The sequence below is a fragment of the Streptomyces sp. NPDC047043 genome, assembly GCF_040644055.1.
Lineage (GTDB): Bacteria > Actinomycetota > Actinomycetes > Streptomycetales > Streptomycetaceae > Streptomyces.
Map to the genome: position 1 here is coordinate 55238 of NZ_JBEYVO010000034.1, position 57671 is coordinate 112908.

Sequence of the window (57671 nt, forward strand, 5' to 3'; positions counted from 1 at the left end):
TCCGAGGCGACCAACTTCTCCACCACCGTGCCGCACGATCTGTCCGAGGACGCCTATCGCGCGGTGATGCTGGACGCCGAGATCCCTTCCGTGGGCATCGCCGTGCACGGCAACGAGGTGGAGGTCTTCGGCCCCGGCGGCACTCGGCTGGGCGAGGGTGAGCCGGGTGAGATCCGGATCCGCGGCCACAACCTGATGGCGGGCTACGCGGGCCGGCCCGGCCTGACTGCCGATGCCCTCTGCGGTGGGTGGTTGCGCACCGGGGACATCGGCTACTGGGCCACGGGACCGGACGGGCGCAGGTACTTCCACCTCACCGGACGCACGAAGAACGTCGCGAAGGTGCGCGGCGAGAGCGTCTCCCTCGAAGAGGTCGAGCGGGCGCTGCTGTCGATCCCGGCCGTCGAGGACGCCGCCGTGCTGGCCCTGCCGCACGAGACCTCGGACGAGGAACTCCTCGCGCTCGTCGTCGCACCGGCCGGTGACCTGTCGGTGATCCGCGACCGGCTCGCCCGCCTGCTGCCCGCGGTGGCCCTGCCTGCCCACTGGCACGAACTGGACCGCATCCCGCGCACCGCCACCGGGAAGCTCCGCCGGCCCGGGCTCGCGGAACGCTTCGCGCCCGAGGCGGCCAGATGAAGGGGACCTTCCGGGAACGCCCGGACGATCCGCATGTCGCGCTCCGGGAGGCCCTGCTCGACAGCGGGCGCCACTACGACCTACCCCTGGCTCCGCTCCCCGGCCGGGCCGACGCGCCCCGGGAGACCGCCACGACGGTCCTGGACGCCCAGCTGCGACCGCACGGAATCGGGCTGCTCGACCTGGACCGGGTGATGTCCAACGAGGAGTTTCGGGCCTTCGGCGCGGTCCTCGGCACCGCGCAACCCGAGCGGTCGGCCGACGTCGCCGACATGGTCGACGACGGTGTGATCCTGAACCTGCGGATGAGCCGGCCCGCCACCGCCGACCCGGCTCGGCAGCCCTTCGCGGCCAACGCACTGACCCTGCACTCCGAGAGCAGCGGCGCGCCGGTGGCCGCCCAGCCGCGCTACATCGTGCTGATGTGCGTTGCGGCGACCGAACAGGGAACCGCCGGGCAGACCGTACTGGTGGCCATGTCCGACGTCCACGACGCCCTGACCCCCGACACCCGCGGCCTGCTGAGGCACCTCCGCTACGACCGCCCAGGGAAGGTACCAACCGTACTGCGCGTCGGCGACCGACGTCCCGTCTTCTCTCTCCGCGACTTCCACCACACTCCCATGGACTGGTCCCTCGACACCCAGGTCGACGACCCGGCCGATGTGAACCACGCCCTCGCGGAGATGTACGCCGCCATGTACGGCAGCCGCTGTTCGGGCTTGCGATGGCTGCCCGGACGGCTCGTCGTCATCGACAACACCAAGTACTTCCACGGCCGTACCCGTGCCCTGGAACCGGCCCCTGGCCGGTTCCGCCACCTGAAGCGGTTGCGCGTACTGACTGCGAGCGGCCGATGACGAGGACACACCCGGTGCTGTTCGCCGAGCCGCGGAAGTCCCGCCCGGCGGTCGCCCTGCCCGCCGCCCTGGCGCGGCCCCGTCTGGCGGACGTGCCCCTGGCGCCGCTCCGGCTGGACTTCGGCCCGGACGAACACCTGGCCGAGGTGTACGAGCGGGCCGGGGACCCGGCAGACCCGGCCGAGCTGCGCGACCTCTACGTGGGCCGCGCAGAGGACACGCTCGACGACCGTGCGATCCGCCCCTGGCTCGCGGAGCGGTGGCGGGCCTCCCGTCCGCGCCGCACGGTGTCCCCGGAGGAGATCCTGTCCTCGCGGGCCACCGTCCGCTTCGTCAAGGAGATGTTCAACCACTATTTCCGTGACGACCTCTACGGCTCGCTGCGCCGGCCGGGCCAGTTGATCCTTTCGTCGGGGTCGGTGGACGAGGAGGCCTGGGGTCTGCCCACCACGGTCAAGGACTGCATCACCTACGCCCTGAGCAGGGACTGGTACGGGTACTCGGACTCGCGCGGCCGGGAGCCCGCCCGGGATGCGGTCGCCGCCTACGAGTCGGCGAGACTGCCCGGGGCGCACTACGACATGCGCAACGTCGCCCTGACGATGGGCGGCACCTTCGCGATCCACAGCATCGCCGACTTCGCGCTGACCGACCGGACCACGTCGGCACCAGCCCTGTGCGCTATACCGAACTATCCGCCACTGGTCGAGTCCCTGGCCCGGCGCGTCGGTACCCGCCTCGTGCCCACTCCGTCGGTGGGTGGGGTGACGTCACTCGCGCCCCTCATCGAACTGCTCCGTCCGGACACCCCGTTGGTGCTCCTCCAGACAGCGGCCAATCCCACTGGCGCCCTGGTGGACGAGACCGAACTCGAGACGCTCATCCGGCGGGCGGCCCCGGGCACGCTCATCGTCCTGGACGAGTGCCACGAGTGGCTGGGGCCGCAGCCACACTGGTCCCCCGCCCGTGCCGCGGACAATGTGGTGCGGGTGAGCAGCCTGTCGAAGAACTGGTCGGCTCCCGGGCTCAAGGTCGGGTGGCTGCTGGCTAGTTCCGCCTTCATCGACGAGTACTACGAGTACGCGTCGAGCAGCTACGGCGGTCCGCCCTCGTTCTTCTATACCGCCGTCGAAGTACTGGCCCGGATGGAGCGCTGGCGTCTGGAGGGGCGGGAGACTGTGGGCCCGGCGGAACTCGCCGAGTACGAGAGCGGATACGGCCTGACCGTCGACGGTCTCGGCGCCGCCTACCGGAGCTATGCGGACGAACGCGCGGAACGAGAGCTGACGCTCTGCCGGACACGGGACGAGGTGACGCGTCGGCTGCTCCTGCCCGACACCGACGTCACCGCGGCCCGCTATTCCATCAACCTCGCGGTCGGCCTGCGCGGATATCGCGACTCCTACCTCGCCTTCAGAGACCTGCTGGACCGTCAGAACGTGTCCGTGTTCCCGGGACTGCTGACGTTCTGCCTGTCCGGCGGACTGGTACGGGTGACCACCGCACGCCGATGGAGCGAGCTCACACACGCCCTGTCGCGCATGGAGTGCTTCCTCGGCGAGCGCCGGCCCGCCGGGTCACTGGCGGCAGAAGGGTAGTCGGCCTAGGTGCCGGGCCAGCGCGAGCGCGAGCGGGGCGGCGACGGCCGCATCGACCAGCGGACGCACCGTGCCGACGATCCGCGCGGCGGTCGGCACGGTGAGCGCGCCCACTGCCCGGGCCTCCTCGTCTCCTTCGGCGGCCACCACGATCAGCGGCGACCTCGCCGCCGTGCGTCGCGCGAATTCCAGTGCCCGCGCCCGGCCGGGGCCCGGGGTGAGGAAGAAGAGGACCGGATGGCGTACGTCGTGCCCGAACCGGTGCACATGCCACCAGTCCTCGTCATCGGCAGCCATGGCCGGCACTCCGGCAGTCTCGCTGAACTTGGCCGCCAGATAACGGGCGGTGCCCAGCGCCGAGACACCGGAGACCAGCTGAACCAGCGGCACCGGTGCGAGCAGCTGGGCCACGGCGTCAGCGGTGGCGCGTGCCCCGAGGATCGACAGCCGCTGCGCCCGTGCGAGCGGGCCGGGGTCCAGGGCGGCCGGCGCGCCCGCCTCCGTCCAGCCCCAGGCCTGGGCCAGGTGCAGCAGGGACAGGAGCATGGCCTGGTAGGTGCGGATACCGGGGGACGGGGCGGACGAGCCGGGAGCGAGGACCACCGCGGTGTCGGCGGCCCTCGCCAGTCGGCCGTCGGCCGCGCAGGTCACCGCGACGGTCGGGTGACCGAGCCGACCGGCCTCTGCCATCGCCTCCAGGACGGTGGGGTTGCCGCCCGAGGCCGAGATGCCCACGACGGTCGCCGGTCCGCCGCACGTGACCGGTGACGGCACCCGGGTGAGGAACGCGCCGCCCGACATGGCCCGGCCCCGGATGCCCGCCGCGGCGAACGCCGGCAGCGCCGCGATCGCCGCGAACAGCGAGTCCCCGCTGCCGAGCAGCACCAGCCGCCGGGGCGCACCCAGGCGGCGGGCCGCCTTCGCCGCCGCCTTCGCCGCCGGCGCCGCGAGGGCCGACAGGTCCTCGGGCAGGGCGGAAATCTGCCGGTGCACCTCCTCCAGGCTGTAGTCGCGGACGCTCATCGGCCGACCTCGTGGATCAGTGTGGCGAGGCGGCGCACCCGGTCGACCTCGAATCTGCCGCTGCCGTCGTCCGCAGTGAGGCAGCCGCTGACGAACGCCCCGTCCGCGTCGGCCAGCAGCCGTGCGGCGTTGTCGTGCGTGACGAAGCCGCCCAGCATGACCGTCGCCCGCGGGGCCCGGGCCCGCACGTCGGCGATCTTCTCCAGGGTCGCCTTCTGGTCCGGGTGTGCGACGCAGACCGCGTCGGCGCCGACCTGGAGCGCGCGCCGGGCGACCCCGCCGGTCGTCTCGTCCTGGCCGGCCCACCGGAAGTGCATGGAGTCGATGTCGGCGACGAGCCGTATGCCGAAGGCATCCAGCGCTCTGCGGTATTCCATGATCCGCAGGGAGTCGGGCTGCACCCAGCCGTGCGTGGACAGAGTGGCCCCTACGAGCGCGTCCGCGCGGACGAAGGACGCGTCGGTGACCTTGGCGACCGCCAGGGAGGCCCGCACCGCGTGCCGCATCATCTGGACGCCGAGGTGGAATCCGTCACCGACCTCTGCGGCGACCCGTGCCGCACATAGTGTCATCGCGGCGATCCGGGCGGGATCGGCGTCGTCGTCGACGCTGTACACGCGGTCCACCGTCTGTAGCAATGCTCCGTCGGCTCCCCCGGCACGCAGCGCGGCGGCCGCCCGTACCGCGTAGTCGACGGTGGTGGGCAGGGAGTCCGGCACGTGGAACGGAGTGCCCGGAAGCGGCGGCAGGTGGATGACGCCGTAGAGCACCTTAGGAGGAGGGGTGGGAGCCAGGTCAGACGGTGGTGCGGGACAGGCCGAAGGCGAAGGTCGTGACATGGGTGTAGGTCCTTCCCGGAAGCAGGACGGCGGAGGGGAACGTGGGGTGGTTGGGAGCGTCCGGCCAGGCACTGGGCTGGAGACACAGCCCGGCGCGCGGCCGGGGGAGATGGTCTCCGCTGTACACGGCGAGCCCGGGCTGGTTCGTCTTGAGGCGGAGGGTCCTGCCGCCGACGGGGTCACGGAGCACGGCGGCCGTCCCGCCGCCGGGCCGCAGTACGAGGCAGTGGTCCAACGCCGTGCGCCCGAGAGTGCGGGCCTCGCGCGGGTCGAGCCCGCAGCCGGACACGGGCAGCAGACGTCCGGTGGGCACGAACTGGGTGTCCGTCTCGATCACCGCGTCGGCGTTCACTTCGAGGCTGTGACCGTCGGTGATGCCGCCGCCCGCCAGGTTCCAGAAGGCGTGCAGGGTCAGTCCGCACAGGGTCGGCCGGTCGGTAGTCGCCGTGTACCGGACCACGAGCCGGTCGTCGGCGTGCAGTTCGAAGGTCGCGGTGCAGTGCAGCCGACCCGGGTAGCCCTGGTCGCCGGCCGGGCTGTGCAGGCTCAGCGTGATGCGACCCGCGTCCGGTCCGCCGATCACTTGTCCGTCCCACACCCGGGCGTCGAAACCGCGCGGGCCGCCGTGGATGTGATGGCCGCCCTCGTTGAGGGCGAGCTGGTGCACCCGGCCGGCGACGGGAGCACGGCCCCGCGCGACGATCCGCGCGTAGCGGCCCATCGTGGATCCCACGTACGCCCGTCCGGCGCGCTGCTCGTACGCCTCGAGGTCGGGGAGCCGCACGACCAAGTTGGTGCGCGAACCGCCGTCCGCTACCGAGACCTCAACCAGGGTGGCGCCGTAGTCCCACACGGCAATACGCATCCTGCCGCTGTCGAGCCCGTACTCGTGCACCGCCCGGCCCCGAGGATCGTCGGTGGTGTGTCCGACGCACCGGTTCCAGGTCCGGACCGTCACCACCGCGGACCGCCCGCCGGGCTCGTACCTCGGCGGATGGGCAGTTGCAGCCAGGTACGGCGCGGCACGGTGTCCGCGGTGGCGTGCCGGACGAATCCCAGTGTGGTCAGCAGGGCGAGGACATCGGACAGATCCGGGTTCGCCTCGGCGCGCAACGCGTCGGCTCCTGCGGCAGTCGCACACTCGATGGCGTGCCGGACCGCATGCAGGCCGAGGAACGGGTCGGCAATGCCCGGACGGACGGCCAGGCGCTGCATGTACCAGGCGACGCGGGCGTACGACAGCCCACCGACGGCCGCGTCGAACGAGGGCGTCGCCCCCACCGTGACAGTTGCGACGGGAACCCCGTCCACGGTGCCGAGGCGGACCGAGCCCTGCTTGACGAGGTGCCGGGTCGCAGCCGTCCGGCGGCGGGGCGCGGGCGTACCGGTGCGCAGTGCTGCGGCCCGGTCCGACTCCTCGACCAGGGATTGCACGGTCTGCGCGTCCCGCGCCGTCTGCCAGTACAAGGTCATGGTCGTGCCAACTCCCTCAGGTGCGGAGCCACTTCCGTGGCGAAGCGCTCAATGGTCGTCCAATCAAGCGGGGGACGGACGCCCAGCAGGAAATCGCGGACACCCAGTTCGACGTAGGGTGCGAGCCGGTCCAGGCACTGCTGGGCAGAGCCGAAGCCGACGTACTCCGCAAGGTCGGCCGGGTGCCCGATATGGCCGCGTTCGATGGCTTCACGGGCCTGCCTGGCATCGCGCGCGTTCCCGGTTATGACGGCCCGGAAAGTGACGGAACGCCGTACGGAGGCGGGGGCGCGGCTTATCCGGGCGCAGTGTTCGTCGAGTGTCGCGGCCGCGGCGGCGTAGGACTCCGGGGCCAGGGCAAGGCAGTTCCACACGTCACCATGCTCCGCGGCCACACGCAGCAGGTGGGGGCCGGAGCCGCCAATCACCAGTGGTATCCGGTGCTGCACCGGCCGGGGGCTGAGATAGGCCCCGCGCAGCGTGAAGTGTTCGCCGGCGAAGTCCACCGGGCCGCCCTCCCACAGCGCCCGGACGATACGGCAGGCCTCGTCGAGCCGCTCCAGGCGCACGCGGGGCAGTGGTTGCTCGATGCCGTACTGGGCGAAGGCGAGGTCGTCGCCGCCCGCGCCCAGACCGAGTTCGAGCCGTCCACCCGAGACCTGGTCGACGGTCGCGGCCGCGATCGCCAGCAGGGCGGGATGGCGCCAGGTGACCGGTGAGACCAGCATGGCGCATCGCACGCGCGGGGTGACGGCTGCCAGCGCGGACAACACCGTCATTCCGTCCAGACACGGCCCGTCGGGCCCGAATATCGGCGGGCGGAAGTGTTCGAACAGGGAAATCCAGTCGTATTCAAGGGACTCCGCCGTGTGCCAGAGAGTCCGGATCGACGCAAAGTCCGGGTACTGCTGACCCGAGTGAAGGCCGATTCTCAAATCCGGAGGCATCGTCCACGTTTTCTCTTCCCGAGGGGGCTCGGCAGTTCCACGGCAATTGCGCATGGTTCCCGAGGGACGGGATTCATTCTTGCCGGAATGCCGACCCGAGGCAGCGCTCAACCCGGGACGAGCGCTCAACTCCCTTTGCCTCGTTCGGCATCACACGTGAATAGACTCCGCGATGTGTCCGACGGAAGAGAATTCACCAGCTGGATTCCGTACTACTCAATCCGTCTCGCGATTTCCTCGCCAAGTCAGCGTGACACCACGGGCGACGGCACCGGAAATCCGCAGCCAGGGGAAGAAAGGATAGTGCCGTGAAGCACACCGCAGGGCACTTCACGGACGCCTTGACGGACCAGTGCGCAGACGCGGTACGGCAGCGGTGCTGGCTGATGGGCGCGGCATGGGCAGCGCACCCGGCGCTGTGTTGCCAGCTCTGGGCGGTGCAGTTCGCGCGCGCTGTGATGCCGACCCTCGGTGGCCTCGCGACGGGGTGGCTGGTGTCGCTGCTGATCTCCGCACCGCACGAACGCGGGGACCTCGGCGCGGCGGTGGCCCTGTGCTGCCTCCTGCTGCTGGCCGGTCAGGCGGCCGACGCCTTCGGCCCCGCCGTGGGTTTCAGCGTGTCGAAGCGGGTGGACGCTTGGCACCGGGACAGGATCGCCGACCTGATGGACAGGCCGCCGGGCATCGCACACCTGGAAGACCCCGAGGTGCAGGACCGGCTCGCCGCGGCCACGCTGAAGGGACTGCCCGGCTGGGCCTCGTACACCTTCGGTACCGCTACGGTGGGTCAGATCGTGCTGGTCAACAGGGTGACCGGTGCCTGCCTCGCCACCCTGGTGCTGGCCGCCGGGTTCTCCTGGGTGTGGGCGCTCGCGCTGCTGGCACTGACACTCCTCGTGCGTGCCCTCACCCGGCGGGAATGGCTGGCCCAGCACGGCACGGTACGGCGGCTCGCCCCCCAGGCGCGGCGGTCCAACTACTGGGCGGACGTGGCGGTGATGCCGTGGGCGGCCAAGGAAGTACGGATCTTCGGGATGGCCGACTGGATCCTCGGCCGCTTCCGGGACACGACGAGCGGCCGGGCGGATGACCTCGCCCGAGTCCGGCTGGGGCTGTTGCACCGCTCTGCCGCCACGTCCCTGTTGCTGGCGTCCGGTGTGGCCGCCGTCCTCGCCGCCCTGGCCGGGGCGGCCGCGTCGGGGCGCATCACTCCTGGCTCCCTCGCCGTTCATCTCGGGGCACTGTGGGGTGTCGTCGCGGTCCACGGCATGGACGTGGAAGCCTTCGACGTGGCCTTCGCGGGTCTTCCCACCCTGGCAGGGCACCGGGAACTCCGTGCCCGAGTACCGAGGACCAGCTCACCGGGTGTGGCAGCGAAGGCGCCGACGGCCACCGGTCGGCCCGCGCTCGGCAGGCCGCCGCACGTGCGCCTGGAAGCGGTCGAGTTCCGCTACCGGCCCGCCGGCCCCCGTGTGCTGAACCGGCTGAACCTGGAGATCGTCCCCGGTGAGCTCCTGGCCCTGGTCGGGGCCAACGGCGCCGGGAAAACCACCCTGACGAAGCTCATCACCGGCATGTACACGGCTGAGGCCGGCCGGATCACGGTCGATGGTGTGCCGTTGACGGCCGACTGGGCTGACGCCTGGCGGACGCAGGTGGCGATCGTCTCCCAGGAGCCCGTGCACTACGACCTGTCGTTGCGCGAGAACATACTCCTCGGCGCACCCGCGCACGGCGTCGACGACGCCCTGCTGGAGTCGGTCGCGGCGCGGGCCGGGATCGAGGATCTGGTCGGGAAGGCGCCGGCGGGCTGGGACACACCGCTGTCCCAGAGCCACCAGGGCGGCATGGACCTCTCCGGAGGCCAGTGGCAACGGGTGGCCCTTGCGCGGGCGCTCTTCGCGGTGGCGCGGGGAGCCCGGCTGGTCATCCTCGACGAGCCGACCTCCCACCTCGATGTCCGTGCCGAGTCGGCCGCTTTCGACCGCGTCGCCGCCACCGCCGGGGACGCAAGCGTCCTGATGATCTCCCACCGTCTGTCCACGGTCCGCCGGGCCGACCGGATCCTGGTGCTCGACGACGGCCGGATCACCGAGGCGGGACGGCACGACGAACTCGTCGCCCGCGGCGGCACCTACGCGGAGATGTTCGCGGCCCAGGCCGCCCGCTTCGCGGAGTCGGCCACCATGGAAGGCCGGACCTCATGACCCGGCTCGCGGCGATCCGCTGGGCCTACGCGACGGCCTGGCGAGAACGGCGGGGCGCCGTCGTGTCCCTGCTCACCATGCAGGCCATCGACGTGGCGGCCACCGCGGGCTTCGGGCTGGCCATACGCGCGGTGATCGGAGCCGCCGTGCGCGGCGACACCGGGGATACCGTGCGCGACTCCGTACTCGCCGCCCTGTGCTGGGTGTGCACGGCCGTCGGCGGCTCCGCCCGCACCAACCTGATCCTGCTGCTCGCCGAGACGGTCGCTGTACGCCTGGACGAGCGGTTCCTGCGCAATGTCACCCGGATCAGTCGGCTGGACGAGCTGGAGAGCGCGGAGAACGCCGACCGGACGGCGGTATTGCGCGGCGGCGCCGACCTGGCCGCCACCTACACCTGGCGGCTGCTGGACGTGGTGGCCACCGTGCTGCGCCTGGCGGTCGTGCTCGCTCTCCTCGGCACCGTCGCACCCGCCATGACCACCCTGCTGGCGGCCCTCGTCCCCGTGCTGTGGCTCCAGCGGCGCGGGCAGGCGCGGGTGTCCCGCAGTGTGCGCGACTCCGGCTCGGACACGCGGCTCTCAGAGCACCTCTACACCCTGCTCACCGAGCCCGGCCCGGGAGTGGAGATCAAGGTGACCGGGGTCGGCCCGCGGCTGCGCGAACTGGCGGGTGCGGCCTGGTACCGGTTGACGCGCCGCCAGGAGCGTGCTCGATACACGGCGGCCACGCTGTCCCTCCTCGGCTGGACGGTGTTCACGGCCGTCTACGCGGTTGCCCTGCTCGCCACAGTGGACGCGGTGACCGCCGGGCGTGCCCGGCCCGGGGACGTCCTGCTGGTGGTGACGCTCGCCGCGAGCCTGTGCGCACAGACGGAGAACGCAGTGACCACGCTGCAACGGCATCTGCCGGGCGTCCACTACCTCGACGCCTTCCGCCATCTGGAAGGTCGGGCCGCGTCGGACGACGGGCAGGGGACGGTACCGGTGCCGCGACGACTGCATGACGGCATCGTCGTGCAGAACCTCACGTTCACCCACCCGGGTGCCGCGACCCCCGTCCTGCACGGCATCGACCTGCACCTCGCGGCCGGCTCGACCGTCGCGCTCGTAGGCGAACACGGCGCGGGCAAAACAACCCTGGTAAAGCTGCTGTGCCGGCTGTACGAGCCGACCGGCGGCGGCGTCAGCGTCGACGACCGGCCGCTGGACGGCATCCCTGCGCAGGACTGGTGGGCCCGCACGACCGCGAACTTCCAGGACTACGCGCGCTTCGCCTTCCTGGCCCGGGAGGCAGTGGGCGTCGGGGACCCGGCCGCCCTGGACAATCTGCCCAGGATCGAGCGAGCCGTACAGCGGGGCGATGCCCGGCACGTCGTCGACCGGCTGCCCGCCGGACTGGAGACACAGCTGGGCGCGACGTTCGCCGGCGTGGAACTCTCCGGAGGCCAGTGGCAGCGCGTCGCGCTCAGCAGGGCGTTCATGCCTCAGAACCCCCTGCTGTTCGTCCTCGACGAGCCGGCCGCTGCCCTGGACCCACGCAGCGAACACGACCTGCACCAGCGTCAGATGCGGGTGGCCAAGGAACTGGCCCGGCGATGGGGGACGGTTTCGCTGGTCGTCTCCCACCGCTTCTCGACCGTGCAGATGGCGGACCACATCGTGGTGCTGCATCACGGCCGCATCGCCGAACAGGGATCCCATCACGAACTGCTCGCCCGCGACGGCATGTACGCCGAGCTGTACCGCTTGCAGGCCGACGGCTACCGGCCGGACCTGCCCCCAGCCCGTGCCACGGGCGCCCCGGCGCCCCAGTCCGGCCCTTCGATGGAGAGGGAATGATCCTGCACAACGCCACGAAGCCGCCCCGCCATCCTCGGCTGGTCGAGAGACACAACGCCACCGCACGCGCCGTGACGTGCGGTCCGACGCTGGTGGAACTTCTGGACGAGGCCGCCGCCGAGAACCCCGATCTCCCCGCACTGCGCACCGTCGAGGGAGTCTCGCTCACCCACTCGGAACTCGTGCTGGACAGCGAGCACCTGGCCCACGGCCTGTCCGGGATCGGGGTGGCTCGCGGCACTCCGGTGGCCGTGCTGCTGGATCACACGCCGGAAGCCGTAGTCGCCCTCCACGCGGTCGTTCGGGCGGGCGGCCACTACGTTCCGCTGGATGTGCGATGGCCCGTGCAGAGGATGACCGACATCATCAGGACGCTGGCCATCCGCCATCTGATCGTGTCGGCGGGGCTCGAGCGGCCCGCGTTCGAGGCGGCCGCCGCCGAGTCGGGCCTGCGGACCGTCGTCGTCGGCGCCGCCCCGAGGAAGGAGCAGTCGTCCGACATCGACGCCGCCGCACCGGCAGGCTCCCCATATCCCGAGAAGGCACTTGAGATCCGCAGGCTCGTCGAACCGAGCCCGGTGGCCCGGGCGAACGGGCTGTGGCACGAGCTGGCGCGGCACGGCCTCGGCCCCGGACCGGTGCCGGACGGACTCGACCGCAGGGCCCTGCTGGACGAGGACTTCCAGGGCCTGCACTCGGTCGTTCTCACCGACGCCGTCCGCGAGCTGCCGTCACCGGGCGCGCTCCGGGAGATCCTCTACCTGCTGGCCGACGCGCTCTCTGAGGGAACCGAGATTCTGATCACCGGAATCCAGCAGCCCCTCGGCAGGGCGTCGGCCGACGGCCCACTGCGCATCCCGCCCGGCTGGTGGACCTCGTACGCCGCCGATTGCCCCGGCATGGCGTACGAGGTACGGCTGCCCGAGCCGGACGCCTCCGCCGACCGTGAAGCGGCGTACGAGGTGGTGCTGCGGGTGCCCGCCCAGGTGCCCGTGTCGATGGTGCAGCCGGAGCGCGGGACGGCCGAACTCCCCTGGCACAACACGGAACTTCCGATCGGTCGGCTCCCCGATCGGCCCCGGCCCGACGACCTGGCGTACATCGTCTTCACCTCCGGCTCCACCGGTACGCCGAAGGGCGTGGCGGTACGTCATCACAGCGTGCTGAACCTGGTCGACTGGTTCAACCGACGCAACGGGGTCGGCTCGGGCGATGTGCTCCTGCAGACCGCGGCCTTCAGTTTCGACCTGTCCGTCTACGACGTGTTCGGTCTGCTCGCGGCGGGCGGCAGCCTGCTGATGCTCCCGCACCGCGACCTGGCGGAGCCGGACCTCGTCGCCGAGGCCCTCGTCGGACACGGGGTGACCCTGTGGAACTCAGCCCCGGCGGCCTTCACCCGCACCCTGATGTTCGTGCCGCAGACCCCGCACTCGCACCGCGGCTGTCTGCGCCGCGTCTTCCTCAGCGGAGACTGGATCCCACTGGACACGCTGTCCACACTGCTCCGTGAATTCCCGGAGGCGACCCTGGTGGCCCTCGGTGGCGCCACCGAGGCGACGGTGTGGTCCAACGACTTCGTCGTCGACCGGGTCGACCCGGGCTGGCGCAGCATCCCGTACGGACACCCGATGCAGAACGCCCGCTACTACGTGCTGCGCGACGATCTCTCCCCGTGCGCCGTCGACGAACCCGGTGAACTGTATATCGCGGGCGACTGCGTGGCCGTCGGCTACGTGAACGACCGGGAACTCACCGAGAAGCGGTTCCTGCCGGACCCCTGGGCCACGGAGCACGGCGAGGACGCGCTGGCCGCACCGGCAGGCCGCATGTACCGCACGGGTGACCGGGGGAAGTGGACCTCGTCCGGCTGGGTTGAGTTCCTCGGCCGCGTCGACACACAGGTCAAGGTCCGCGGCTACCGGATCGAACTGGGCGAGATAGAGCACGCGGCAAGGCAACTGCCCGACGTCGACGAGGCCGTCGCGCTGACCGTCGGCAACCCACGGGATCCGGTCCTGGCGGTCGCCATACGCACCCGGGCGGCACTGCGCGGCGACGAGGTGCTGCGCGGTCTGCGCACTCGGTTGCCGGAGTACATGGTCCCGGCCCGAGTACACCTGTCCGACTCGCTGCCCGTCGGACCTACCGGAAAGGTCGACCGGGCGCTGCTCAGTCGCATCCTGCGCACTGGAGTGAGCCAGCACATACCTGAGGGGGAACAGTGAACACACTTGTCGATGGGGCGACCCGGCCGACGGCGACAACACGATCACACGCACTGCCGGACTTCCTCTCCGTGCCTCAGCGCGACCCCAAGCCCCGGCAGCGGGGGCTCACGCACGTCCTGGACAAGGGGACGCCCATCACGCTGCTCGAAGCCTTCCTGGACACCCAGGCCCATCTGGTCGACTATCTGAAGATCGGCTGGGGCACCGCCTACATCGACCCGGTACTCGGGGAACGGATCGCACTGTGCTCGGCGGCCGACGTACGGCTCTGTCTTGGCGGCACCCTGTTGGAGGTGTCGGCCGCGCAGGGCAGGATCGCCGAACTGTGCCGCTGGGCCTCGGCTTCCGGCGTACACGCCCTGGAGGTCTCCAACGGCCTGCAACTGCTCACACCCACCGAGAAGGCACGGCTGATCCGCACCCTGGCCCAGGACTTCGTCGTGCTCGCCGAGACCGGCGCGAAGTCGGACGACGTGCCCGTCATCGCGGACGACTGGGTGCGCGAGTTGGAGGCCGACCTCGACTCGGGTGCCGACCTGGTCATCGCCGAAGGCCGGGAGAGCGGCACCGTCGGGCTCTACGACCCCCGCGGCGCCGTCCGCGCGGATCTCGTGGAGGCGATCGCCCGCCGGCTGCCGCTGGACCGCGTCCTCTTCGAAGCCCCGAGAAAGTCCCAACAGGTTTGGCTGATCAGCCGGTTCGGCAGCCACACCAACCTCGGTAACGTGTCCCTGGAGGAAGTCCTGGCCCTGGAGACCTGCCGACTCGGACTGCGCGCCGACACCGCCGAGCGGCTGACCACCGGGGGGCGCCATGGCGTCTGACGGCGCAACCCTGCCGACCGCCTCGCAGCCACTCCCGCCACACCTGGCCGGTCGGCTCGGCCTCCCCGCGCCGAACACGGTCAGCCGCCCCTACCGCGGGTTGTCCGTACAGGAGACCGCCGTCCCGCTGACCACCGAGGCGCTGACGGCCCATCTCACGGGCCGCGAGGTGTACCGGCGCACCGACTACCTCGTGCTGCGCAACGGCGACGACCTGGCCCTGGTCCAGGTGCGCAGAGAACCAGGCACCGGACTGTTCGAGACGGTGACGGAGGCCGCCGTACTCGCCGGACCCGAAGAGACGGTGTGGATCGACGCGCCCGGCACCGACGTCGGCAACGCGACCGCGCTGATGGAGGTGGCCGCCGCTCACCGCGCAACCGGCATCCGCGCCTACGTGGTACGGGGGCTGTTCGAACACGTCAACTTCATCTGGGATCCGCAGCCGCTGCGGATCCGAGTTGGCGAGGTGGTGCCGCCCGAACCACCGAAGCTGTATGCCATGGCCCGGCAGGCCATCGCCTTCGACGAGGAACTGCCGCCGATCGACCTCCAGTTGGAAGCCATCGACATCGAGCAGGAGGTGGCACGGCATCCCGCCCCCGCCTACCTGCTGCCGTGCCGGGGAAGCGGCATCGACCTGAACGTCCCCGTCGCCTTCCTCGACACCCGCCCCGCCCGGCAGCCCGACTGGCTGCTGGTCGGCTGCGAACGGTCCACCCAGTTCCATCGCCACTTCTACGGCGATGCGCCACCGAGGGCGGACATCTGCCCGCGCCGCCGGGCTCCGCAGGACGGCGAACTCCGGCTCACCAAGTGCTGCCTGCTGGAGCGGGGCATCGAGCACCGGGACAACACCGTGGTGGTCCCCTGGGGGGCGCATCTCGGCGAAGTGCTCAGCGCCCTGCGCCTGCTCGCCGGACTCACGGACGGCGCTCCCGCACTAAACACAGAAGGGTGATGACGATGAGCGCACACGTATGCGACTCGATGCTCTACGGGCATCTGTGGAGCACACCCGAGCTGCACGAGCTGCTCGACGACGAGGGACGCATCAGCGCCTGGCTGGACATCCTCACGGCGCTGGCGCTGGCCCAGGCGGACGCCGGCATCATCCCGGCCGACGCCGCGCGGCAGATTGCCGAGCACGCCCGTCCCGAGCGGCTCGATCTGCCGGAACTCGCCGCCGAGACCCGGGCTACCGGCCACTCCACGCTGGGCCTGATCCGCTGCCTCCGGCACCGGCTCCCCTCTTCCGCCCGAGAGTGGGTCTACTACGGCGCCACGGTCCAGGACCTCTCCGACACCTGGCACGCGCTCATCGCTCGCCGGGTCATGACGATCGCCGACCGGGAGCTGGCCGCCCTGGTCGACAGCTGTGCCGACCTCGCCCGCAGGCACCGGGACAGCGTGATGTGCGGCCGGACCCATGGGCAACCGGGGCAGCCGGTGACCTTCGGGTTCAAGGCGGCGGTCTGGGCCTCCGAGCTGGTTCGGCACCGGACCCGTCTGGCCGAGGCCGCCGAACGTGTCCAGGTGGTCCAACTGGGCGGCGCGCTCGGGACCATGGAGTTCTGGGGCGAACGCGCCGAACGGCTCCTGGCGGGTTTCGCCGAACGGCTGGGTCTCGGGGTGCCGGACATGGCCTGGCTCACGGCCCGCGACCGCGTCGCGGAGTTCCTGAACCTGTTGGCCCTGGTCACGGCGACGCTCGCCAAGATCGGGCAGGAGGTGTACACCCTGCAGCGCCCGGAGATCGGCGAACTCAGCGAACCCTGGGAGCCGGGCCAGGTCGGCAGCATCACCATGCCGCACAAACGCAACCCCGAGCTGTCCGAGCATCTGGTCACCCTCGCCAGGGTGGTCCGCTCCAACGCCGCGCTCGGCGTAGAGGGCATGGTCCACGAGCATGAACGCGACGGCCGTGCCTGGAAGACGGAGTGGCTGATCGTCCCGGAGGCGTGCATGCTCACAGGGTCCGCTCTCTCCCTCGCCCGGCGCCTGCTGAGCGGCCTGGAGGTGCACCCCGAGCGGATGCTCGACAACGTACGGGAGCGCGGCGGCTACCTCATGTCGGAGGCCGTGATGCGGACGCTCGCCGAACGTCTCGGCAAGCACACCGCACACGAAGTCGTCTACGAGGCGGCACTCGCCGGCCGCCGCGACGGCGTGGGGCTGCGGGCGGCGCTCCTGCACGAAGCCAGGATCAGGGACGTGCTGTCGCCCGACGACATCGACGAGAGCCTGGATCCTGGGCGCTCCGTCGTGGCCGCCGGCGTGTTCGTCGACCGCCTGCTGTCCTCCCTGTCGTCCGCTGCGGACGGAGTCGGTGCATGAGCCCTTTCGACGCACCGCCCCGCCTTCGCCTGGTGAACGCCCCCACACCGCTGCAACCCGCCGTGGGGCTCTCCGAAGCACTGGGCACGGAGGTCTGGTTCAAGCGGGACGACCTCACCGGCATCGGCCTCGGCGGAAACAAGGTCCGCGCCCTGGAGTACCTGATCGCGGATGCCCTGCGCCATGGCTGCGACAGCCTGGTGACCGGGGCGGGCCCACAGTCGAACTGGGCCATGCTGGCCGCGGTGACGGCGCGTCAGCACGGGCTCGAACCCCACCTCGTCTACTACGGAGCGTCTGCCGAACCGGTCGGCAATCACGCCTTGGCCGAGCTGGTCGGCGCCGATATCCGCTTCACCGGGAGCACGGAGCGCACGTCCGTCGACGCCGGCATCGAAGCACTGACCCGAGAGCTGCGATCACGAGGCAGACGGCCGTATGCGCTGCCGCGCGGCGGGGCGACACCACTTGGATCCATCGGTTATCTGCGGGCGAGCGGTGAACTGGCCGACCAGTTCGACGAAACCGGGCTGAAGCCCGAGTCCGTCTGGCTGGCCACCGGCTCCTGCGGCACTCAGGCGGGCCTCGTGGCGGGAGCGCGGCTGTGGGGCGCCTCCTACCGGGTGACAGGCGTGTCGGTGAGCCGTCCGGTGACCGAATGCGCGGCGAGGGTCACCGAACTGGCCCACGAAGCAGGGCGGTTGGTCGGCGTGGCCGGTACCGGCGCCGACGACATCGAGATCCTCGACGGCCTCACCGGATCCGGCTACGGCAGGCCCTCGGCGACCGGCGGCGAAGCCGCCCGGCTCGTAGCCCGCACCGAAGGGGTCTTCCTGGACCCCGTGTTCGGCGCAAAGGCCATGGCGGTACTCGTCGAGCGGGCCCGCGCCGGACGGCAACGCGGTCCCGTCGTCTTCCTGGTGTCCGGCGGCGCCCCCACACTCTTCGGGCCCCCGCAGACACCGTTGCCGTCGTCTGCGCCCGATTCCCCTGAGAGGCGACCGTGAAGACGACGAGTCCCGAGGGATACCTCGGCGCCCAGGCCCGAATCACCCGCGGTCCGGCACCCGAACTGGTCGAGGCCGGATATGCCGTGGAGATCGCCGACGCTCTGCTGCTCCACCATGGTCTGGGTCTGGCCGATCTCGCCCATCTGCTCGCCCTGCACGAGGCGGACGTGGTGCCGACCCGGGCGGCCGCCATCCTGTCGGCCGAACTCCTGAGGATCACCGAAGCACCGGCCGAGGACTTCCCCTACGACCCGGTGTACGGCGACGCCTACAACAGCCGGGAACGCGAGCTGGAGCGCCGACTGGACACCACCGCCGGCTGGCTGCACACCGGGCGAACACGCCGCGAGGCCGGGCGCATCGCCTTCCGTGTCGCGCTGCGCGGACGGCTGCTGTCCCTGCACGAAGCCGTGACGAGGTTCGTCGCCGTGGCCGGGGCGCGGGCCGCCGCCCATGCCGAGACCCTCTGGGCCGACCACACCTACCTCCAACCGGCCCAGCCCTCGACCTGGGGTCACTACCTGGGCGGATTCGGGGAAGAGGCGGTACGGCACCTGGACCGTATAGAACAGGCCTTCGCGCTGGTCGACCATGCGCCCGTCGGGGTCGGCGGCGTGGGCGGATCCAGGATCGCACTCGACGTGGCGCGGACGGCGACCCGGCTGGCCTTCACCGACCGGGGGACGCACACCCGCGACATCATGTGGGCGACCGACGGAGTGACCGATGCCGCCCTCGCCGCGATACAGGCCGCCATCACCGCCGACCGGTTCGCCGAGGACCTGGAGATCTTCACGAGCCCGGCCTTCGGATACGTCACCCTGGACGCCTCACTGTGCCGCGCATCGGTGCTCCTGCCGCAGAAACGTAACCCGTACGCCCTGGCGGTCATCCGGGCCGACGCTTCCGCTCTGATCGGCACGGCCACCGGCCTCCTGACGACCGCGCGCACCCCGTCGGCCCGAACCGACAACTGGCTGCGCACTTACCGCCAGGTCGCCGAGGCGGTCGACAGCGGCCGACGCACGGTGGAGCTCGCCGCGAAGGTGATGGATACGCTGGAGGTCGATACGACTGCCCTGCTCACGACGGCCGGGGCACATTTCACCGGCGCCGCCGACCTGGCGGAGGAACTGGTCCTGCGCTGCCGGGTCGACTACCGGTCCGCGCACCGGATCGTCGGCGCCGCCGTCGCCCGGGCCCTCGACGACGGGGTCCCCACGCTCACCCCCGCGGACCTGGACCGGGCCGCCAAGGCGGTGCTCGGCCGCCCCCTCACCCTGGACGAGGCCGTACTGCGTGCCGCGCTCGACCCGCGAGCGATCGTGGCCACCCGCACGGTGCGGGGCGGCAGCGCCCCTGAGCAGGTCCGTGCCCACGCCGTACGGCTGGCGGACCGTGCCGGAAGGGCGGCCGACTGGTCCGCGGCCCACCGGGCCCGGATAGACACCGCCGAGGAACAGCTGCTCGCCGAGGCGAAGGCCCTCGCCGCGCGAGTTCCCCCTACCTGACCGATACCTGTGGTGCGACTACCCGAGGAGCTGCCTTGTCCGCATCCCCGCCCATTCCTTCGTCGCAGCCCTACGACGTCGTCGTCGTAGGGGCCGGAGCCGCCGGCCTGTCCGCATCCGTGCTCCTCGGCCGCTCCAAGCGGCGGATTCTCGTACTGTCCCTTCCGACCCGCCGGAATTCTCCTGCCGAAGCGGTCCGCAACGTCCCCCTCGCCCATGGCATGCCTCCCGCCGAGGTGTACGCCAAGATGGAGGCCGACGCCGCCTCGTACGATGTGCGCTTCCTCTGGGACGAGGCTGTCTCCGCGCGGTTCTCCGACGACGACGAGTACATTGTGGTCGAGACGGGGGCATCGGGGCCGGTCACCGCGCGTCGGCTGCTGCTCGCCGCGGGTACCGTCAACGAACTGCCGCCCTGGCTGCCGGACGGCGTCTGGGGGAAGACGGTCTTCGACTGCCCGTACTGCCACACCTACGAACACAGCGGGAAGCACTTCGTGTCCGTCGGGGCAGGGGAGGAAGCGCTCAAGCACTCGCTGCTGTGCCGACCGTACGCCAAGGGACTGACCACGCTCGTGTGGGATCCCGCAGCTGCCGAGAGCAGACTGGCCGACCGGCTGCGTGAGCACGGGTGTGAGGTCCTTGCCGACACGGTAGGGAAGGCCGAGCGACTGCCGTCCGGCGAACTAGCCCTGACCACGGAAGCCGGCCGGACGATCACCACCGGTGTCGTCGTCCTCGACTTCGTCATCAGGCCCAACCAACGCCTGCCCCGGTCCCTCGGACTGGAACTCAATGCACACGGCTACCCACGGACAACCCTCTTCGGACAGACATCGCACCGACTCGTCTACAGCGCTGGCAACGCTCCGGGATCGCCGTACTTCATGTGGACCGGGGCAGCGTGCAGCGGGATCAACGCAGCCAGGAAGATTTCGGAGGACATGGCTCTTGAGTAGCTCATCGGCGCAGGGCGTCGGCTCCTACGCACACCGAATCGTCACCGACCACTGGCGCGACACCCTGCAACTGGACGGCGACTACGAGGACTACACCTTCTACGAACTGGGGGGTACCTCGCTGACTGCAGCCCAGTTGGTCCTGGCGCTCGGCCGCGAGCTCGGCTGCCGTATCTCCGTACAGGCCGTCGCCGACAACCCGACGCTCCGGCAGTTCCGCGCCCATGTCCTGACCATTGCCGCAGAGGCGGGTCGTGACATGTAATGGCCAGCTGGAGCAGCGGTGTGGGTCTGATGCAGGATTGGGTGACAGGGTTGACCTGCCCCACCTTCCAGGTTCCAGTTCTGGTGGCTAACTGACAGCCCTTCACGGAAGGCTGGCAGCCATGCCTCGTCCCTATCCTCCGGAGTTCCGGGCGCGCGTGCCATCGCGCTGGACATGGCCATCCGCAACCGCCGCCCCGAGCCGGGCGGCGTCGTTCACGCCGATCACGGCACCCAGTTCACCTCCTGGGTCTTCGGGGAACGCATCCGCTCCGCCGGCCTCCTGCCGTCGTTCGGCACCGTCGGGGACGGCCTGGACAACGCGATGATGGAGTCGTTCTGGTCCTCGATGCAGATCGAGTTGCTCAACCGCAAGCGCTGGAAGACCCGGGTCGAACTGGCCAACGCGATCTTCGAGTTCATCGAGATCTTCTACAACCGCCAGAGACGACATTCAGCACTGGGCTACCGCACCCCCATCGAGTACGAACTACTCTCCGCACAAGACACCATCCACGCCGCCAGTTAGCCACCGCAGCTGGAACCCAAACCGTGGGGCAGGTCAAGATGTCACCCGATCGTGCAGCAGACCCGTTTCGCGTAGGCCCACAGTGCCCCTCCAGGCAGTCGGCCACGCGCCACGCTCCCAGCCTACGAGACGTCATTTACGACGGCTCTCCGTGGTTCACCGGCGTCTTGGTGTCTAAAAGGGCTTGCATCTGGCGACGGTTGAGTCGCGAGGAATCAGACGGTGGAGTCTGTGGTGGTGGGATGGGGGAAGACGAGACCGACGCCGATGACATGCTCTTCAGCGTTGAGGGGGGCGCGGTGCGTCTTCGCCGAGGCGGGGGCGGAGGTCTTGTCGATGGGGTAGAGGGCGAGCAGCCCAGTGTGGGGCAGTTGTTGGCGCCGGGCTGCTCGCATGGTCTGTTCGTTCAGGTTGTTGATATCGCCGGCCAGGTCGATGGCGGCATCGCGCGCACCCATAAGAGTTTTGATGTCGGCGAAGTCAGGTTGCTGCGAGGCGCCGTTGAGGCGAGAACGGACGATTCGGCCGACCGTGATGTTCTCGGCGAAGGTTAGCGTCTCGCCGGGATGGGTGGCGGGCTTGCCGATGATGGCCACGTTCCATTGACGCAGCGAGTCGGCCACGGTGATGCGCTTGCGGATGTAGTTGATGAGGAGGCTGGGGTCCGTGTCGGCAGACTGCTCGTGGAACTGGTAGGTAGCGAGGAAGTTGATGACTGCATCACTTGGCACGTTGCGGAACAGGTAGCGGCCCAGCTCGGGACCCGACCTTCCGTGCGCGTCGGGAGAATCGGGGACAATATGCGGCATCAGGAACTCCTACTACAAGACAATGGTGGCTCTTGGTCCCACCTTTGGCGCAGTAGTCGCGTCCAGAGCCTGGGGCAAGCAGGGCCTCGTGACTGTCTACCGGGTGGAGGGAGCAGGCAACCAGAGGATTAAGGTTCTCGACGGCGGGTTTGTGACGCTGAAGAATGCCAAGAAGCCGGTGTTCCTGAACTTCGGCGTGAAGAAACGTGCGGATGATTTCCTGGAGAAGCGCCTGTCGCAAGGCTTCTCAGACAGTAAAATAAAGTCATTCGACGTTGACGCTCAATTCGTCGATTGGCTTCGCGCGAACGCTGTTCCCGAATCCATGGCCAAGGACTTCCCTGGGGCGCCGTTGAAGGTTGACACCACAAAGGCTGTCGATCAGTACATGCTGCGCCCCCAGCACATGAGTGCCTTCTTTGATAGCATGATTCAAGGAACTGGACGGGAATCCGGGCCGAACTAGGCTCGGCATCATCGTGCGACCCCGCGGATTTCTGCCGCGGGGTCGCACGCGCTGTGTGGGCCGTATTTAATTGATCAAGGCTTCAGTGGAGCATGGATATGATGGTGGAAATTCACGCGAAGGGTCGAGCCGCAGACGTCGCCGCATTCGGTGAGGCTCTGGCGCTGGCCCTTCGTGTCGAGGCCGAGGGCGTCGAGGTACTGCCGGAATGGCTTCGCCAGGAATTCGCCTCGCCGTCCACTCCGGAAGAGAAGTCCAGGTGGCTCGACCAATGGCGGAAAGGGTCGGCTGAAGGGCAAGCGCGCATGGAGAGAATGCGGGGTTGGGAAATGCCCAGTTGGCTTTACTGGATATCCGGCGAGAGTGGCTTGTGGACGGTGGAGAATCTGATCCGGAGGGATGAAGAAACGCTCGCGATCTCCCTGGACGCGGCCGACTGGCCTGTCCCCGTGACCGCGCTCGAATGGCTGGCCGAAAAGGCGGGGGTGGCCCTCGAGGAGGTTGGTCCCCGCTGACCCTTACCGCTTCAGCAGGGGGTACTGTCCCGGAAAGAGCGCCGATTCCGAGAATGTCACTCCTTTGGAACGAGTCGCCTGCTAAGGCCGAGTTGGCCGCCCGACATAGAGCGCCCTCGCGAATGGGCGCGCCGTAGCGACCGACGGTGGGGGAGTGAGGAGGGCAGTGTGCGTGTGCAAGTCCAGGGGTGCACACAGGTGCTGTCTGGGCATCTGTGTACACTGTCAACTTTCTCTCATGATTGATGGATGCCGGGCATCCGTGTACGGTGACGCGCATGGCAGACCATCCCGCCCAGCCAGTCGTTGGACCGCTCGTCACCGGCTCCGAGATCGCCCGGCTCGCTGGCGTCACGCGTGCCGCGGTCTCCAACTGGAGGCGGCGATACGAGGACTTCCCGGCGCCCGCAGGCGGCGGTGCGAACAGTCCGCTGTTCGACCTGGGCGTGGTGCAGGCATGGCTGGACAAGCAGCGCAAGGGCCAGGATGTCTCAGAGGAGGTGCAGCTGTGGCAGGCCCTGCGAGCGGCCTACGGCGACGAGATGATCGGTGGGCTCGCCGATGTCGCCCAGCTGTTCGCCGGTGTCGAGGGCGAGGCCCCGGAAGCTCTTCCGACGGATGTCGTTCGACTGGCGCGGCAACTCGGAGACAGTGGATCACCTGGTGACGCGGTGAGCGCGCTTACTGAGCGCTTCACCGACTCAGTGCGCCGGGCCGGCTCCGACCAGGTCACCTCATCTCGCGTCGTCCATGCGGTGCGGCACTTCGCCGGCGAGGTGCCCGCTGATGCGACCCTCTTCGATCCGGCGTGCGGTATCGGGACGCTCCTGTTGGCTGTCGGACCCGAGCTCGGGCCGAAGCGGTGTGGTCAGGAGGCCGACGCCCGCAGTGCTCGATTCGCTCAGCTGCGGGCCGATCTCACGGGACGTACCGGCGTCGACATCCTTACCGGAGATTCCCTGCGCGATGACCGCTGGCCGGACCTCAAGGCCGACCTGGTCGTCTGCGATCCGCCCGTCAGCGCCACCGACTGGGGACGCGAGGACCTGCTTCTCGACCCCCGGTGGGAGCTCGGCACACCCTCGCGTGCCGAAGGCGAACTCGCCTGGCTGCAACACGCCTACGCGCACACCGCGCCAGGTGGGCGCGTCCTCATGGTCATGCCCGCTTCGGTCGCCTACCGCAAGGCCGGCCGACGTATCCGGGCCGAGCTCGTGCGCCGCGGCATCCTCACGCACATCATCGCCCTCCCACCCGGGAGTGCTGCCTCGCACGCACTTCCCGTGCACCTCTGGCATCTGCGCCGCCCGCAGTCCCCGGAAGACGCCGTCGCCAGGGTGCGCATGGTCGACCTGACGGCAAACGACCCGGACGGCCCGCTGGAACCCGGGCCCGACCAGACGGCGGACGTACCCCTGATCGAACTCCTCGACGACGCTGTGGATCTCACTCCCGGCCGTCGCGTCGAAGAGTCTCACCGCGACTATGCGACCGAGTACCGGGCTCTGCGGCAGGAGTTGGCCGAACAGGTGCAGCTGCTGGCTGACCTGCTGCCGACCTTGATGGGGGGCGTCGGCCCCAGCGCCTTGGAGGGGCCGTCCGTCAGTGTCGCCGACCTCGCGCGTGCCGGGCTGGTCGAGTACGGCGATCCGGAGCCGATCTCGGTGAGCGATCAGCTCGACACCGACTATCTCCAGGGTTTTCTACGTAGCGCGGCGAACACCCGGCGGTCCACGAGCGCCAGCGGCACCTACCGGCTCGACGGCAAGGGCGCCCGCATCCCGCAGATGGACATTGCCGAACAGCGTCGGTACGGGGCAGCGTTCCGCGCACTGCAGGAGTTCGAGGAGCGCGCGCGGAAGGTGGCCGAACTCAGCAAGCAGGCGGCGGCGCTGGCACGGGACGGGCTCGGCAACGGGGCGCTCGCGCCAGAAGATTGACGGGCAGTCACATCATTGGGGCTGTACGTCACTTCGCCTGTGGAACGAATGGACTCGCTGATCCGCTCCACGACACCGCCAGCGCCTCCCGCGCCCGTGTGCAGGCCACAAACAACAGACACCGCTCCCGGAGGAGGTCCGAGTCGTGCTGCAGCGCGTCCACAGAGGCGGGCGTCACTTCGCGAGCGAAGGGGAATGCGCTCGCCGACGCTCCGAGGACGGCGACGCAGCGGAACTCCAGCCCCTTCATGGCGTGCATGCTGGCCAGCCGTACGCCGTCCGTATCCGGCCCCGGATTGTCTCTGACTCGGACCACCGGTACCCGGGCCGCGCCCAGCTTGTCGTACGCCTTGTCGAGCAGCACGTTGAAGCGGGCGCACACGCCGATTTCCGACGGCCGGATGCCCTGCGCGAGCCAGCTCTCGACCCGCTTGACGAGTGCCGCGATCTCCGCCTGCTCCGAGCCGTACCCGTCCACGTGCGGTCTGCGGCCGTGCAGGAGCGACCGGTAACCCGCCAGGGTGTCGCTGCCCTCGCCGCCCAAGTCGTCGACCGACACGGGAGTGAGGATGCCCGTCGACCAGGCGAGGATCTCCTCCGTACTGCGGTAGTTGATGCGCAGGCGGTGCGTGCGCCCGGCCACCGAGATGCCGAGCGAACCGAGTGAGACCTTCGAGTCGTAGATCCGCTGGTGCGGGTCGCCGGTGATGAACAGGTTGTCGCTGCCCGGTGCCACCGCGCCGCGCAGGACGCGCCACTGGGTCGGGTGCAGGTCCTGTGCCTCGTCGACCACGACGTGGTCGTGCGCGGGTGAGGAAGCGGCCAGGAGTTCGGCCGCGCGGGCACACACCTTGAGGTGGGTGGTGACCTCCTGGCCGCGCAGCATGGACTCGAACAACTCGATGGCCGGCCACAGCTGTTCCCGCCTGGTCGGTGACAGCGCGCTGCCACGACCGCGCCGGGAGGACGCGCGGTAGTCGTCCAGAGTGCGTAGATCCTGGGCGAGGACGACATGGCGGTACTCCTGGGCCAGGAACTGCTCCGTCCACGGCAGACCGAGCTTCTTGACGACCCGCTGCCACACCTGCCGCTCCTCCCGGTCACCGATCGGGGAGGGCGCCCGGCCGTCGAGGCGGGTCACGATGCCGTGCGCGTAGGCGTTCACCGTGGTCACCTCGACGCGAGCGAGCAGCGACTCGTCGCCGTCCAGGAGGACGGACAGGTTTTCCCGCAACGACGCGGCCAGGGCATTGGTGAACGTGGTGAGCAGGACGCGGGCGTCCGGGGAGCGGGTGAGCAGGTGCTTCACCCTGTGCAGTGCCACGACCGTCTTACCGGTCCCTGGGCCGCCGGTGACCTGAACCGGGCCGCCGTACGACACCCGGTAGGCGACGCGGCGCTGCGAGGGGTGCAGGAACACCCGCCAGGCCGCGAACGGCTTCTCCAGGATGTCGGTGAGTTCCTCCGGGCCGGTGACCAGGGTGATGCGGCTTGTGGTGTTGGCGATGACGACGGCCAGGCTCTCGTCCGGGTCGGGTCCCGCGTCGACGGGCCGCCGGACCGCGACCACGTCCCGGTACACCTCTTCGGGGCTGAACCCCTCGGCCAGGTACTGCAGTACTTCGCACTGGTCCTCGGGCAGCAGCGTTTCGAAGGCCCGCAGCTGTGCCTTGTCGACGATGGTCCGTACGGCCCTAAGTACCTGATCGTCGATGCCGAGTTCGCGCAGCACCGTGTCCGAGTACTTCGCGAAGAGCAGCGAGTCGGCGGCCGCGGCGACCTTCTCCAGGGCCGGGGTCAACTGCTCGATCGCCGCGACGTTGCGAACCTCCAGGGCCCGCGTGGCGGAGTTCGTCGTGTACAGCCGCTTCGCGGCCCAGGTGTAGGCGTCGTCATGGGGGACGACGTTGACGAGCAGGAAGACGTCACTTCCGTCGTCCGGGGCGAGGACGACGCCCCGCCAGAAGTCGTTGATTCGTATAGTCCGCATGCGTGGATCGCGTGCGTTCTCCACGGACTCCAGGTGCAGCCCCTTGTCCGCCTGCAGTTCGGGCACGGTGAGCTGCTGGAACTTCTGCATCGCCTTGCGTACACCGGCTTTGACGCGCCGTTCCAGGACGTCGTAGCTCTCCCAGAAGCTGTTGGCGAACGCGAGCTGCGGCACGAGGCGCACTCCCCACCCAGAACGGACACTCTGCAGTCGATCATACGCGCGGGGTGCTCACCAGCAGGGCGGCCACCTTCTCCACATCCGAGAGCAGCCCGGAGGGCCCCTGGTCGAGGTCGAGGGCGTGCTGGTGGATGACGATGCCCGCGTGCCGCACCGTGTGCGCCGCGTGTGGCGCGTTGCCCTTGGCGTACACCAGATGGCCTTCGCGTAGGTCCAGGGCGGTGCAGTAGGCGAGCATCTGGTAGAGGTCGGCGTCCGGGAAACCGTCCCGCTTCTCGGCCTTGTACTTGGTGTCCACCACGGCGCACGGGGCGCCATGCGACCCGTAGAGCACGAAGTCGGGCTTCATGCGGATCGCGGACGCCTCGTCGAGGTGATGCGGATCCTGTAGCCGCGCCGAGTGCCCGAGGCCGCGGCATGCCTCCCGCAGTGCCACCGTCACGAAGTCCTCGAAGAGCTTGTTCATGTCGAACAGGAACCCGTCGACGCGCAGCCCGCCGGGCGCGCGCTCGACGGAGGCGTTCTCCAGGACCGTACGGGCGAGATGCAGGGCGTGCTGGTAGCGCGAGTTGAGTCGGCTCGGCTGCCAGGCAGGCAGCGGCTGACCACGCACGATCACGGTGACATCGGCCAGGCGGGCACGCTGGTGGAGCAGTCCGCGACGCACATCGTGGGGCACGCCGGGCAGCCGCAGGAGGCGTTCTACAGCGGCGCGCAACAGGCGGTTCTCCGCGATGTCGGTGGTGAACTCGTCGTACTCCACCTCCACCGGCAGCGTCGCGCCGAACCGCCGCCGTATCTGCTCGGCTTCCCGGATGCGGCCCCGGACGATCAGGGACGTCTCCTCGGTTGTTCGATACCCCTGGAGGAGCCCCTGCCGCAGGGCGCGGTCGATCTGACGCTCCACTGCATGGGCGAGCGCGGGCAGCAGATCGCGGTGCCCGGCGACATCGACCTCCCCATCTCGCCAGCCGCCCTTCGGGTCGAGGCTGTACCCGAGGAGGAAGAACAGGCGGGCGATGGAGACCTTGGGGACGACGCGTACCGTGATCGGCACATCGTGCCCTGGCACCGCGACCGCCACGGCGCCGACCTTGCTGCCGGCTCGCAGAGACCAGTGCCCCGAGACGTACGGATCAGGAGTCGCGTCCACGATGTCCCCGGCCGCCAGCGCTCGTCCGACAGCGTCCGGCAGGGCGACGCCCATGGCCGGTGCGTGCTCGACGAGTTCGATGACCTGGGTCACCCCAACGACTCCCGCAAGGCGGCGAGTCCGTACCTCTTCTCGATGTCCACGCCCTCCCCGTAGTGATACTCCTCTAGCAGCGGCAGGATCTTGGTCCGCCACGTCCGCTCGAGTCCACCCTCCCGATAGACACCGCTCTTCATCAGGTACGAGGGCCCGATGCGGAAATCCGCGTCGTCGATACGGGAGTTGAGCGCGTCGAGCAGATCGGCCGGCTCGGCACCGCGACCCTCGCGCGCGAGCCAGCGGCGCAGCAGCCCAATCGTCGGCTCGATGCGCGGGGACAGTTCGACGAAGGCGAAGCGGCGGCGCATCGCCGCGTCGACGAGCGCGATTGACCGGTCGGCGGTGTTCATGGTGCCGATCACGAAGAGGTTGGGTGGCAGCGCGAAGTCATCGCCGGAGTAGGTCAGTCGGACGGACTTGTTGCGGTACTCCAGCAGGAAGTACAACTCGCCGAAGACCTTTGCCAGGTTGGCGCGGTTGATCTCGTCGATGATCAGGAAGTGCGGGATGTGCCGGTTGCCCTCCCGGGAGGCCAGATCGGCGAGTTCACGCAGCGGGCCGGCGGTGAGCCGGAAGGCGACTTCCCGAGTCTGCGGATCCTCCTGCGGCCGGAAGCCCTCGAAGAAGTCCTCGTAGGCGTACGACGGATGGAACTGCACGAGTTTGACCTGCTCGGGTCCGCCGCCGAGGAACTCCGCGAGTTTCAGGGCGAGATACGTCTTGCCGGTTCCGGGCGGACCGTACAGCACCAGCTGCCGCTCGTCCCACAGCAGGTCACGCACCTCGCGCAGCCAGGCGGTGTCGTGTACGAGAAGTTCCTCGGCCAACCCGTCCGTGGGCTGGGGCAACTCCAGCTCACGGCGGGCGGCGAGCGCGGGGATCTCCACGCTCGGGTCTCGATCGGCGGCTTCGGCCTCCTCGATCAGGTCCTCGTCGCTTATCCCCAAGCCGTCGATGAGATCCTTCACCGCGGTCAGATCGACGACGTCATGCTGTGCGGAGAGCTTCTGCTGGAGCGCCTCGGGCAGGTCCTCGTACGCGTGCCCGCCATCCGCCCAGTCCACCGGCCGGCGCAGATCCGACTGGCCGTCCTCGGAAGCAAGCTGCTCGGCGTCTCCCGTGATCTTCCCGACGTAGAGCCGACCGCCGGAGATGGTGCACATGGTGTCGCCGGGCCTCATCCGGGAGAGGAACATATGCAGTTCCTCGACCAGCCGTACTTTCTGGTTGTAAGTCGCGGTGGAGGCGTAGTCCTCCTCGACGGCGGTGCGCAGCCGGTCCTTGCTGATGCCCTGCTCGACACCTTGCCGCAGGTGGCGTGCTCGCAGGGTCACCACCTCCTCGGGCAGCCACAGCCGCCGGACGAGGTCGAGGCCGGAGACATTGGATCCGCGCACCAGCCAGGCCCGGCTGGGCCCCCACCACACCTGGTCGAGGTAGTCGGAGAGTGGATTGCCGTCGGCGGTCTTCCACTCCTGCCATCCATTGGCACTGCGACCGACCAGGATCTCGGCGGCGGCCGACGGCGAGTTGCACTCGACGTCCTCAATGAGCTCCATCCAGCCAGGCCAGGTTTCCGACTGCACGAAGATGTCGTCCTCGATCAGCCGCTGTCTCAGCCGGTAGGACGACGGCATGCGGATGGGGAACGACGGCACCACCTCCGGGCGCCCCGGAGACCCGGCCAGGACGACGAACTTCGCTCTCCCATTAGACCCCTTCTCGGTCAGCAGCCGTCCTCGGGCTTCGGGGCCGCCGTTGGGCAGTCTCAGCCTGAACTCCGGGTACGGGGTCTCGCCGTCGGCCGTGGTCACCATTTCCCCATTCATGCACCGTGCTCACCCAGAACAATAGGGGGCACCTCTGACGATGGCGGGTCACCATTGTCCCCTTCGAGAATTCTTGCCGAGTCAGCGTGCGGTCAGGTGTGGACTGAAGCACGACACGTGCGCTCTCAGGCGTCTGCCGCCGACGTGACGGAGGCCGTGCCCGGCCCGCCGCGCAGGGCAGCGAGGAGGGCGGTGACCTCCAGCAACCGGGTGTGGATCTCAGCAGGCGGCGGGGGCAGTTCGTATGTGCGGTAATGGCATGCCGCGCTGAGCGCCGACCAAGTGGTGCGGCACCGGCGGGCGGTGTCGTGGCCCGCATACCACTCCAGGCACAGCATCCGGTGCTTGCCTATCCGCGTCATCGACGGAGTGACCTGCTGCCAGTAGGCGTCCAGGGCCTGGTCGAGTGCCATGCGGAGCAGGACCGCGGCGGCACGGGCACGCAGGCCGGGGCTCAGGGTGGGCACGGTGCCGAGCTCGGGCAGCAGCAGACGGCCAGCTGCGGTCACGAGGGTCTGGGGGGACACGCTCATCGGGCGCCCCCGGCACTCTGAGTCCCGGCACTGCTGCGGATCGCCGCCGCTAGCGTGTTGGTCCGGCGGACGAGATCCTTTCGGTCGTTGATGCTCGGCAGGGGCGTGTGGGCACCCGAGTTGAAGGCCTCGATCAGCTTCCAGCCTCCGGGACAGATCCGCTCGACGGCCGCACGGGCGTGCTGCTGCTCGTCCCCGAGGAGGGCAAGGGATACGTACGTCTTGGTGCGCTCAAGGCACTCCACGCGCTCCTCGACGGCCCGCAGCCCGAGCCCCTTTTCGTCGCGGAGCCTGCGCCGAGCGGTCTCCAGGCAGGCGGCTTCCACCGCCACCCTGCACATGGCGGATAGCACATGATCGGCCACATCCTGCGGCAGGTTGGGGTCCATGGAGACGGCCCGCGCCTCCGAGAGAGCCTGTTCCACCGGGTCGGTGATCGTCTCCACACCCACCACGGAGTCGGCCTGGCGGCTCACACGGAGAACTGTCGCACCGATGCCGAGGTGTGCGATGGCCTGCTGGAGCCGCGTGTCGTGGGTGAAGACGATCACCTGTCTGTCCTGGGCGCACGCGTCAAGAACCCGGGCCAGTCCTTCGACCTTCTCGGGGTCCATCGACTGCACGGGGTCGTCGATGACGAGGAACCCGAACGGACTGTCCGCGTGCGTGGCCCGCGGCAGGAAGAGCGAGAGCGCGAGCGAGTGCAGTTCGCCCTGGCTCATGACGCTGTAGGCGGGAGCGGACATGTCGTCCACGGAAACGTCGAGCTCGACCTTGCCGCGACCGGGAGTGCCCGCAAGGGTGACGGACCCGAGCGTGACGCTGCTGTGCTCACACAACTTCTGCCACACATCCTGGGACCGCCGGGCGAACGGGCGCAGCCGCTCGTCGCGCAGCTCGTCGATGATCGGCCGCAGCCAGGTCCGCGCCTTACGCGCGTGCTTGCGCCGCTCGCGCGCGGCCTCAGCCGCCTCCTCCGCGCCGAGCCACTCCGCGAGCCGTACGGCGAACGGCTGCCAGGCACCATCGTGCTCGGAGAGCCGCCCAGCGGCCTCCTCCCGCAGCTGCCGGCAGGCGTCGTCCAGGGCGGCCGCGGCACGCTCGACGCGGTCCGCGAGCTCCCTGGGATGGGTGACGTCCCGGCACTGGACCCACTCCTGCCACACCGCCGTGAGCGGGGAGGTCCCGCCGCGCAGCCATACCGGAACCGGCTGTACGAGGTCGTGCACGGCCCGCACGGCGACCGCCACCTCCTGCCGGGCGACCTCGGCGCCGACGGCCTCCGTCTGAAGCCGCTCCACCTCGGCCCGCGCCTGCTCGGCCCACGCCCGGTCCAGCCGGTTCTCGGCGCCGCAGACCGGGCAGTCCGTGCTCCGCGAGCGCCGCTGGTGCTCGATCGCCGCCTCCAGCAACCGGGCCAGGCGGCGGGCCTCCTCGGCACTGCCGTACCGGGCCTCCTCGACGCCGGCGGCGGCCTCCCGCAGCCGGGCGACGGCTCCGCCGACCTCCGCCAGATCCGGCCCGGCGAGGCTCGCATGCTGTCGCAGCCGGGCCAACTCGGCCTCGGCGGCCGGGGTACGGCTCTCCAGCAGCGCACGCACCCGGCCGACGTCGCGCTTGGCTACCGACAGCGCCTGGGCGGCCTCGCGGGCCCTGGGGTCGTCGAGCGGGCCCAGGGCGTCGAGGAGCTGCGCGGTGAGCGCGTCCGCATGCTTGATCGTCTGCTCGCACTCGCTCGCGGCGTCCTTGACACGGCCGTCGAACTCGGCGAGCAGTTCGAGCCCGAGGAGCTTGAAGAAGGCGTCGTGCAGGCCGCCGAGCGTGCCGTTGATCATCGAACCGAGCTCGCTGTACGGCAAGAAGGGCCGGGCGAGGTCCAGCGCCTCGCCGTCGACGACCTCCTCCAGCTTCCGTTCCAAGCCGTCCGATCCCTCGACCTTGGTGCGCGCCTCATCGACCTTGAGACCGTGCCAGGTCCGCCGCACGGTGACCGCGTCGCCCCGCTCACCCACGGCCAGCTCGACGCAGACCTCGGGAGTGACGTCGGGACTGTGCAGATTGCGCCATCCCTTCTGCCAGTCCGTCGCGCGCCGTCCGTCCCAGCGGGAGTTGCGCCCTGTCAGCGCGGTCTCGGCGGCTTCGGCGAAGCTCGACTTGCCGGAGCCGTTGGGACCTGCGACGACGACCAGGCCGGGCCCGGGCGGCAGTTCGAGGGTGGTCCGCGGACCGATGCCGCGCCAGCCGGCGGCGGTGATGGAACGGAGCTGCACGGGTCCGGCTCGACCTCCGCTGCTCCTGGCCGGCTCGTCGGGGACCAACTCGCGTAGCAGGTCCTGCACCTGAGGTGCGAGGTCGGAGTGGCCCAGGCGGTCGAGGAGGAGATCGCGCAGGGACGCAGGAGGCTGATTGGTCATGGTCGGTTCCCGTTGTCGGGCGCGGCAGAAGGGGCCACGCGGGCTGCTGATGCGAGTTGTTGGCACTTCGAGCATGCCGATAGCGTGTTAGCACTGTCAACGAGTTTCCGATATCTGGGATATTCGAATTTGTGTACTCCCTGGAGACGTCCGGCCGGTCGAGCAAGCCCCGCTAACGTGATCGCATGTCGTCCGGCACCTGCTGATCATCGGAGACCGCGCCGCACTGAGCTGGGTGGTCACCGAACAGCGGATGGCGTTTCCGGCAGGCCGCGTCAAGGCGGCGCGTGCGTTGGGGAGTGTGGCGAGGTCATCTGCCGGGCGACGATCGCGAGTCCCGTGCGCGTCTTGGACGAGCCGGTCGTCTGCAACGAGCGCTCCTACTCCGAGGGCTGCCGCCTGAAGGTGTCGGGGCTGGCCCCGTTCTGTGAGGGGCTACTCCTGCGCGATCTGGTGCCGCGGCTGACGGCCTTTCCCGCCCCGGCGACCCGGAGTGTTCGCATGCGGCGGGCGTCGCTGACCCTGCCGCCCGCTAACACCGAACTCGTGTGCACGGAGCTGGAATTGCTGCCGCGTCCGTAGGGCGAGACGGGCGAGGGGTACCGCTGGGAACCGGCGGCGGCCTGAGTCTCACCACGCGCTGCGAGGCCCTGACTTCGGACGCTACGGTGTGCGTGAAACCTGAGTTCGGCGGGGGGACGCATGTCATTCCAGACGCCCATCACGATCGCCAGCGCGCTGGAGAAGATCCATCGTCGCGAGTACGTGTTGCCGGCGATTCAGCGCGAGTTCGTCTGGTCACGCGACAAGATCACGCGGTTGTACGACAGCCTGATGCGTGGCTATCCCATCGGCTCGTTCCTCATGTGGCAGGTCCACGAGGGCAATTCCGGTCGTTTCGCCTTCTACGACTTCATGCGCGACTACCACGAGCGCGACAATGCCCACTGCGCGCCGACCGGCCCGCTGGGCAGCCGGGCCATCACGGCGATCCTTGACGGCCAGCAGCGACTGACGGCGCTCAACATCGGTCTGTGCGGGTCATTCACCGCGAAGCTTCCGCGCATGTGGGCGAACAACCCGCTCGCCTATCCGAAGAAGCTCCTCTACCTGAACCTGCTGCACCGCGGCCAGGATGACGACCTGGGAGTCGAGTACGACTTCCGGTTCCTCAGCCAAGAAGAAGCCGAGGCCAGCACCGAGACCGGCGACGCCCAGTGGTACCGCGTTCAGGACATGCGCGAGGTACGTACTGTCGGGGACGTCATTCGCACGCTTCAGCAGCACGGGGTCGCGGACAACGCCACCGCCGGCGACGTGCTCACCAGACTCCACGAGGTCGTCCATGTCACCCCGACGGTGAACTTCTTCCTCGAGGAAGCGCAGGAGCTGGACAAGGTCCTCAACATCTTCATCCGGGTCAACTCGGGAGGCGCCGTCCTCTCCTACTCCGACCTCCTTCTCTCGGTGGCCACCGCCCAGTGGGTCGAGCACGACGCGCGCGAGACCATCCACAGGCTCGTCGACGAACTCAACGGGATCGGACAGGGCTTCGCCTTCGGTAAGGACTTGGTCCTCAAAACCGGACTGGTGCTGCTGGGGAAGGGCGACATCCGCTTCAAGGTGGACAACTTCGATCGCGACACGATGACCAACCTCGAGAAGCACTGGACCGAGATCGAGAACGCGCTGCGCCTCGGAGTGGCCCTGCTAGCCGACTTCGGATTCTCCGGCGTCACCCTCACGGCCAACAGCGCGGTTATCCCACTGGCTTACTACCTCCACCGCCGAGGTCTGGGGGACAACTACCGCACCTCGGAGGCGTTCAGGGACGACCGTGCGGCGATCCGCCGATGGCTCCAGCGCTCGCTGATGAAGTCCGGCGTGTGGGGCAGTGGCCTGGACCGGCTGCTCACCGGCCTGCGCACGACCCTGGAGAAGGAAGGCGGACAGGGGTGGCCGACCGAGGCCGTCGAGCGTGAGATGGGCCGACAGGGCAAGTCGCTCCGCTTCGAGCCCAGCGAGATCGATGACCTGCTGGATCTCAAGTACGGATCGAAGCGGCTGTTCCCGATGCTCGCGATGCTGTACCCAGGCGTCGACACCAGGGACCACTTCCACGAAGACCACATCTTCCCGCGCAGCCTCCTGCGGTCACGGACCAAGCTGCGGGCGGCCGGCCTCTCCGAGGACGCGCTGTCTCTCGTCGAGGACCGCTTGGACAGAGCGGCGAACCTGCAACTGCTGAGGGGACCCGAGAACATCTCGAAGCAGGCCGCCCTGCCGGCCGCCTGGCTGCGGAAGCACTTCGACTTGGATGCCGCGCGCGAGAGCTGGCTGAGGGAGTACGACGCCACTGGCCTGCCCGAGGATGTGACCGGCTTCCCGGAGTTCTACGAGGCCCGCCGCGCGCGCATGCGTCAGCGCCTCGCCGCCCTCCTGGGGACGGCGGATTCCGCGGAGCAGGCCGTGGACCCAGGGGATGCCCCGACCGCCGTGCCGGAGGACGAACCAGATCCGGGGAACGAGGGGCTGTGAACAAGAACACCGACCGGAGTGGGTGCCGTGCGCCAGAGCGCCCTTGAGGCGGCGGTGCCGGGGGGTCTCGGTGACCGGTTTGGGGGCGGTGCGCATGGTGATCCAGGCGCGGTAGGTGTTCTCGCGGGCCTGTTGGGCGAGACTCTCCCAGCTCTTGGCTGAGGCCGCGTCGGCGAACCGGACTTCCCAGCGGCCCTCTGGTGCCGGTGGCCTGGCGCGGTCGCCGCGGCCCGCAGTCATGCGATGTCCCGAGGGTCTGGTACCGGGCCGTAGTCTTCGCTGTGATCCCTGGTCAGTGCGGCCCTGCCAGGCGATGAGCAACTGGGCGACGGACGCGCTGTTGCCGAGCGAGTCGGCGGCGCGCATGGTGTCGACCAGTTCGACGGCGAAGGCGTGGAGATCGGGCTCGGGCAGGAATCGGACCCACGGGAATGTGTCCGGCAGTATGTCGAGGAGCAGTTCTATGCTGCCGGGCTCCCGGCGAGCCAACGCGACCAGCATCCGGGTGGCCGCCGACACCACGGTCTGGTCCTGCTCGGCCCGCGCCGCGGTGGTGAGGACCAGATCCTCGCCGTCTCTACGGTGCAGGAGGAGTCTCGGCGATTCCTGGAGCCGGGCCCAGCGCCATCACTCAGCAGAGGGGCGCGGAGTGGTGGACCAGTTACACACCTCCCGACCGGCTGGTCGCAGTCAGCCGGGTTTGGGTACCCACGGCGCTGTCGGCATCGCAGTGGGTTCGCAGACTCGGTGTGGCACGCAGATGACGGCGAAGCAGGCCGGTATGCCCACCGCAAGGGAAGCACGCGATCGGCATGATTCACGAGGCCGCCGTCGGCGGCCCCGCCATGGATGGTGACGGCCGTTCGTTCCTCCTGGCCATGGAACAGGCCGGACGCCACCTGCGGGGCATTCCGCACAGGGCAGAAGATCTGTTGTGCTGACGAGGGGACTCGTCAGGAGGAGCGGCCCACTCAGGGTGCCGAGTCTCGCTCGGCCGGGTTGGTGTTGGGTAACTGCGCTTCACAGGCCTGTGAGTTCAAGCCCATGAGCGTGGCGCTGGCTCAGTCGACGCAATACTCAACTGCGCAAGAGTTTCGCAACGATTTTATCGATTTCCGCTGCAACTCCGTCTTGGGCCAGGACCTCGCGGACCCGACGACGCTGAGACTCGAACCGAGCTGCGGTGAGAGCAACCCCGGCTGAAACTTCTTCGGCTCGTTCTGAAAGGGAAACCAGTTGCTGATGGCTGAGGTCAGATGGATTGTAGACCGGAATGGGAATCTTGAAGATGTATTTGTCGAAGTCGCGAGGGTTATGCATGCCCCGCCCTTGTAAGGGGCGGACCATTTCGGTGAGTGTTCTGGAATTCAGGATAGCCACCAGGAACCTAGCTTCATTCAAACTGGTCACCGAGCCCCAGTACAGTTTGTGATCGATGATGGCCTGAGTCGATGGTATTATCGCGGCGGCCAAATACAGGCCACTCTTCGTGTATACGACACGGTGCCCTGCGGTGTATATTTGCTGGGTCAATTTCCTTTGATAGTCGAGCTGAGCGGTCAGTGATAGCTTTTCGCTCGATCGGTTCTGGATCCACACTGTTTCTGCTGCACGCCACCAGTTTGCAAGTCCGGGATAGCGATCGAGATCCTCACTATTTGCGTCGAGGAGGTGGACTCCATCCCAAGGGATTACAGCATGCAGTGGGTCAAGGGTCCTGAAGGGAAGGATGGATTCACCTAGGTAAAGTGGTCGAATGAAATTCCGCTCAACCGTCCCGTGGAGCGATGGAAGCCCCTTCCAAGGGTTCTTCTCGAACGGGCTTCTTCGGCTTGATACTGCTTGCTGATCACCACCGGCGCCAAGTGGTCCATTGTCTATTTCATCTACGACAAAGAGGAATCGCGGCACGATGTTGGCACCTTGAAAGAATCTGGATGCGTAAATTGACTTGCGGTCCGGAGTCGGTGCGGTCGCATCTTGTGGAATCTTTCGGATGGTATTCTCTAGTGCCTCATTTCGGGTGGGTGTTCGTGTTGGAAAATTGCCACTCCAGCGTACTGGTGCCTGATGTAGTGGAACGCAAGATTGTTCATGGCGCAGTCGCTCGCCGAAGATGACCCCTACGGACTGCGGGAAGAAGCTTGGCTTGATTTCTTGGAGATCCCACGGGCGGCCGAAGGCGACGTTCACCGTTTCTGTTGTGACGGAAAAAGTTCCCTTTCGGAACCCTGCGTATTGGTTCCGGTCAAGTGCGCCTAGCGGCATGACATACCCGAAGCGGCCACCCACGCGCAGGTATCGTTCGATGCATCGAGCTACGAATAGCGCGGACAGATCTTGGTTGGTGGCCACGTTGCGGCCCACCCAAAGCTTCCGCTCCACGCTCATGCTGCGAAAAATGGCCTTCTGGGGTTCCGTCATGTACCGAAATGCGAGCCATGGTGGGTTACCCACAAGGACGTCGACGCGATTTTTCGGTCGGGCCAGCCACAGGGGACGGGCTCGGTTGCGGACGTAATAGCCCCAGATGTGATCTCGATCCTCATCGTGCAGTCGGCACATGACAGCGAAGGTTTGCTCCAAAACGGGGCGTTCATTCGCCGGTACGGCGAACCTTTGGAAAGTGCCGGCCAGGGAAGGGGTGGGCGACCCCCGCTCACGGCTGGTGGCTTTATGAGCAAAATCTGTGACAATCTGGTCAAACTTTCCAGCGTTCGATACCAGGCTTTCGGGAAACTGAAGGAGATCGGATGGGGAGAGTGACTTTCGGTACTCTGGATCATGTACCAGGGTTTCGTGAGCGAGTGTCGTTGGGATGCGAAGATCATCGTGCAATAACGAGGTTTCTCTGCCCCACTGAAGTGCATCGGCGAGATATACCGGCACAGCGAATGCGGGGCGGCCTGCGGTGCGCAATCGATCCATCCCAATTGCCAGTAGATAGGTCACTCGCGCGAGAGTCACGGCAACTGGATGAATGTCGAAGCCGATGACATGTTCAGTCACGGCGCGTATTATTTCGATGTCGTCTTTCCCTGCTGCTTCAGCGGCCGCAATGTAGGCGCGCACCGCGTGGAACAGGAATGTTCCACTTCCGCAACTCGCGTCGAGAACTCGTTCGGTCAGCGGATCCTGAACACAGGAATCCACGATCTCCTCGGCCAGCCAATCTGGCGTGTAATACTCTCCCAGTCGGTGCCGGATATGCTCAGGGATAATTGACTCGTATATTCCCTTGAGTACATCATGTTCCACCTCGCCCCAAGCGAAGCGGGTGAGCCTGCGGGCTAGATCCTTGATGAACTGTTCGCCAGCCGGGACGTGTACGATCCAGTCAAAGAAATCGGATTCGACAACGCCTCCGACCTGAGACCGTTCGAAGAACCTTCCCGACATGATGGCTTTGGCATCGACCTCAGGGGAATTGAGTGGAAAACCAACCACAGCGTGACCGATCACCTCGGCCATGGCAACTAGCAGTGAATGGTCGACGAAAAGTGTGTCATCGTCTGTGAATCTGGTACCCGATGCCGTAGTCAGAAGGTTGGCCCACATCTCTCGCTTGAGTCGGACCACTGGAAGATTGCGGCACTCGGCGTAAATAGCACTTAGTTCAGCTGAGTCCAGCGCGTAGGCTGGACTGGTCGCCGCGAGTTTGCGACTTATTTCACCAGGGGTCGGCGTTATGTTCCGCTTCGTGGCCAGTACTGCTTCCAGCCATGAGATCAGCTCGGCTTCTTTCCTGGAGGACTTCTTCGATGCGAAGGTCGCGGTTTTCACATGGTGGAGCTGGCCGTCGGCTCGGTGATACAAATGCCACGTGGCGCCGTCCGTTATCAGTCCGATGTGTCGTCGGCCGCTTCGACGTGCGCATAGAGCGAGGATCTCCTCCAAGTCACGCTCGGCGGTGGTGCGTGCCGCATCGGCACAGACGTCTGTTCTCGCCTGGATGACGGTTGAACTACACGTGACGTAGAGGGAGCCCTGGCCGAATTCATCAGAGATATTGATGTCATGCTCATCGAGATCAATGCCAGCCACGATCAGTAACTGCATGATGTCATCGCGGATCACGACGTCCGCGCGATGGGCGTTCGGTCTCATCAGGCGTTCCAGCAAGGCGCGGGTCTCTGCCTCGTCAACTGAGGCTGGAATGAGGTCCGGCCACTTGGCGATGATGGCGCTGACGGGGGCAGCGAACAACGTGGAACCTGCTGCAAGTTCCGGATTGCCGCGGCGCGGCTCGTTCGACCGGATCACACCTACCGCGCGTGGAGGGGCACCAAGCAGGACGGGTGCGCCGCTGAGCCCGTGCATGGACAACTTGTCCGCTTCCGAGCAGGCGAGTTGGATGACGTTGGCGCCGTCCTCGTGGCGTTTGCTCGACCACGTCACCTGGCCCGAGGCCGCGAAAAGCGAGACCCCTTGGATGTCGTGGGGCGCCCCGGGAGCATGGAACGGCGCGTGGACGGGCGCATCCGTCGCGACAGGAACAGGGTGAAGGCCTGCCGGTAACTTTCTCTTCAGGCGGAGCAGAGCCACGTCATTGAGAGGATCACCACTGTGCACCGTGGCGTCGCTCACGCCTTGCTCCCAGGTGCACCGCAGCCGACGGTAGGTGATCTTTCCGACGGTGCGGTCGCCCACGCAGTGGAATGCCGTCACGGCCAGGCGGTCCGTCACTGCGAAGACGGTTCCCAGGGGAGCGCCCGATGCGGCGTCCGACAGCCGCCCGATAGCGAGCGTCACGGCGCGTCCGGAGCTGCCTTCAGCGTGAGCCGCGCGGAGAAGGTTGCCCCGCTCGTAGCCTTGGCGATGATCACCCCCGCGTCGGCCTGGACCGAAAGGTCAAAGCCCACTTCGATGGACTCGACCGCCCATCCTCCGTCAGGGGGTCGGCGCAGCACGGTCTCAAGTCGCGAACGGAACTGATCGGCCACCTGTGCCACGCTGTCCGCTATCTCTCCGGCTCGTCGCTGGAACTGCTCCGGCAAGGCCACCCGTGGTGCCAGGTCTCCCGACACCGAGCGTGGCTGCACTTCCAGAAGGATCTCCGGTGGACCGCCCCCGCCAATAGCATGTGCACGCTTAGCCATCCGTTCCCCCTACTGGACCAGGCGTGGTACCTCTTATCTCTGAGCAGATTCCTAGACCAACAAACGGACGTTTTTCGGACATCCGCGCCATCCAGCGGTTTGTTTAGCAATGGCGCAACAAGCGGCCTATCTGACGGTCGCCGCCCGACGGCGGGCTCGACAAGGCGTTGGCGTACCTGCTGATCACCGGAGGTCGTGCCGCGCCGAGTTCGGTGGTCATCGAGCGACAGTAGTGACCCGCGAGTATCGCGAAGCAGGCGGACCCGCCGACTGGGTGTCTCCGGAAGCACTTCTACTCGGCTGCCAAGGTCGTGAGGATGTGGCCTGCAACTCCCGTTGAGTGGATTGTCGACTGACGGGCCTTCCACCGTCGTCGCCGGTGCCGGCCCTGTGACTGACTGGATCCCGCCTGTCACTGGTCGTCGTACACGTCGATCGTCGCCCAGACAGTCTTCCCGGAGGGCGGGCACGGCTCCGTGTCCCAGATGGTGGCGAGTGCCGTGATGAGGAGCAGTCCGCGGCCCGACTCTGCGCTACTCGCTTCCGACTCGCATGCAGCGGTGGGGAGTTGGTCGCAGCAAGCGTCGGTGACCGCGATGCGGAGGAGGCCGGTCGTGGCGTCGAGGGTGACGGCGAGCCGGAAGTCGCGGCCCTGGACGCTGCCGTGCAGGGCCGCGTTGGCGGCGAGTTCGGCGACGATCTGCTCGGCTCGCTCGGTCACTTCGGGTGACACGTCCAGGCACAGAATTGAGTGGTGGCGAGGAGGCGGGCGCCTCGGCGGGTGGAGGACAGGAGCTGGGCGAACGTGGCAACGGTGCGGGGTGGTTGGGGAAGGGTTGCGTTCATGGGGCCACCGCGGCGGGTGGGTGGGGGCGCGATCCAGGAGTGACGCCCGTACGGTGCGTCAGCGTACGGACACATGCTGTGGACGGTACGCGAGGTTTTCCGTCACGCTGAGTGCCTACGGGTACGGGGCGACGGACGTGCGAGTCACGTGTACGGGACGGGAGGTGGCCGCGTATGACGGGCGGCATCGACATCATGGCCGAGGGCGGCTGCGACGGGGAGTCGGCCGGCGGTGAGCCCGATCGTGAGCCTGGCCCCTCGGACAGTCTGCGGACCTGGGGTGCCGTCCAGCAGGCACTGCGTGAGCACGCGGGCTACAGCAGGGCCGAGTTCGCGGACCTGGTGCGTTTCTCCAAGCACACCGTGGAGTCGGTGGAGCTGGGAAGAAGGATGCCTGACGACTCGTACGTGGTGCGGTCGGAGGAACTCCTCGGGAACACTGGCGCGTTGCGGAAGTCGTCGAAGTACGTGACGCGGGGGCGGGGGGATGTGGGGTTGGCGGCTTGGTTCCGGCAGTGGGCCAAGTTGGAGCGGGTGGCGGTGAGCCTGTACACGTACGAATGCCGGTTGGTGCCGGGGCTGCTGCAGTCGGAGGGGTATGCACGGGCGGTGTTCGACAACAGCATTCCCCTGCTGTCGGATCAGGAGTTAGAGGACCAGCTCGTCGCGCGTCTCGATCGGCAGAGGTTGTTGCGTGAGCGGCCGAACGTCCCCATCAGCTTCATTGTCGAGGAGCACGTCCTCCGGCGTCGGCTCGGCGGATCGGATGTGATGCGGGGTCTGTACGACCACGTACTGGAGCTGACCGCGCCGCGGAACGTGACGTTGCAGATCATGCCGGTGGACACGGAGTTCCATGCCTGTCTGGACGGTCCCTTGCAGCTTCTGGAAACTCCGAAGCGGCAGCGGCTCGCGTACTCCGAAGGGCAGCAGAACGGCCGTCTGATCTCCGACCCGAAGGAGGTGAGCCTCCTCTACCAACGCTATGACACACTGCGCTCGCAGGCCCTGAACCCCAAAGACTCGCGGGGTCTGTTGGAGCGACTGCGAGGAGAGCTATGAGCACGACGGAACTCGCTTGGTTCAAGTCCAGCCACAGCGGAACCCAGGGTGACAGCTGTGTCGAGGTCGCCCTCACCGAACAGGCCATCTGCGTACGGGACTCCAAGGACGTGACTCGCCCGCACTTCGCTGTAGGGCGCGAGGAGTGGTCGCGGTTCGTGGGATTCGTGGCGGGGACCTGAGCCGCGTTTGCCCCGGCGGTCGCGGGGTCACGGGTCACGTTCGCCGCCGGGACACCCGGCCCGCGGGGTCAGTCGGTGGCCTGCCCGACAAGCTTCTCGGCCTCGTCGCGGAGGCTCCTGATCTCCGTCAGGGCTGTTTCGCGTGCGGCGCTGATCTGCGCACCCGGATGCGTGAGATCGCTCAGTGAGCGTTCCACCTCGGCCATCCACTCGCTCAGGTGCTGCTCACCGGCGTCAGCGAGGTCGTTCCGCTGTTCGAGCGCCACGTCGGTGAAGTGATCCCGGAGCGTCTGTCGGCGCTTGTTGATCGCTATCCGCTTGCTCTGGTCCTGCGCGATGCTCTTCACGTCCATCAACGGGCCCATGGCCGCCATCGCCCACTGCACCGTGGTGGCCGCTCCGGCAACCTTTTTGGCTGCCTTACCCTTGCCCCACGGCTTGAACTTGCCCACGCCGTTGGTGATCTTCCCGCCGGCGTCGAGCACCTTCTGGCCCGCCCGGGTCTTGTTGAGCCAGTCCGCGACATCGGCTGCCCGCTCGCTGCTGTCCGCGACCTTCTTGATCCACTCGTACAGTCTCCCGGCCCCCACCTTCGCGGCCTTCTCCGCCGCTTCCCTGATCGCCCGTTCGTACGGTGATTCCGTGGGCGCGGCGAGCGTCGCCTCGGGTGAGTCGACGTCGTTCACCCAGTCCTCGGGCTCCGGCACACCATCCCCGTACTCGGCGGCCAACGCGTCGAATGCCACTCTCAACGATGAGGAGAACCTGACGTCGAAGTCGGTGCGGGCATCGACCAGTTCCCCGGTGACGGCGGCGGCGATGTCGACGGGGACGACGCCGCTCTCCTCCGAGACGCTGTCGGCTGCTCTGCCTCCCGCCGTTCTGATCCTGGAAGCCACGACCTCGCTCTCCCTCTCCAGGGCGTTCAGCACTGTCTCCTTCGCCCGAGAGAACGACTCCTCGACCTTCTTCGCGGTCTGCGCGGCGTCGAGCTCCTTGCCGTCCAGGTCCCACAGCTGTTCGGCGTCCGCCAGAACCCGGAGAAGTTCGCATGCCTGCGCCTTGGGTCGAACACCGCTGACGCCGGGAGCGGTGATTCTTCGCAACTCGGCCGTGAGGGCGTCGATGCCGCTCTCCGCGGCGAGCAACCCGCGGTACTCGTCAGTGAGTTCGGGGTCGTTGGCCGCGTCGACGTAGTCGCGGGCGTCGGTCGGGACGGTCGGGACTCGGTCGGCGAAGGGGCCGAGCCGCTTGCGGATCTCGTCGAGGATGACGTCGCGGTCGCTGTTCTCGGCGCTCATCTTGTTGATGACGACCACGCTTCGGTCGGCGAACCCGTCGGTGTCGAGGGCCTGGAGAATCGCCTTGGTCTCGGCCTCACCCGGCAGTTCGCTCGTCGTCACGATCATCAGCGCATCCGCACCGCGCACACCACGCCGGGCAGCAGCGGAGTGCTCGTCGTTGCCCGACAACGTCCCGGGCAGGTCGACCAGCGTCACGCCGTTCCACGGATGCAACGTCGCCTCCTGCGTCTTGGGCGCCGCGTCGACGAGCTTCTCGACCTCGGCCGCCGGGAGCCGGCGCAGTGCCGCGATGAGCATCGACTTCCCGGCGCTGTACGGACCAAGGAGCGCGATCCGCAGCGGACTCGTGTCCGCTTGGGGCAGGCTCGATGTCAGGTCCTGGGTGCGAGGGTGAGCGTTCAGGACCTCCTCGGCCCGTGCGCTCAGTGCGAGTACGCGGGCGCTGGTACCCCCGTCAGTCGTCAGCCGCGGTCCCATCGCCTTCTCCGCTTCTTGATTCCGAGCAGATCTCGATCCGCTCGATGAGGACATCTACGAGGTGCTTGTGCAGGCGTGCCCGCATGTCCGTGACACAGGACGTGTCGGTCCAGACGCGGAGTTCGACCCCTGGCGTCCGGCGTGCCCGGCGGATGGCCACCGGGTCCCCGCCCGCGAGAGCCAGAAGCCGACGCGTCAGCACGAGGTCGATCGCGTCGAGGGCGGACCGCACGGCCGACTGCAGCCGACCGAGCTGCTCGTGCCGCTCCCGGGTGCTGCCGATGTCCGCGGCCTGCGCTGCGAACTGGGCCTGGATCTGAGCCGTCGCGTCATCGACGATGCTCGCCAACCGGGCGTCGACCCAGTCGAACAGCTCGTCGAGGCCGGCCTCGGCCGCTGCCGCGGTCGCGCTGGTCCACTCGTCCTCCGCCTGCCGTGCGCGGTCAAGCTCGCTGCTCACCGCTTTCGCCGCTCCGGTCAAGGCCTCCGCCGCGTAGACCGCCGTCACGGCGGGAGGGGGGCCCGCGAGCTTCTTGGGGAGCCCCTTGGCGGCGAAGGAGCTCAGGAAGGCTGTCGCCGCCCCCTTGGCAGCCGCTGTCACGATCTTCCGGTCAGGACGCGGCCGTACACGCGGGTGCTCGTCGTCCTGCCGCTCCGGGGCGCTCGCCCGCGCGCGCAGCACCCGCTTTTGCTTCCGCGCCTGCTGCTCGAGTTCGCTCTCAAGACCAGAGCACAGCCCGTCCAGCTCCAGTCCGGTGATGAAGTCGCTCCACCGCTGCGCATGATCCGCGCCGCCCAGGTCCCGAACCATATCCGGCAATCGCTCTTTGACCCGGTGACGGTCGGCTTCGAGCCCTTCGCGTGAGTTTCGGCCCGCGGTCCGGAACGCTTCGAGCAGCGCGGCCCGTTCATCCGGCGTCGAGCGTTTGAGTTTGCCGAGTGCGAGACCGATCTGCAGGAGTTCTTCGACCGCCCGGTCATGGAACGCGGCGAGCGGCGCCCGTACGCTTTCGGCCAGCCGGACGGCGCGAAGCGGAATCGCGCGCTCGGCGAGGAGCCGGGCGAGGGACTGCTCCAGTTCGGGCAACCTGCTCGCCCGCAGGGCCCTGTCTCCCAGCTTGCGATCCTCCGTGGACAGCGCCTCGTGCGCGGCACCGGAGTGGACCGCGAGGATGACGGGCGGGGCGACTCCGACCGCTCTGGCGACCTGTTCGATCCGAAGGGCGTGCCCCGGCGCCGACTTGAACTCTCTGTCCGGGCGATCGGCGAAGAGCTGAAGGCGGACAGGTGTGTCGACCAGCCCCTTCACATTGACGACAGCGAGCAAGGGTTTCCCCGAGAGGAGAAGCCGCCGGAGTTCCGCGGACTCCTCGTCGCGCAGCGTGTCGGCGTAGTTCCAGATGACTGCGTCGGCGCCGTCGCACGCCGCCCGCGCGTGCTGCGCGTCGAAGTCGTCGTCCTTCGCGGCGAAGCCGGGCGTGTCCAGATAGGTCACGGAGCCGACGTCGAACGCGGAGGTCTTCCGTGTGGTGCGGTGCGCCCCTCGTCCGATCCCGGATCGGTTCGCGTCACGCGTCAGGGCCTTGCGGAGCGTGGTCTTCCCGGACTTGGTCCTTCCGACGATGGCCACGAGGAGCCTGCCTCTGACCGCGGGCAGGGGCCGCATGGCATCGCGCAGTTCGCGTTCGAGCGTTCCGAGGCGGCCGATGACGCCGACGAGTTCCTCGCTCTCCATCGCGTGCTCGGAGTACGGCGTTCGCTGAAGGCGAGCCTCAACCTCGGCTCGAAGAGCGGACTGGATGTCGCGGTAGTCCGAGCGGCTCGCGTCCACTGCCCCGGGAGGCAGCGCGAGTTCGCCGACCAGGGGGTCGAGGGCCGCACGGAGTCCGGGTTCTGCTTCCCGTACATCCACGGCCGCTGCCACCCGGTCGAACAGCGCGACGTTCTTCGTGTACCAGGACTCAAGAGCGCGCAGCTGGTCGACGTCGTGCCGGGAGGCGACTGTAAGGAGCCCCGACACAAGCCGTGCGGCCGAACTCGTGGCAGGTGGCGCGGACAGGGATGCGGTAGTGGTTACTGAGGCCGTTGCCGAAGCGTGTTCGATCACGGCCCGCGCGTCGTCCGCCGCGAGTAGCTCCAGAGCGCTTCCCGACACGGCGCCGGACTCGCGGGCCTCGATCGCCCACACCAGGGCGTCACGCCGGTCCGACCTGAATCCGGACCGCGCGTCCGGCCCGAGCCAGCGCCACCACCCCGGTCGTGCAGAGAGGAACGCCTCGTACGCCTTCTCCGCCACAACGAAGTCCCGCACCTTCTCGAGCCGCGTCACCAGATCCCGGTTCCGCAGGTCCCGAGCCGCCGAAACGCTGTGCTGGAGTACGAGTTCCTGTGCGGCTGCTGCCTGCCGGGTGACGCGGGGGCGGTTCAGGTCGGCCAGCGCGCCGTCGACGTCGATGTCGCGGATCGAGCGCCAGATTTCCTCGGGCCAGACCTGATCCGCGCGACGGCACGGCTCAAGAACTCCGGGCAGCAGCCGTTCCGCGACCGCCACCGACGCGAGGTCTGCCCGAAGCGCGTCCACCGGGACACCCTCAAGTGCCTGAAGGCGTGTCCGTACCCCTTCGAGCCGCGTCAACTCCCGCAGAGCTCTGGCTTCGCCTCGGGCAGCTGCCGGACGGGCCAGTTCGTGTTCCTCGACGCACGCCGCCACGGCATCGGAGACCCAAGGGAGCGTGCTCCCGGACGCAGGCAGACCTGCACACCCGTATGCCTGGGCCACTGTGTCAACGTTCTCGGCGAGCCGCCGGAGTGCGGCCTGCCCGGCCATGGCGTCGACACCCAGCGGTTCGAGCAGGAGAGCCAGAATCTCGGTTCTGAGACTCGTCCTGCCAGTCACCTCGGTCACCGCTACTCCTCATGCGGGCGGTGGTAGCGGAACGTGGGGAGCGGGCCGGGGCCCGGGGGAATCAGGGCCTGCTGGGCGACCCGGGGGCGTGGCGGCACGCAGATGCGCTTGGTGAACACCCACATGCCCCGGGTCAGGGTGGCCCCGAGGACCCGCTCCTTGTTCCGCAACCAGGGGTATCTGCCCTGCAGTTCGACGTAGTTGTCGTTGGTGACGACCGTGCCCTGTGTGTCCTCCGCGATGGCCGTGACCAGCGCGTCGCCCTTGCCCTCGGTTCCGGCCGGAGGCTGGATGAGCTCCCCCTTGCCGAGCGCCGCCTCCACCGCCGCACGCTCCTCCTCCGCGACCTTGTGCCGGAACGTGGCGTCAACCACGACATGCAGCACAGCACCGGGATGGCTCGAGGCCAAGGCGGCTCGGGCGGACAGGAGTTGGGCGTACGACGGTCGTTCGTCGTCGCCGTACACGCCGGGCTGCCGCGGCGATCTGCCGATCCACGCGAGGTTGGAGCCGTCGACCACGAACACGGCGGGCGCCGGGCCCGTGGCAGTCTTCGGTATCTGTGCCGGGATCGGCCTGGTGACCGTGTTGCCCGAGAGCAGGTCATCGAGTTCCTTGCGCACCGCCGGTGTCGGACCGCCGGAGCTGAAACTCTTGATCTCCTCGTTCAGAACCTCCTCACCGGTACGTTCAAGAGTCGCCTTGACGTGCAGGAGGCCGTTCGTGTCGTACGTGTACTCCAACAGGAAGCGGGAGTCCTCACGAGCCCGGGGCTCCGCGTAGGTGAGACGGAGATCCGTCAACTGCACGTTGTCAGAATGGTCCAGGGGCCGGTCCGGGTCGCCTTCCCAGATTTCCACGGTAAGGCTGCGGGCGTTGTCCCGGCGCGGCGTGTAGTTCTTGCGTTCCTTCCAAGGCAGCGGGGAGTTGCGCGGGATGATCTGACTGAACTTCCGCTGCCCGGCGTCGTCCGTGACGACCGTGCCCAGGGCATGGCTCGTTGCCACCTGGATCACGCCGTCTACCTCCCCCGACAGCACAGCTGCCGCGATGGAGGCGCCGCGGGCGACCGCCGTCATGGGATTGCACAGGTCCACTTCGACGGGCTGCTGCTGCATGACCTCGGCGACCGCAGCCCGGACGCTCGGGATCTGGCTCGTGCCGCCGATCATCAGCACCGCGTCCACGTCCAGAGGGGCCATGTGCAGGTCGGTGAGGCACTGCTGAACCGGTGCCAGGGCGCGGTCCACGAGGTCGGTGATGGCGTCCTCCAGCTCGTCCTGCCACACCTCGACCGTGTCACCGTCTGGGGTCCTGATAGTGACGGAGTTCTCGGAGGACAGCCGGATCTTGCTGCGCTCCACGTCCAGCGCGAACTGCCGCTCCTGGGCGGGCGTCCACGCCGATCGTGCCGGAGCCCGTTCGAGGACGAGGTCACGCAGCCGCCGATCGATCTCCAGACCGCCCAGCTCGGTCACACCCCGTGACGCGAGCTCCTCGAAGAACTCGTCCTGGTAGTCGAGCACGGTGACGTCGATCGTGCCACCGCCCCAGTCGAAGACCAGGATGGTGCGAACTCTTGGCAGCTCGTGTCGTAGATCGTGCGCGTATGAGATCGCTGCTGCCGTCGGTTCGTTGAGCAGCGCCAGGACGTTGATGCCCGCGAACTGCGCGGCGGCGCGCGTGCGATAGCGCGCGGCACCCGTGGCATTGGCCGGCACAGTGATCACGGCCTGGTCGATGGCAGTGAGGTTGTGTTCCGCGCCCTTTCGCATGGCCTGGAAGACACCGGCCGCCACCGTGGTGGCCGCGAACCTACGGCCCTGGATCGTGACGTACTCGTCGCTCTTTAGGAGTCGCTTGCAGGCCTCGGCCGCCTCCTCGGACCGAAGCTTGGCCTCCCAGCCGAACAACGCTCCCTGACGCAGCGAACTCATGCCCACCACCGACGGGAAGAGGTACTCGAAGCCGGGATGGCGCCAGTCGGCATCGATGTGGTGGGCGTCCAGCAGCAGTACGTCGGCGTCGTCGCCGAGCCACTGGGCCACTACGGAATTGGTGGTGCCGAAGTCGATCCCGGTCGCCGTCACGAGTCCTCCCCGGCAGCTTGGTCACCTTCCTGCGCACCGGCCAAGCGGCGCAGTTGTCCGGAGAGCACCAGCTTGCCGGTGGCCTGGTCCACGTAGGCCGGGCGCAGCACCTCGAACGCCTCACCCTCGCCCTCCACCACGACGAAGAGCTCACTCTCGCCGTCGGGTGAGTCCACACACCGCACACCCTGGTCCAGGAGGGCGGTACGGATGCCCTTCCGGAGCGAACTCGCGTTCTGCTTGGGTGCGCCGGCGAGCAGATCGACCTCGACCATCCGGGCCACGTACTCCTCCCGGGAGCGGAACGCCTCCAGAACGGCCTGACGCAAGGCAGCCGTCACAGCAGCCTGGGTTGGGCGTGCCTCCTCCGAGAGCGCGGCCATGAGTTCGGTCGCCCGCTCGGTGAAGCGGGAGAGCAGCGTGGGAGGACTGAGCAGTTCTTCGGGGCGGTAGGTGCGCGGGGAGTCCTTGGGGGTCTCGGCTGCCGCCCGCCGCTTCTCCCGACGGTGCTTGAGACCGTTGTTCCCTTTGCGGGGCTCCTGTTTGGGTGCGGCTGAGGTTTTCCGCTGCCTACGGGGCACGTGACTCACTGTGTGTGCATCCTTGCGTTGCGATCGGGGCGCCGCGGCGCGCTGAGCAGGTGGGGCAGCAGATCCGCCACCGCCCGTTGCCGCACGAACGCCAGGCTTTCGGGGGAATGGGGCGTCGTTCGCCTGGTCAAAGGGGCCAGGAGCGGGACCAGCGTGACCGGCACCTCGTCCGGAAGGGCGAACACGTCCAGGTCGAGCGGCAGCACGAAGAACCCGGACCAGTCGTCGTCGCGCTCGGCGTCTCTGATGCGTTTCATCGCGCTGTTGAGCCGTGCGCTGACGTCCACGTCGTGCACATGCTCCCGGCGGAGGTCCCGGTACAGGGTCTCCCAACTCTCCGAGCCGTGCGGCAGCCCGAGGTCCAGATAGGGGTTGGAGGCTGCCGGTCTGTCGTTACGGGGAACGGTTCGGCGCTGCCGAACCATGCGGAGGTTTGACTCGGCGGACCTGTGCGATCCGCTGATCCCCTCCAGGACGACGGCCGCGGCGTCCAGTTCCTCCCGGAGCAGCAGCGTGTAGGCATGGAGGTTGAGGGCCTCGGCTCGGTAGGCCGGGGCAGCGGTCTCGAACGAGACCAGCTTGTCTATCTGCGCCGACGCATGGGCCAGATCGTTCAGGCACAGCAGGTCGTAGGCCTGACGCAGGGCCATGAGCGCGTGCAGGGGCGAACGCGACGGGTTGACGGCGGCCTTGGGCTCCCACAGGGAGAAGATGAGCCGCCACAGCCCCCGGTCTTCCCATATGTCCCGGTCCCAATTGCCGATGTCGACTCCGCCGAGGATCCGGCGCAGCCGGAGCACCAGATCGCGGGGTAGCTCCCTTTCGAGTTCCTTTACGACCGAAGCATCGCCGTCGGCAACTCGCTCCAGGAGGTCGTAGACGTCGCCGACAGGGGGCAGCGGATCGTCCCCGGCAAGAAACGAGGTCCGTCGCTGCCAAGCCGTCCACTCCAGCGCGGTTGCCTGCTCGGTGGTCACCTGATCAGGAACGAGCCGGGCTTTGAGGTACGCGTGCTCCGGCGGCTCGGTCCGGTACTGCCAGGGCTGGTGCTCGGGGCCGACCGTGCCGGCGTCGATGAGGTCGTCGAGGACACTCAGGGGTATCCAGGGCAGCGAGCGCGGCAGCATACGAGGCGGAGGAACGGCCATGCCATCCGTCGTCGCGAACGAGGTGAGGAGGGCGAATGCCCCGGAGGGATCTTCGCTCCCGGGGATGGCGAGTGTGTCGTCGCCCGCTGTAAGGGCGGTGAGCCGTTGCTCCCCGACCTCGGACAGCCACAGGAAGCCGCCCGACTGGACCGCCGTGAGCGTGGCGGCGACTATGGCTGGGGTGGCCTGTTCGAGAACGGCCCGCACGGCAGGCAGCAGCCGGTCGTCCGGTGCGTCCCGCAGGGCGTCGGCCAGGGCGTCGTGCGTCGCGTTTCGAGCGAGGGGCGCGAGTTGCTGGAGTACAGCATGGGCCTGGAGTATTGCCTGGGCTCCGAACACCCCCACCTTGCGCCACCTGCGTACGGTGAACCCATCGACTCCATCGTCCGCGCTCTGGGCGTCCCGGCGTTCCCTGAGCGTCCTCAGCCGCTCCCGCTCCCGTGCGACCGCCTCCGCTCGCGCCCCCGACACCGGCTGCCTCGCCCCGCCGGCTGGCGGCGGACTCGTCACTCCCCGGCTCCTACGTGCCGGGGGCCGTGGCCGGGGGTGGAGATGTAAATGCCGCCGTCCACGAGGGGGACGTCCGTGGTGAGGTTGGCGATGGCTACGCGGTCGTACGCGGCAAGGACCAGATCCCTTGTGCGGTAGGCGCCGTACTTGCGGGTCTCGTTGCGCTCCAGGGTCGGGAAAGTGGTCAGGATGTGCTCCAGCTGCTTCCGATCGAGCTGGAAGACGTGCATTGCGACAATGGCATCGATCTCAGCCCTGGCTTCGGCACGAGCTTGATCATTCAGCAGCGCTTCTTCAGGGACCTTGCTCTGCGGAATGGGAGACGTCCAGCCGTACTGCACCATGGAGTTCCAGAGCTCTGTCATATCGGGGCTGGTGCAGGTGAGGCGTAGTACGAGGGGCGCGAGATGGTCCAGTACGGGGTCGCCGGGGCGGAGACGGGGGAAGGGAAGACTGTCGAGCACGTTGAGAGCCATGGTGAGTGTGACCTTCTTCCGCGCCAGAAAGTCCATACACAGCGAATTCGCGGCGGCAAGCCACAAGAGGTATGCCCATTCGGCATCTTCCGGATACAGGATTGTCGGCACCTTGTGTCCGCAAAGCACCCTCGGCGGAATGAGCGCGGCCACCAGTGATCGCTCGTTGCGTGGCGCAGTGACGTCACAGAAACCGATTCGGTACCGATTGATCCTGTCCTTGACCTTGTTCGGGATGTTCCGCCGTGGCACCACCCACTGCGGAACTACGGATTTCTCAGCCGCGCCGAACTCAAGCTCCTCCCATACAGCCGACCGCCCTCGGCCCGAGATATAAGCCTTGGCCCTGTGGTCGTACTGCGCTACCATCCGGCCCTCGTACAGGGGAAGGCCAGGTTCATCATCGGAAAAACGGTCGCGATCGTTCCCCATGTGAATTTCTGTCTGGTAGATCCGGCGTGGGAAGTCTGCCGAAGCAGTCCCGAACGGCGGCCATTGCCCATAGAGGTGATCGGTGATTTCGGAGTCGATGCCTCCGATCGTCTCACTGACGGCCAACGCCTCCGGCGACTGGCTGCGGACGGTGTCCACCGACAACTGGTACGGCTTCTCCAGCACGGCGCCGAGGTCTGTGGGATTCCTGATCTGGAATCCCACAGAGAAGTCGGTAGTACGGCCCGAATGCCGAGCAGAGTAGGCGCCGAAGCGCATTGTCTGATCGGCGCCATCGAACCACACTTCGCCTGTGTTGATGAACCCCAGCATCATGTCCAGGTCCCAGTGGTCGAACAATTCGGCCCTGATCGCCTGAGCGTTGGCGCCGTTGTAGATGCCAGACGGTGTGACTTGTGCGGCTGTGCCTGAGGCGCGTGTCAGGGTCAGGGCCGACTCCACGAACATCCGGTACACATTGAAGTCGCCCTTGCCCAGACTACCCTTGGAGAATAGGCGGTAACGGCCACTGCGCTTGAGGAAGTGAACCAGTGCGTAAAGGTCCCTCCGGTGCTGTGTCCACCTCTCTTGGACCACCGGGCTCTCCAAAATTTCCGCCACGGCAGTTTGGCGCTCGTCCTTCTTCATCGCCCGGATCGCCGGGTCGTAGGTGGAGAAGAACTCCTTTTCGTCCGGACTCAGCGTGTCCCACGGAGGGTTGCCGAGCACGCATGAGAATCCGCCCTTCCAGCCAGGCTGGGAGGTGTCATGCCGGTTGACGGCTTCGGGCACCTGGAAGATCTCCGGGAACTCGAGATGCCAATGGAAGAAGCCGTAGCTCCGGGAAAGCCGCACGACCTCGCGGTTGGTCTCTGCGGACGCGCCCTCGCCTTTCTGATCGGCCAGCGCGCGGAAAACCTCTTGGGTGACGGCACGAGGGGAGCCGTCGGTCTTGGACCAGTAGAAGGCTGAGCACCAGGCGTCCGCGACGTGCACGGCGTGCAGGTATGCAGGACTGTTCTGCCACTTGCGGAACTCCGCTGACTGATGCCGAACGTCGGTGAGCGTATTCGCCTGGCGGGTTGTGATCCGGTGCAGCTCATCCGCGAAGGCGGCATTGGCCATCGGGATCTCACGCTCTGCGTCGGAGACGAACAGGCCGACCTGTCCCTCATGCTCGTTGCGATTGATGGTCCGTAGGTCGTTCACCACGGAATCGTCGTCGCCCTCGAGCGATGTGAAGGCGTCGTTCGGGATGCCTCGCGCGAGCATGGTCGGAGTAGCCCCAACAAGGGCGTTGCCCTGTTTGAGGTGGGCGTCGAGGAAGCCCAACGGCTTGCCCGGTTCGAGGGCTTCAAGCCACAACGACACCTTGGCCAGTTCTACAGCCATCGGGTTGAGGTCAACACCGTAGATGCAGTGGGTGACCACTTCCCACATCGCCGTTCGAATCGAGGAAGGAGTCGGCTCGGGGTTGCCCTCACGCACAGCAGCGATGCGCTTGGCGATGCGTCGCGCGGCGGCGACGAGGAAGTGTCCGGATCCGCAGGCCGGGTCGCATACCGTGACCTTCAGGAGTTCGTCCACGATCGGAGCCGTGCCGTTCGGGCTTGAGGATCCTGCCGCACGGGCGACGCCGCGCTCGACAGCATCGTCCAAAAGCGGATCGAGCGCCGAATCCAGCAGGCAATCGATGATCGCAGAGTGCGTGTAGAAGGATCCGGTCGTCTTGCGTGCGTTGCCGCCGACCTCCACCATCCGGGCGGAACGTTTGTCGTCCGCCGGCATCAGACGGAGCTCGAGAAGGAACTCGTATACGGAGCCCAGTTCTTCGGCCCCCAGATGCCGGTAGTCGATGGTGCGGTACCGGTTTGAGGCCGGATCTTTGACCTGGGAAAGGTGCCGGATGGCAGTGAGCAGTGATTCGTTCGAGAGAGCGAGGCTGTGTAGCAGCCGGTCGGTCTCTGACTCCTCAAAGATTCCGCCCAGGCCGGGAAGACCCAGCTCGGGGCGCCCTTCGTCCCGCCCCAGGCTGTCCATGACGAGTTTCAGCGCTTCATACAGATCTGTGTGTGCGGTGCCACGACGACGGCGCGACACCTGACGAAGCCGCGAGGTCGAGAAGTATCGCTGATAGCGCTCACACGCTTCTGCGGTGGCTGTTGGAGCATGGAGGACATCGCGGTCTTCGGCGACGAAGACGAAGAGCATCCGGTAGACGAGACGGAGCAGTGCGTGCTGGAACTCGTCCGCGTCGAGGTTCTCGCGCAGATCGCGGTTCGCGGGGTGCTTGAGGAAGCCCGTCGCCAGTACGGCAATGGCCTCCTGGACTCCGGAACGCGTCTGCTTGAGGGCGCGCATGCCGCTCTGGATAGCCTCTGTGCGCCATCTCTCCAGCCAGCAGGACGACGGTACCGCTCCCTCGGCCACCTCGAACCGCGAGACGTGCAGCAGCCGGTACAGCAGCACGAACTCGCTGAACAGTTCCCCGTCAAAGATCGCCTCAAGGTCGAACTCGACGTACGACGCCGTGGCGAGCGCGCTGGAGTCGCGCAGCAGCCGCACCTGACGGCCGTTGGCTAGGACGCCCCACAGGTGGGCCTCTGTGCGGTTCAGGCATTCCTGGAGCATCGACTGGGGCGGAACCGTGCCAGCACCGCCCGGTCGCTTGTCCAGCTCGGCGTTCCATGCCGTCTGATGGATCAGAACGTGGTGCCAGCGGTGCGAGACCGGGAACCTCTTCTCCGCGTCGGAGTCGGCGGTGATGCCCGCCGCGCCGATGTGCGTCAGGCGGCCGAAGCCCAGTTCTCGCCAGAGCGGGGTCAGCCAGTCGTTCTCCGCGAGCCCGGTGGGGTCGCTCGCAGGGATGCCCGTCTCCCGGTCCTCCGGCAGTCGCTTGCGGACATCGCGCCACAGCGGCTTGAGGTACTCCCAGCTGCGCTCGGCCTCGTCCCGCACCGAACGGGACGACGGCAGGCCGTAGTCGGCGGGCTTTGAACCAGGTACGTCCTTGCCCTCCGAGATCCGGAGCAGCATGTCGGCCGGCAGCAGCCCTCCGACCGTGTGGACGGCGGTGAACACCTGGTTGCGGGTCGTGGCGGACATCAGGCGGACACTCCAGCGGTGACAGCGGCGGGGGCAGAGGTGGTCGCGGGCAGGTAGACGTACGCGCCGAGGATGTCGGCCGGCTTCTGGGCCGTGACCGACAGGCCTCGCACGATCTCGCCGGAGGCCGAACGGACCCGGCGGTGGGCCGCGTCCAGCTCGGCGGCGAGTTCGTCGCCGTATGACTCCAAGTAGCCGTTTACGTCGGAGAGTTGGTCGAGGATGCGGGTCATCGTGCGCTCTCCGAAGTGCCGGTCTGTGTTCTCCGATGCCGTCGCGTCCAGCAGGTCGACTGCGCGCTCCTGCGGCAGCCAGACCCCGTTCTTCGGCGCGCCTTCGAAGGCCAGCAACCTCGCGTCCTCCGCGACCAGTTGCCGTTCGCCGCTCCGGGACGGCAGCGTCAGATGGAAGCGGTAGCGCACCAGCAGCAGCGTCGTCCTCGTACTCACCGCGTTCGTCGTGATCACGCCGCAGCGGCGGGCCGGGCGCGCTCCCTCCGCCTGGGTGTCCAACGCCGCGTTGAGGACGTGCGACGCCAGAGCGCCCACCACCGGGTCCGTGCGGACCAGTGCCGCCTCACCGCGCGCCACGGCAGGATCGGTCCGGAACGGGATCGCCCGGTCCTTCTCGATCAGCTCCGCGCCGACCACCGGCGCCAGCGCGTCCCGCAGGCCCGCAGGAGTGCCGCCCACATGGGCTCTGAAGTCCTCGCCGTCGCCCCGGAGTACCGCTCCCAAGGCCCCCAGCGACTCCCGTACGAACGTGTGGATCTCCCCCGCCCCGCCCAGCGCCTCCCGGATCGAGGCGACCTCGCGGGCCACATCCTCCGGATGGATCGAGCGCTGCGCGAACCGCGAGCGGGACGTGCGCTCGCGCTCCGCCGCCGAGTTCCAGTCGCTCTCCAGTTTCTCCTTGCTGACCTTGAAGGCGTCCGCGCTGAACAGCGCGTCCTCGTTCTCCCGGCCGCGCATCAGCAGCCACTCCACGATGGCGTCCGTCACGCCCGTCGACAGCTCGTCGGGGACGGAGACCGAGATGCCGAGGTCCTTCTTGATCTGGCGGTGCTTTTTGATGAGCACCTCCAGGACCTTGCCGTCGATGCCGTTGTCGTCGCCGTAGAGGGTGATGACCCGGACCTCGTCGCGGCGTTGGCCGTAGCGGTCGACGCGGCCCTCGCGCTGGTCGTGGCGGGTGGGGTTCCAGGCCAGGTCGTAGTGGACGACGGCGTCGAAGTGGTGCTGGAGGTTGACGCCCTCGGAGAGGCAGTCCGTCGCGATCAGGACCCGGCGGGCCGCCGCGTCCTCGCCGGCCTCCGCCGCCAGCGCCTCGATCCGCTCGATGCGCTGCTGCGGGGACAGCTCGCCGGTGACCGCCTTGACGACCGTCTTCGCGCCCAGGGGGCCGCGCTTCTTGGTCTCCGGGTCGTTCGCCAGTTGCTCGGCCAGGTACTTCGCCGTCGGGATGTAGCGGCAGAAGACGATCGGGTTGTAGCCGTCGGCCAGCAGCACCTTGAGGTGCTTGATAAGCGCCTTCAGCTTGAGGTCCTTCTCCGGGCCCTTCAACTGCTCGGCCAGCTCCGCCAGTTCGGCCAGCTGCGACTTCACCGGCCCCGTGCCGGCCCCCTCGTCCGTCTCCGCGCCCGGTGCCACGTCCATGCCCTCCAGCGCGTCGCTGTCCGCCGCGTCGCTGTTGAGGGGGGCGCCCAGCTTGTCGGCCTCCTCCGCGCTCGCGGCGATCGCCGCCGCCGAACGCGTCGTCAGCGTCTGCGCGGCAGCCGCCGGAGACGACACCAGCGAGCGCAGCAGCGCGATCGCCGACCACCAGGCGATACGGGCCTCCCGCTTGCCCTGGCCGCCGGCCTGCTCGACGCGCTCGCTCGCGTAGGCGATC

Annotated in this window: 41 protein-coding genes and 2 pseudogenes (2 of these 43 running past the window's edge); 21 read left to right on the forward strand and 22 right to left on the reverse strand. The window is 68.1% G+C overall.

What is annotated here, in order from left to right; genetic code table 11:
- The 3 genes in view from ABZ880_RS41955 to ABZ880_RS41965 are tightly spaced (each overlapping or abutting the next) and all read left to right on the forward strand, a layout consistent with a single transcriptional unit that may run on beyond the window.
- On the forward strand, nt 1–639 hold the 3' portion of the coding sequence (locus ABZ880_RS41955) for a class I adenylate-forming enzyme family protein (protein WP_361274830.1). 972 nt of this gene lie to the left of the window's left edge; only the last 639 of its 1611 coding nucleotides appear in the window; its start codon lies off the left edge, out of view; it ends in the stop codon at nt 637–639.
- Entirely contained in the window at nt 636–1499 is an 864-nt protein-coding gene (locus ABZ880_RS41960) for a TauD/TfdA family dioxygenase (protein ID WP_361274833.1), read from the forward strand. Before ABZ880_RS41955 ends, ABZ880_RS41960 begins: the two co-directional genes overlap by 4 nt.
- Nucleotides 1496–3097 (forward strand): pyridoxal phosphate-dependent aminotransferase, encoded by a 1602-nt coding sequence (locus ABZ880_RS41965; RefSeq protein WP_361274836.1) that lies wholly within the window; start codon nt 1496–1498, stop codon nt 3095–3097. The genes ABZ880_RS41960 and ABZ880_RS41965 overlap by 4 nt, the downstream gene beginning before the upstream one ends.
- On the opposite strand, the gene ABZ880_RS41970 is transcribed toward ABZ880_RS41965, so the two are convergent.
- The 5 genes from ABZ880_RS41970 to ABZ880_RS41990 are packed head-to-tail and all read right to left on the reverse strand — an operon-like array spanning nt 3077 to nt 7379.
- Entirely contained in the window at nt 3077–4120 is a 1044-nt protein-coding gene (locus ABZ880_RS41970; protein WP_361274839.1) for a hypothetical protein, read from the reverse strand. The genes ABZ880_RS41965 and ABZ880_RS41970 overlap by 21 nt on opposite strands.
- The gene (locus tag ABZ880_RS41975; RefSeq protein ID WP_361274843.1) at nt 4117–4890 is read right to left on the reverse strand and encodes a BtpA/SgcQ family protein; all 774 of its coding nucleotides are present in this window, start codon (nt 4888–4890) and stop codon (nt 4117–4119) included. The genes ABZ880_RS41970 and ABZ880_RS41975 overlap by 4 nt, the downstream gene beginning before the upstream one ends.
- 25 nt (nt 4891–4915) lie before the next feature.
- On the reverse strand, nt 4916–5920 hold the full coding sequence (locus tag ABZ880_RS41980) for an aldose epimerase family protein (protein WP_361274846.1): 1005 nt from the start codon (nt 5918–5920) through the stop codon (nt 4916–4918).
- Nucleotides 5914–6432, reverse strand: a complete 519-nt coding sequence (locus ABZ880_RS41985; protein WP_361274849.1) for a hypothetical protein — start codon at nt 6430–6432, stop codon at nt 5914–5916. Before ABZ880_RS41985 ends, ABZ880_RS41980 begins: the two co-directional genes overlap by 7 nt.
- A complete protein-coding gene (locus ABZ880_RS41990; protein ID WP_361274851.1) occupies nt 6429–7379 on the reverse strand; it encodes an LLM class flavin-dependent oxidoreductase in 951 nt (316 codons plus the stop codon). Before ABZ880_RS41990 ends, ABZ880_RS41985 begins: the two co-directional genes overlap by 4 nt.
- 308 nt (nt 7380–7687) lie before the next feature.
- Here ABZ880_RS41990 and ABZ880_RS41995 point away from each other — a divergent pair, with 308 nt between their 5' ends.
- The 11 genes and pseudogenes from ABZ880_RS41995 to ABZ880_RS42045 all read left to right on the forward strand — a co-directional run.
- Nucleotides 7688–9586 (forward strand): ATP-binding cassette domain-containing protein, encoded by a 1899-nt coding sequence (locus ABZ880_RS41995; RefSeq protein ID WP_361274854.1) that lies wholly within the window; start codon nt 7688–7690, stop codon nt 9584–9586.
- Nucleotides 9583–11427, forward strand: a complete 1845-nt coding sequence (locus tag ABZ880_RS42000) for an ABC transporter ATP-binding protein (RefSeq protein ID WP_361274856.1) — start codon at nt 9583–9585, stop codon at nt 11425–11427. Before ABZ880_RS41995 ends, ABZ880_RS42000 begins: the two co-directional genes overlap by 4 nt.
- A complete protein-coding gene (locus tag ABZ880_RS42005; protein WP_361274859.1) occupies nt 11424–13652 on the forward strand; it encodes an amino acid adenylation domain-containing protein in 2229 nt (742 codons plus the stop codon). The genes ABZ880_RS42000 and ABZ880_RS42005 overlap by 4 nt, the downstream gene beginning before the upstream one ends.
- A gap of 71 nt (nt 13653–13723) precedes the next feature.
- Entirely contained in the window at nt 13724–14479 is a 756-nt protein-coding gene (locus ABZ880_RS42010) for a phosphosulfolactate synthase (RefSeq protein WP_361274862.1), read from the forward strand.
- A complete protein-coding gene (locus ABZ880_RS42015; RefSeq protein WP_361274864.1) occupies nt 14469–15440 on the forward strand; it encodes a hypothetical protein in 972 nt (323 codons plus the stop codon). Before ABZ880_RS42010 ends, ABZ880_RS42015 begins: the two co-directional genes overlap by 11 nt.
- 5 nt (nt 15441–15445) lie before the next feature.
- Nucleotides 15446–16816, forward strand: a complete 1371-nt coding sequence (locus tag ABZ880_RS42020; protein WP_361274867.1) for an adenylosuccinate lyase family protein — start codon at nt 15446–15448, stop codon at nt 16814–16816.
- Nucleotides 16813–17823 carry a pyridoxal-phosphate dependent enzyme gene (locus ABZ880_RS42025; RefSeq protein WP_361274870.1) on the forward strand — a complete coding sequence of 337 codons (1011 nt, stop codon included), beginning with the start codon at nt 16813–16815 and terminating at the stop codon, nt 17821–17823. Before ABZ880_RS42020 ends, ABZ880_RS42025 begins: the two co-directional genes overlap by 4 nt.
- Nucleotides 17820–19337, forward strand: a complete 1518-nt coding sequence (locus ABZ880_RS42030; protein WP_361274873.1) for a lyase family protein — start codon at nt 17820–17822, stop codon at nt 19335–19337. Before ABZ880_RS42025 ends, ABZ880_RS42030 begins: the two co-directional genes overlap by 4 nt.
- A 35-nt stretch (nt 19338–19372) precedes the next feature.
- Nucleotides 19373–20296, forward strand: coding sequence for an FAD-dependent oxidoreductase (locus tag ABZ880_RS42035; protein WP_361274875.1), 924 nt, complete (start codon nt 19373–19375; stop codon nt 20294–20296).
- On the forward strand, nt 20289–20561 hold the full coding sequence (locus ABZ880_RS42040) for an acyl carrier protein (RefSeq protein WP_361274878.1): 273 nt from the start codon (nt 20289–20291) through the stop codon (nt 20559–20561). Before ABZ880_RS42035 ends, ABZ880_RS42040 begins: the two co-directional genes overlap by 8 nt.
- A 165-nt stretch (nt 20562–20726) precedes the next feature.
- Nucleotides 20727–21089 (forward strand): annotated as a pseudogene (locus ABZ880_RS42045) (integrase core domain-containing protein); the annotation flags it as partial.
- 215 nt (nt 21090–21304) lie between these two features.
- On the opposite strand, the gene ABZ880_RS42050 reads toward ABZ880_RS42045, so the two are convergent.
- On the reverse strand, nt 21305–21898 hold the full coding sequence (locus ABZ880_RS42050) for a hypothetical protein (RefSeq protein ID WP_361274881.1): 594 nt from the start codon (nt 21896–21898) through the stop codon (nt 21305–21307).
- An 88-nt stretch (nt 21899–21986) separates the two neighbouring features.
- Here ABZ880_RS42050 and ABZ880_RS42055 point away from each other — a divergent pair, with 88 nt between their 5' ends.
- From ABZ880_RS42055 to ABZ880_RS42065, 3 genes are all read left to right on the forward strand, one after another.
- On the forward strand, nt 21987–22364 hold the full coding sequence (locus ABZ880_RS42055) for a hypothetical protein (protein ID WP_361274884.1): 378 nt from the start codon (nt 21987–21989) through the stop codon (nt 22362–22364).
- A 92-nt stretch (nt 22365–22456) separates the two neighbouring features.
- Nucleotides 22457–22879: a hypothetical protein gene (locus ABZ880_RS42060; protein WP_361274886.1), complete on the forward strand. Its 423-nt coding sequence runs from the start codon at nt 22457–22459 to the stop codon at nt 22877–22879.
- 278 nt (nt 22880–23157) lie between these two features.
- Complete coding sequence (locus tag ABZ880_RS42065; RefSeq protein ID WP_361274966.1) at nt 23158–24819, forward strand: N-6 DNA methylase; 1662 nt, start codon at nt 23158–23160, stop codon at nt 24817–24819.
- A gap of 28 nt (nt 24820–24847) precedes the next feature.
- Here the strand turns inward: ABZ880_RS42065 and ABZ880_RS42070 are convergent, their stop codons facing one another.
- The 5 genes from ABZ880_RS42070 to ABZ880_RS42090 form a co-directional block, all read right to left on the reverse strand.
- The gene (locus tag ABZ880_RS42070) at nt 24848–26983 is read right to left on the reverse strand and encodes a UvrD-helicase domain-containing protein (protein ID WP_361274889.1); all 2136 of its coding nucleotides are present in this window, start codon (nt 26981–26983) and stop codon (nt 24848–24850) included.
- 40 nt (nt 26984–27023) lie between these two features.
- On the reverse strand, nt 27024–28235 hold the full coding sequence (locus ABZ880_RS42075; protein WP_361274891.1) for a restriction endonuclease: 1212 nt from the start codon (nt 28233–28235) through the stop codon (nt 27024–27026).
- Nucleotides 28232–30058: a DUF4357 domain-containing protein gene (locus tag ABZ880_RS42080; RefSeq protein ID WP_361274894.1), complete on the reverse strand. Its 1827-nt coding sequence runs from the start codon at nt 30056–30058 to the stop codon at nt 28232–28234. The genes ABZ880_RS42075 and ABZ880_RS42080 overlap by 4 nt, the downstream gene beginning before the upstream one ends.
- A gap of 137 nt (nt 30059–30195) precedes the next feature.
- Nucleotides 30196–30603 carry a hypothetical protein gene (locus tag ABZ880_RS42085; RefSeq protein WP_361274896.1) on the reverse strand — a complete coding sequence of 136 codons (408 nt, stop codon included), beginning with the start codon at nt 30601–30603 and terminating at the stop codon, nt 30196–30198.
- Entirely contained in the window at nt 30600–33017 is a 2418-nt protein-coding gene (locus tag ABZ880_RS42090; protein ID WP_361274898.1) for an AAA family ATPase, read from the reverse strand. Before ABZ880_RS42090 ends, ABZ880_RS42085 begins: the two co-directional genes overlap by 4 nt.
- 339 nt (nt 33018–33356) lie before the next feature.
- On the opposite strand from ABZ880_RS42090, the gene ABZ880_RS42095 reads away from it, so the two are divergent.
- Together ABZ880_RS42095 and ABZ880_RS42100 are read left to right on the forward strand one after the other, a co-directional pair.
- A complete protein-coding gene (locus tag ABZ880_RS42095) occupies nt 33357–33599 on the forward strand; it encodes a hypothetical protein (protein ID WP_361274900.1) in 243 nt (80 codons plus the stop codon).
- Between the two features lie 120 nt (nt 33600–33719).
- Nucleotides 33720–35555 (forward strand): DUF262 domain-containing protein, encoded by a 1836-nt coding sequence (locus ABZ880_RS42100; RefSeq protein WP_361274902.1) that lies wholly within the window; start codon nt 33720–33722, stop codon nt 35553–35555.
- Between the two features lie 236 nt (nt 35556–35791).
- On the opposite strand, the pseudogene ABZ880_RS42105 reads toward ABZ880_RS42100, so the two are convergent.
- The 4 genes and pseudogenes from ABZ880_RS42105 to ABZ880_RS42120 all read right to left on the reverse strand — a co-directional run.
- Nucleotides 35792–36173 (reverse strand): annotated as a pseudogene (locus ABZ880_RS42105) (hypothetical protein); the annotation flags it as partial.
- Nucleotides 36174–36632: 459 nt separating this feature from the next.
- Entirely contained in the window at nt 36633–40307 is a 3675-nt protein-coding gene (locus tag ABZ880_RS42110) for a serine protease (RefSeq protein ID WP_361274904.1), read from the reverse strand.
- A complete protein-coding gene (locus ABZ880_RS42115) occupies nt 40304–40654 on the reverse strand; it encodes a CU044_2847 family protein (protein ID WP_361274906.1) in 351 nt (116 codons plus the stop codon). The genes ABZ880_RS42110 and ABZ880_RS42115 overlap by 4 nt, the downstream gene beginning before the upstream one ends.
- 412 nt (nt 40655–41066) lie before the next feature.
- Nucleotides 41067–41375 carry an ATP-binding protein gene (locus tag ABZ880_RS42120; protein ID WP_361274909.1) on the reverse strand — a complete coding sequence of 103 codons (309 nt, stop codon included), beginning with the start codon at nt 41373–41375 and terminating at the stop codon, nt 41067–41069.
- Nucleotides 41376–41674: 299 nt separating this feature from the next.
- Between ABZ880_RS42120 and ABZ880_RS42125 the strand changes: the two genes are divergently transcribed.
- Both ABZ880_RS42125 and ABZ880_RS42130 read left to right on the forward strand, forming a co-directional pair.
- On the forward strand, nt 41675–42562 hold the full coding sequence (locus ABZ880_RS42125) for a helix-turn-helix transcriptional regulator (protein ID WP_361274912.1): 888 nt from the start codon (nt 41675–41677) through the stop codon (nt 42560–42562).
- Nucleotides 42559–42744, forward strand: a complete 186-nt coding sequence (locus ABZ880_RS42130; RefSeq protein WP_361274914.1) for a DUF397 domain-containing protein — start codon at nt 42559–42561, stop codon at nt 42742–42744. The genes ABZ880_RS42125 and ABZ880_RS42130 overlap by 4 nt, the downstream gene beginning before the upstream one ends.
- Nucleotides 42745–42812: 68 nt before the next feature.
- Here ABZ880_RS42130 and ABZ880_RS42135 read toward each other — a convergent pair whose 3' ends face one another.
- From ABZ880_RS42135 to ABZ880_RS42165, 7 genes are all read right to left on the reverse strand, one after another.
- Nucleotides 42813–44579 carry a GTPase gene (locus ABZ880_RS42135; protein WP_361274917.1) on the reverse strand — a complete coding sequence of 589 codons (1767 nt, stop codon included), beginning with the start codon at nt 44577–44579 and terminating at the stop codon, nt 42813–42815.
- The gene (locus ABZ880_RS42140; RefSeq protein ID WP_361274919.1) at nt 44503–47106 is read right to left on the reverse strand and encodes a GTPase; all 2604 of its coding nucleotides are present in this window, start codon (nt 47104–47106) and stop codon (nt 44503–44505) included. Before ABZ880_RS42140 ends, ABZ880_RS42135 begins: the two co-directional genes overlap by 77 nt.
- Before the next feature lie 326 nt (nt 47107–47432).
- Complete coding sequence (locus tag ABZ880_RS42145; protein ID WP_361274921.1) at nt 47433–49520, reverse strand: Hsp70 family protein; 2088 nt, start codon at nt 49518–49520, stop codon at nt 47433–47435.
- Nucleotides 49517–50101 (reverse strand): hypothetical protein, encoded by a 585-nt coding sequence (locus ABZ880_RS42150; RefSeq protein ID WP_361274923.1) that lies wholly within the window; start codon nt 50099–50101, stop codon nt 49517–49519. The genes ABZ880_RS42145 and ABZ880_RS42150 overlap by 4 nt, the downstream gene beginning before the upstream one ends.
- Before the next feature lie 5 nt (nt 50102–50106).
- Entirely contained in the window at nt 50107–51603 is a 1497-nt protein-coding gene (locus tag ABZ880_RS42155) for a hypothetical protein (protein WP_361274925.1), read from the reverse strand.
- Between the two features lie 161 nt (nt 51604–51764).
- Complete coding sequence (locus ABZ880_RS42160; RefSeq protein ID WP_361274928.1) at nt 51765–55781, reverse strand: DNA methyltransferase; 4017 nt, start codon at nt 55779–55781, stop codon at nt 51765–51767.
- A protein-coding gene (locus ABZ880_RS42165; protein ID WP_361274931.1) for a DEAD/DEAH box helicase crosses the window boundary here: on the reverse strand, nt 55781–57671 show its 3' portion. 1070 nt of this gene lie beyond the right edge of the window; the window shows 1891 of its 2961 coding nt (coding positions 1071–2961); the start codon falls outside the window, past its right edge; it ends in the stop codon at nt 55781–55783. The genes ABZ880_RS42160 and ABZ880_RS42165 overlap by 1 nt, the downstream gene beginning before the upstream one ends.

Coding starts and splice junctions, on each gene's coding strand:
- ABZ880_RS41960 (WP_361274833.1), top strand. CDS start 636: ATGAAGGGGACCTTCCGGGAACGCCCGGACGATCCGCATGTCGCGCTC.
- ABZ880_RS41965 (WP_361274836.1), top strand. CDS start 1,496: ATGACGAGGACACACCCGGTGCTGTTCGCCGAGCCGCGGAAGTCCCGC.
- ABZ880_RS41970 (WP_361274839.1), bottom strand. CDS start 4,120: ATGAGCGTCCGCGACTACAGCCTGGAGGAGGTGCACCGGCAGATTTCC.
- ABZ880_RS41985 (WP_361274849.1), bottom strand. CDS start 6,432: ATGACCTTGTACTGGCAGACGGCGCGGGACGCGCAGACCGTGCAATCC.
- ABZ880_RS41990 (WP_361274851.1), bottom strand. CDS start 7,379: ATGCCTCCGGATTTGAGAATCGGCCTTCACTCGGGTCAGCAGTACCCG.
- ABZ880_RS42000 (WP_361274856.1), top strand. CDS start 9,583: ATGACCCGGCTCGCGGCGATCCGCTGGGCCTACGCGACGGCCTGGCGA.
- ABZ880_RS42005 (WP_361274859.1), top strand. CDS start 11,424: ATGATCCTGCACAACGCCACGAAGCCGCCCCGCCATCCTCGGCTGGTC.
- ABZ880_RS42015 (WP_361274864.1), top strand. CDS start 14,469: ATGGCGTCTGACGGCGCAACCCTGCCGACCGCCTCGCAGCCACTCCCG.
- ABZ880_RS42020 (WP_361274867.1), top strand. CDS start 15,446: ATGAGCGCACACGTATGCGACTCGATGCTCTACGGGCATCTGTGGAGC.
- ABZ880_RS42025 (WP_361274870.1), top strand. CDS start 16,813: ATGAGCCCTTTCGACGCACCGCCCCGCCTTCGCCTGGTGAACGCCCCC.
- ABZ880_RS42050 (WP_361274881.1), bottom strand. CDS start 21,898: ATGCCGCATATTGTCCCCGATTCTCCCGACGCGCACGGAAGGTCGGGT.
- ABZ880_RS42060 (WP_361274886.1), top strand. CDS start 22,457: ATGGATATGATGGTGGAAATTCACGCGAAGGGTCGAGCCGCAGACGTC.
- ABZ880_RS42065 (WP_361274966.1), top strand. CDS start 23,158: ATGGCAGACCATCCCGCCCAGCCAGTCGTTGGACCGCTCGTCACCGGC.
- ABZ880_RS42080 (WP_361274894.1), bottom strand. CDS start 30,058: ATGGTGACCACGGCCGACGGCGAGACCCCGTACCCGGAGTTCAGGCTG.
- ABZ880_RS42085 (WP_361274896.1), bottom strand. CDS start 30,603: ATGAGCGTGTCCCCCCAGACCCTCGTGACCGCAGCTGGCCGTCTGCTG.
- ABZ880_RS42090 (WP_361274898.1), bottom strand. CDS start 33,017: ATGACCAATCAGCCTCCTGCGTCCCTGCGCGATCTCCTCCTCGACCGC.
- ABZ880_RS42100 (WP_361274902.1), top strand. CDS start 33,720: ATGTCATTCCAGACGCCCATCACGATCGCCAGCGCGCTGGAGAAGATC.
- ABZ880_RS42115 (WP_361274906.1), bottom strand. CDS start 40,654: ATGGCTAAGCGTGCACATGCTATTGGCGGGGGCGGTCCACCGGAGATC.
- ABZ880_RS42125 (WP_361274912.1), top strand. CDS start 41,675: ATGACGGGCGGCATCGACATCATGGCCGAGGGCGGCTGCGACGGGGAG.
- ABZ880_RS42130 (WP_361274914.1), top strand. CDS start 42,559: ATGAGCACGACGGAACTCGCTTGGTTCAAGTCCAGCCACAGCGGAACC.
- ABZ880_RS42135 (WP_361274917.1), bottom strand. CDS start 44,579: ATGTCCTCATCGAGCGGATCGAGATCTGCTCGGAATCAAGAAGCGGAG.
- ABZ880_RS42160 (WP_361274928.1), bottom strand. CDS start 55,781: ATGTCCGCCACGACCCGCAACCAGGTGTTCACCGCCGTCCACACGGTC.